Consider the following 57,671-nt stretch of genomic DNA (forward strand, 5'->3'; position numbering starts at 1 on the left):
TGTTAATACTACTGCTCCACTTGCTGATCCTACGAAGTCACCTTTTGTTACTTGTAATACTTGCTCTTTCATTTTTTCATTCTCCCTTCATTTGTTTTTTGTTACAAAACTTCTATTATACTAATACGCTTGATAGAAATACGATTAACGCTGTTAATACTACTGCTCCACTTGCTGATCCTACGAAGTCACCTTTTGTTACTTGTAATACTTGCTCTTTCATTTTTTTATTCTCCCTTCATTTGTTTTTTGTTACAAAACTTCTATTATACTAATACGCTTGATAGAAATACGATTAATGCTGTTAATACTACTGCTCCACTCGCTGATCCTACGAAGTCGCCTTTAGTTACTTGTAATACTTGCTCTTTCATTTTTCATTCTCCTCTCTTTTTCTTTCATTACAAAACTTCTATTATACTAATACGCTTGATAGAAATACGATTAATGCTGTTAATACTACTGCTCCACTTGCTGATCCTACGAAGTCACCTTTTGTTACTTGTAATACTTGCTCTTTCATATCTTTCGTCCTCCTTTTTAATAAGTTATCTATATGTAATTTCTAAGAAATGTTTATTTCATAGTTTTTATGTTAGCGTTACATTAAATTTAATAACGTAACGTTTGTAACATTAATGTAACATAACTATTATTACGTTGCAATATAATTACGTAAATTTTATTACACTTTTTTACGTTTTTTTATAAACATCCTCATAAACCTTGTTTTAATGCACTTTCTACTAAGTTTATGTTTGTAACATTCATGTAATATTACAGTCATATAACGAAACATACCCATACCTACCTCTACTTTTGTTACAAATCAAGATAAATCTTTCATTAAGAAGGTGGAATCTATTAAATTCTTACTGATAGTTCATACGAGATAAAATACAATCTTTCCAAGATAAGTTTATATGTTTCCTCTATATAACTATGTATAATAAAAACAAAGAGGTGGTCATTTTGAAATTAATCGCATTAGATATGGATGGTACGCTACTATCATCTAATCTTGAAATCTCCAAAGAGAACTTACAAGCTATCCAAACTGCAAAAGAGGCTGGTCATATTGTAATGATTTGTTCTGGCCGTGCGAAAGAGGATGCTTTAAAACTGTTGGAAGAATATAAACTATCTCTTCCAGTTGGAGCGAGCAATGGGGCAATTGTTTATGTGGATGGAAAAGTAATTAACTCGCGTTGTATACAAAACGACAAAGTGTACAAACTTGCAAAGTTACTAGAATCTGAAGATGTTCCGTATAAGCTATATACGAATAAAGGAGTTTATTCTCCATATACATGGCAAGATCAAGTCATGCAAGCATTCGAAGAAAACAAGCATGCACTAGATGTTACACTTGAGGAACTTGAAAGAATTACAGAAAAACAAAAGAAATCAAACTTAATTACTGATTTCCAAAGAATCGAAGATGTTGTAAATAATCCAGAGTTAGAAATATCTAAATTCTTCATTTTAACATTTAATGCAGAGCATCGCGCACAGCTATTAAGTATGTTACAAGAAGACACTGATATTATGGTTACAGCATCTGCCCCTACTAATTTAGAAATTATGGATAAGAACGGGCATAAAGGGAATGGACTGAAACAAATGGCAGCCCACTTTAATATACCAATTGAAGATACAGTTGCTATTGGTGACAATTTTAACGATGTACCCATGTTAGAAGTAGCTGGTTTATCAATTGCAATGGGAAATGCTGAAGAAGATGTAAAAAAACTATGTAATGTTGTAACATTAACAAACAATGAACATGGTGTTGCTCATGCAATCGAGCAATTTGTATTGAAACAAACTTCATCTAGTAAATGAAAAAAGGACTCTTTCAACCTCTGAAAGAGTCCTTCTCTTTTATACATGGTGACAAGCAACAAAGTGCTCTTCACCAACATTACGGAATTCCGGTACTGTTTGTTTACAAACATCTGTTGCAAACGGGCATCGCGTATGAAAGCGACAACCTGAAGGTGGATTCGCTGGGCTTGGAATATCCCCCTCTAGTATAATTCGCTCTCGCTTCACTGTTGGATCTGGTATTGGCACAGCGGATAACAATGCTTTTGTATACGGATGAAGCGGGTTTGTAAATAACTCATCACGTGGCGCTGTTTCCACAATCGTTCCTAAATACATAATTCCAATTTTCGTACATAAATGCTCTACTACGCTTAAATCATGTGAAATGAACAAATAAGATAGTCCCTTTTTCTCCTGTAGCTCACTAAATAAATTAATGATCTGTGCTTGAATAGATACATCTAGTGCTGCCACAGGTTCATCAGCTACAATAAATTCTGGGTTTAATACCATAGCTCTTGCAATAACGATACGCTGACGTTGTCCACCAGAAAATTCATGAGGGTACCGGTCAATATGATATGGGGCTAAGCCACATAACTCTAATACTTCTGTCACCTTTTCACGAACATTTTCTTTCGTCGCTAGTCCGTGAGCCAACATCGGCTCACCAAGTGCTTCTCCAATTCTCATTCTCGGATTTAATGAGCTAAATGGATCTTGAAACACAAGTTGCATATTAGGACGATGTTTTCTCAATTCTTCTTTCGATAAAGAGTGAACATCTTGCCCTTTAAACTTCACTTCCCCTTCCGTTTTTTGGACGAGACGTAAAATTGTTTTTCCTATCGTCGTTTTTCCGCTTCCTGATTCACCAACGAGGCCGAATACTTCGCCTTTATTAATAGTAAAACTTACTCCATCAACTGCTTTTACATGTCCAACCGTTCTACTAAATATGCCGCCTTTAATTGGAAAATATGTTTTTAAGTTTTTTACTTCTAATAATGGTTCACTCATTGTTCCGCACACTCCTCATATAACCAGCAAGCTACTTTATGATTCTCATCATGTACATTCAGATTTGGCGCTTCTTCTTTACATATTTCCATACAATGCTCACAACGACCGCTAAAGTAGCAAAACTCATCCAAACCAACTAAATTAGGAACTTGCCCTGGAATAGAATATAGTTTATCTATTCGTTTTCCCATCACTGGTTTTGATTTCAACAATCCTTTCGTATATGGGTGTTTCGGATTTTGGAATATCTCTAGTACCGGTGCTTCTTCAATAACTTTCCCGCCATACATAACGACAACGTAATCAGCCATTTCTGCTACAACGCCTAAATCATGTGTAATTAATAAAATGGATGTTTTAAATTCCTCTTTTATTTGCCTTAATAAGTCTAATATTTGGGCTTGAATCGTAACATCAAGAGCCGTTGTCGGCTCATCAGCAATTAATAACTTAGGATTACAACTAAGTGCAACAGCAATCATAATACGCTGTAACATGCCGCCGCTTAGTTCGTGCGGATAAGAATGGACGATTTCATCCGCACGGGCTATGCCGACTTTACGAATTAACTCAATTGCTTTCTTATACGCTTCATTTTTACTAAGTAATTCATGCTCTCTTAACGTTTCTACAATTTGTTCACCTACAGTAAAGACCGGATTTAGCGATGCCATCGGTTCTTGGAAAATCATCGCAATATCATTTCCTCGTAAACTACGAAGCTCTTTCTCTTTCATTTCTAAAAGACTTTTTCCTTCATATAAAATGTCTCCGCCTACTACACTGCCTGATTCAGCAATAAGTCCCATAATAGATAAGGCTGTTACACTTTTCCCGCAACCCGATTCACCTACAACACAAACAGTTTCACCTTCTCGAACTGCAAAGCTAACGTGATTCACAGCCTTTACTGTCCCTTCTTCTGTCTGAAAGTGTGTTTGCAAGTCTTTCAGCTCTACTACCGCTTTACTCATATTCTCTCACCTACCGTCTCATCTTTGGATCTAACGCATCACGAAGTGCATCACCAAGTAAGTTAATTGATACAACTGTTATAAAGATTGCAAAACCAGGCGGAATCCATAACCACGGACGCTTTTGGAAATCAAGCAATGAGTTCGCTGCACTAATCATGTTTCCCCATGATGGTGTAGGTGGGACGACGCCGAGACCTAAGTAGCTTAGTGCGGATTCACTTAAAATAGATCCAGCCACACCCAAAGTTGCTACAACAATAAGCAACGGTAAGACGTTAGGAACTAAATGATGAATGATTTTCCGAGAATCCTTTAATCCTAATACATCTGCTGCTTGCATAAAGGATTGCTCCCGCAACGTTAAAATTTGTCCTCTCACAAGACGGGCAAGTCCTGGCCATCCTACTAAACTTAAAATAATCATTACAACATATAAACGGTATTCCGATGGTAATTTCCATTCTGATAAGATTGCTCCCATTATAATAAGTAACGGTAATCCCGGAATGGACATTAAGACATCTGCAACACGCATAATTAAATGGTCTACAATACCTCGATAAAAACCAGCAATTGCTCCTAATAGAGCACCTAGTATAACAGATAGTAGCATCGACGCTAAACCAATTGTTAATGAAATACGTCCTGCTTGCATAAGTCTAGTTAAAATATCCCGTCCCAACTGATCTGTTCCAAGCCAATGTGATAGGTTGGGTGGTTTATTAATTTGTGTTACTTGTACTTTTCCATCAGCATATGGTGAAAAGATTGGACCGATAAAACTAAATAAAAACATAAATATTAAAATGTATAATCCATACAATGCCATCTTATTTTTCTTAATTTTTTTATACGCTTGGCGCCATGGTGATGATTCGTTTCCCTTTTTCCGTTCTTTCTTTTTCTCTATTATTGGTGTAATAGTCTCCATATCTTTCCCCCCTTACTTCAAGCGAATTCTTGGATCAACAAACGCATATACAATATCCGCTAAAAAATTTGCCATAATTGTTAAACATGAAAGAAACATCGTAAAGGCCATTAATACCGTATAATCACGGAAGTTTAATGCTTCTAATTGAATGCTACCGATTCCTGGCCAGTTAAAAATCTGTTCAATAATAATAGCTCCTGAAAATAAACCTGGTAATTCAAAAGCGAGTAATGTAATTGCTGGCAAAATTGCATTTTTCAATGCATGTTTATAAATAACAGTTCTTTCTTTTAAGCCTTTTGCACGAGCAGTACGAATATAATCTTGCCTAATAACATCCAACATGCCAGTTCTAAAATATCGTGTTAACGATCCTACACCAAGAAGCGTTAAAATAAACACCGGTAGAATCATATGACGTAATACTTCTAATATGTATGCTATCCCTGTTGAGTTACTCCCAATATCAATCATGCCACCAATAGGTAATAACTTTAAATCAACTGCTAATAATTTAATTAAAAATAACCCGATAAAGAATGATGGAAATGACATTGCTGCAAAGACACCGATCGTTACCAATCTATCAAACCAAGAATGCTGCTTTGTTGCAGAAATAACCCCAATAATAAGAGCAATAATCCAAGTGAAAAATAAAGCTGCAACAGCAACGATAAATGTATTCCAAATAAATTTATTAAGTAATGAAGTTACCGGTTCTTGATACTGTAAAGAAAATCCAAAATCACCATGCAAAGCATTCACTAACCAGTAAAAATACCTTTCAATAATTGGTTTGTTTAAGCCATATAATTCCCTTAACTCTTGAGCTCTCTCTGGTGTTAACTTTGGATTTGAATCAATGTAATCCCCCGGCAAAAGTGCAAATAAGAAAAAAATAATAATAGATGTACCAAACAATGTAGGGATCATTTGAAGGAACCTACGAATGATATATGTTTTCACCTTTTGTCTCCCCAATCCTATTTACTTAAAAATAGAAGAACATTTTTTCAAAACAGCTACTATTCCCTTGCTGTGTGAAAAAACGTCTTCTATTATTTAGGTCAACCCTTATTGTTCAATAGATAACACTGGTAAGTTGGAACTGATGCTATCGTACTTTTCTGGATCAATTCCTTTTATACGTGCATTATGAGCATAAAGTAGTTTACGATAGTTTAATAAAATAACTGGTGGATCATCACTTAACTCTTTATACAGTTCTTTATAAATTGCTTTACGTTTTTCAATATCTGTCGTCCCTATACCTTTTACAATCAAATCATCTACTTTCGGATTATTATAACCCGTATCACTTTTTGGATTAGTTGATAAGTACTCACTTACAACTTCACTTGGATCACTAATTCCTGGTGTTGAAACTGCCGCTAAATCGTAGTCGCCTTTTCCTACTTTTGAAAGCATCGTATTAAAATCCATCAACTCTGGATTTAATTCAACACCGATTTCTTTGTAACTTTCTTTTGCGATTGGAATAAAGATATCATTTGTTTTACCTGTATTTGATGCGTAGTATGTTAATTTTAACTTTTGACCATCTTTTTCACGAACCCCGTCAGAACCTACTTTCCAACCAGCCTCATCCAATAATTTTTTAGCCTTTTCTACGTCGTGTGGATATTTATTAATACCTTCTTCTGTATATGCCCATGAAACTGGAGCAATTGGTACGTTAGCAACAGAGCCATATCCTTGTAAAGCTGTATCCACATACTTCTTACGGTCTAATCCATAAGTAAGTGCTTGGCGTACCTTTTTATCTTTCAAATACGACTTCTTATTATTTACATAGATATAAGCAATATCACTTGATGATTCAAGATTAATATTTGCAAACTCTAATCCTTTTAATTGGTCTATATTCTCAGGATTCGCTCTAAATCCACTATAGTCCAGTTCACCTGTTTGGAATAATTGGAATCCAGTATCACCTGATGTGATTTTGTAAATAAAGTTTTTGATTTTTGGTTTACCTGCATAATAATTTTCGTTAGCAACAAAGCGTACTTCTTGACCTGGAACATATTTTTCAAATTTATATGGACCCGCTGCAATTGGTTGCCCATATAATGCTTTTAAATAGTCTAAACTTGTATTTTGTTTATAATCTTTTCCATAATAAGCTTTTGATAGTACTGGGCCACCTAAATTAGTTAGCGCCTGTGAATTAACCTTTTCAGTTGTAATTTTAATTGTCTGTGGATCAACAACTTGGATTCCTTCAATAGAAGTTGCTTTTCCTTCTTTATATTCTTTCCCGCCTTTAACAGCATACTGAGCAATATCCAATCCACCTTCATACGCTTTATCATGAAGTAGTGTTAGTGTAAATGCTACGTCATCCGCGGTTAAAGGCGACCCATCACTAAACTTTAAATTTTTACGTAAGTGGAATGTATATGTTAACTGGTCAGCAGAAATATCCCATTTTTCTGCAAGGTCCGGAACAGGTTTACTTTGTTTGTCTGTTGTTACTAGTGATGCAAAGATAACAGACGTTACATTCCCATCCCAACCATTATCTTGGAAATACGGAAGGAAAACTCCCCCTGGCTTAGAAATGGCTGTAATAAAAGTATCTTTTCGCTGATTTGCTTTCTCTGGACTTTTCTTTTTATCTGTAGCTGGAATTGATTCAATCTTAGCGTCTTTTAAATCCTGTTTTTTTACTGGTTCTGTAGAAGCCGTATCCTCCTGTCCCCCACAAGCAGATAACACAAGCGAACTACTCAGTAATACCGAAAATACACCAGCCCATTTTTTTGTCTTTTTCTTCATTGTCCCCACCCTAACTGTTTAATAGTTATACCCTTTGAACTTATAAGCTTATGTATGCCTCCCACAGCACATTTATAGCCAATCGGAAAAGTCGGTTTTAATCGTAAAAAAATAGATGTTTTTGAGGGATAACAATCCTATTCCGACCTTTCCGGTAGACTTTATGGTTATTAGCTTATATCTTCCGTTATATTTTGTCAATTCTTTCTAAATAAATATTTTTAGAATTTTTACAAAATTACTGTTCTATCTTTAATTTAGGTAAACTTAACAAAATACCGTTATAGTTATCTTCTTGCAATCCTTGAATGCGTGCATTATGTGCAGACACAACTTTACTATTATTTAGGAAAATAACAGGCGGATCTTCGCTTAACTCTTGATATAACTTTTTATAGATTTCTTTTCTCTTTTCAATATCCAACGTTTCTAATGCTTGCTTAGCCAATTCATCTACTTTCGGATTATGGTATCCATCATAGTTTCGTTTACTTGTTGAAACAAACTCCTCAATTGTTCCACTTGGATCATCAATCATTGGCGTAGATACCATCGCTAAATCATAATCACCTTTTATCACTTTTGAAATCATCGTATTAAAGTCCATATATTCTGGGTTAAACTCTACACCAAGCTTTTTATAATCCTCTTTCATCACAGGAATCATCACATCATTTATTTTACTTGCAGAAGAAGCAAAATAACTTACCCTCAATTTTTGGCCATCTTTTTCACGGATCCCATCCGGGCCTGCTTTCCATCCAGCCTCATCCAATAATTTCTTTGCTTTCTCCAAGTTATACTCATATTTATTAATACCTTCTTCTGTATATGCCCACGAAACTGGCGTAATCGGTATATTAACGAGTGAAGCATACCCTTGGAAATACGTATCAATAACCTTTTGACGCTCTAATCCGTAAATAAATGCTTGGCGGACACGTTTATCTTTAAAGTATGGTTTCTTATAGTTCATTTTAATGTATCCATAAGAACTTCCTGTATACACATTAATATTAGCAAAACCTAAATCTTTTAATTGTTCAACCGTCTCCACGTTTGTTGTAAAACCATCATAATCTACTTCTCCTGCTTGAAATTGTTGTAGCTTCGTATCACCTTTTGTAATTTTATAAATAAAGTGCTCAATCTTTGGTTTTCCTTCAAAATAATTTTCATTTGCTACAAATCGAACCTCTTGACCCGGAATATATTTATCCAATTTATAAGCTCCTGCCCCTACCGGATTTCCATACAGCTCTTTTAAATACTCCAAGTGTCCTTGTTTATACTCTTTCCCGTAATAAGCTTTAGATATAACTTCTCCGCCGATTAATGATAGTGTTTGAGCATTTACCTTTTCAGTCGTAATCGTAATTGTTTTCGAATCAATGACTTGAATTCCCTCAATAGAGGTTGCCTTTCCTTCTCTATAAGCTTGCCCACCTTTTATTGCTGTTTGGCTTATATCAGTCGCACCACTATAAGTTGGATCATGTAATAACGTTAATGTAAATGCTACATCATCTGCAGTTAACGGCGAACCATCACTAAACTTTAAATCATCTTTCAAATGAAATGTATATGTAAGCTGATCCTCCGAAATATCCCACTTCTTCGCTAATATCGGAATTGGCTTTCCTTCCTTATCCAGCCCAACAAGTGGAGCAAAGATAGCTTGCGTTATATTACCATCCCATCCATTCTCCATAAAATGCGGAAGAAATATTCCCCCAGGACTTGGCATGCCAACTACAAAAGTATCTTTTCTTTCTTTTTCTTTTATAGGACTTTTTGCTTTGTCGCTTGCCTTAATAAATTCATCTTTTACTTTCGGTACGTTCCCAACTTCATTTGTACTTGCTTCCTCTTGACCACATCCGGCTAGCAATACTGACACACTAAGACATGTAGACAGTACTCCTTTAAAAGTTTTTCGCATCATTTTCACCCTTACTTCCTTTCTAAGTATGTAACAACATAAACCCCTTACTGTAACTATCTTTATTTTTCCTACAAAAATAGTATGAATTAATTTCAAGATTATTCCTTTCCCTTAAACATGTCAATCGTTCTCTTTTATTTCGTATAAAAAAATTAAAAATTCACTTCTATTCATTCAGTATGAAACATAGAATACTAATAACCAATTACCAAAAAGGGGGCGAAAACATGGACAACCTATTCCAATACGTCCTGCACTACGTATTATTAACAATTATGATAGTCGGGGCGCTATTACTATTCCCATTCTTCCCAAAGTTCGTCCTCTTTTTAGCTTTTTTTATTATGCTCGGGATCGCTATAATCATTTCAACAAAGGAAGATGCCTCACAAAAAGAAAGCAGAGTTCAGCGTGTAAAGCTGTAACTCTGCTTTTTTTTGTTCTCAATCATGAATTGCTGTTACATATACTTATGTCTCGGGAAATAATTAACCGATCCCAAAAGTTCCTAATACTATTTATGTTTCACAGCCCATGTAAATTACGGAACAAAGATTTATCAAACTTACTGTTTCACGTGAAACACAACTTTTATTTATCTCTTAAAGTAAAGTATCAGTATAAAAAAGCGAATTCCCTTCAGTAAAACTGAAGGGAATTCGCTTTTTATTTTTCACTCCACAATATTCTCTAACTCATTATATAACTCCGCTCGTAACAACTCTTTCTTCGTTTTTTCTTCATACAATTGTTCAAGCATTTCAACATCAACTACATGTTCCATTTTACACTCAAGCGTATATATATCTTCTTCTACATGCATTAACTCTGTTTCAATCTCCTCAACATTCCTAGCTTCTTTCTTTTTTACAGGGGCTGTTTCAATACTTTTTCTTCCTTGGCGTTGCTGCTTTATTACTTGCGTCTCGAACTTTTCCTCCCACTTTTGACGCGCCCATGCATAGTTCCCTGCAAACTCAAATAATTTGTGCTCATCAATCCAATACGTCTTTTCAAATAACTTATTTAAAAAATAACGATCATGTGAAACAGCCAGAATCGTCCCATTATATTGCTCAAGAGCTTCCTCTAAAACTTCTCTTGATTCAATGTCGAGATGGTTTGTCGGCTCATCTAATATTAAAAAATTAATGTCTTGATACATAAGTTGCGCGAGTCTTAACCTCATTTTTTCTCCACCGCTCAGTTGTGTTACTTTCTTAAACACCGCTGGACCATAAAATAAAAACTTAGCTAATATATGTCTCGCTTCTCCCTCTGTTACAGCTACATATTCCCTGAAAGCCTCTAATACATTACTCTTCACATTTCCGTACGCATGCTGTGATAAATAACCGATTTTCACACTACTACCAATCCGAATTTCTCCAGCATCTGGTTCCATTTCTTCTAATAATAACTTCAGTAGCGTTGTCTTTCCTGTACCGTTACGACCAACGATAGCTGCACGCTCTTGAAAACGAACATGTAAATTTGCTTCGTTAAATAAAGGGTGATCAGCAAATCCTTTACTCACTTCTTTCATTACAACAACATCTTTTCCGCTTCTCTCTTGCCCTTCAAACTGAAGTCCCATTTGTTTTCGTTCTAAAATAGGTTTCTTTAGTTTTTCCATGCGTTCCAGTGCACGTTCCATACTTCTCGCTCTCTTATGCAATCCTTCATTCGGAGGATTCGCCTGATTTGCCCATTCACGTAGTCGCTTTATTGCTTCTTTCATTTTCTTTATTTTCTTTTGCTGTTCTTGATAAGCCTGAAACTCGTGGAGCAATCTTTCTTCCTTTTCTTCAACGAACCGAGAATAGTTTGTATGATACACGTGAATCTCTCCATCTTCTAAATCAAAAATCTTTGTTACAACTTCATCAAGGAAATAACGATCATGTGAAATGACCATAACCGTTCCATTGTATTCTTTTAAAAATTTCTCTAACCATTCGACTGCAAATAAATCCAAATGATTTGTCGGTTCATCTAATAAAAGTAAATCTGGTTTCTGCAATAGCATGTATGCAAGGCTTACTTTTGTTTGTTCTCCACCACTTAACTCCAGAAATGTTCGAGGGAATAGTTCTGTCACCTGTAGACCATTTGCTACCTTCATAATATTCGCTTCTATTTCATAACCACCAAGAAACGCAAACTTTTCTTGGATTACTCCGTACCTCTCCATCAACTTTTGTAAAGCAGATGGTTCCAGTTCTTCCTCCATATTTTTTTCTAATGCACGCATTTCTCTTTCTAATTCCTTTTCTGTTTTAAAAGCAGAATTTAATACATCATATACAGTCATACCCTCATCAAATTTCGGAATCTGTGCCACATGACCAATACGTGTACCTTTCTTCATATGAATGGCCCCTGTATCCAAACTTTCCATTCCAGTTAGCAGCTGAAAGATTGTTGTCTTACCACTACCGTTACGACCAACTAATCCAACACGTTCACCATTCTTTATTTCAAGCGATATATTTTCAAATATGATGTTTCCACCAAAAGATTTCGTTATATTATTTACACTACAAATTGTCATTTTCCGTACTCCTTTCAATATAAAAAACCGTGAGAAAGAAACATTCCCCATGGTTTTCGGCATAGAAAAAGGAAGCCAAATAGCTCCCTTTTCACACGTTTATTAAAAATGGGTGAAGAGATTTCTATTGTTCAATAGCTACTATGCAATTGTTAAAAAAGGACAGACGTATCCCGTTAACAACTACATCATGAAAAATTGCACGACAAAAATAGATAAAATCTAAAAATTTGGCACGCGCAGCTAAAGAACATTTCATCTCATTCACCTCTTTCGTACGGAATTTAATACTTACTTCTTTATTATACTTTCCCATTTCATGTTTGAATAGTCATTTTTCTGAAAATAATGAAGATAGACTAAACATTTCAATAAGTGACATCAAATCTTACAAAACTGTTATGTTCACGTAATGGAAAGCGATAGTACGAAAAGATGCCTCCCTATACAATAAAGGTGTAAACAAGAGAGAGAACAAAAGGAGGAAACAATCATGACAAAAGAAATCGTAAAAGCAATCTTTGAGGTATTAGTGAACGGACAAGCAGTTGTAAAAGAACTAAACAAACTATAAAAAGGAGTGAAGGAATATGATGAACATGGTAAAAATGATTTTACATGCTTTAGTTGATGCAAAAGCAGTTAGCCAAGAATTAAACCAACAATAAAAAGGGGTAAAGGAATATGAAGAAAGCCATTATTATAATTGCAAGTATAGCAATTGCCTTATACACAATAAAAAATAGAAAAAAGAAGCATAATAAAAATGATCTATATTATCCATACGCATTATTAAAGAAAGAATAAAAGACAAGGTACCCTGTTGTAACGAGGATATCTTGTCTTTTATTTTTCCTATTCCCTTTAAAGGATTTCCTTCTCCCTTTCCCGAATGTATTAAGCGGGATTTTTATACATATTTTAAAGGGGCATATATACAAATGGATACACAACAACTATACTTTTTAAACGATATTGGAAAACAAAAACCAGAAAGCATTCGGAATAGAAGCGCTACATGTCCTTTTTGTGACAGAGAAAATTTAACGGATATTTTAGCAACTGAGGGGTCAATTATTTGGCTAAAAAACAAATTCTCTACATTAAAAGATACATTTCAAACGGTGCTAATCGAAACAGATAATTGTGAAGACCATATTGCGACATATACAGAAGAACATATGAGATCGCTAATTCGTTTCTCCATTAAACATTGGTTAGACTTACAGAAGAATGAAGAATTCACATCTGTGATTTTATACAAAAATCATGGTCCATTCTCAGGCGGGAGTTTGCATCATGCACACATGCAGATTATCGGAATGAAATATGTAGACTATCTCGATAACGTAGCAACGGAAAACTTCCAAGGAGTCATTGTACAAAAAAATGACCACATTGAACTCAATATTTCAGATCGTCCTATTATCGGTTTTACTGAATTTAATATCATTATTGAAGATGTTAGATGCATAGATGAATTGGCAAATTATATTCAACAAACTGTACGTTACATACTGACAGATTTCCATAAAGGATGTAGTAGTTATAACTTATTTTTCTATCATTTAAACGGAAAAATCATTTGTAAAGTTGTTCCTAGGTTTGTCGTCTCACCCTTATATGTAGGATATAAAATACCACAAGTTTCTACAAAGCTAGAAGAGGTGAAAATACAACTCGCGCAGTACTTCACGAGAGAAGAAGATAAAATTATTCATAAAAAAACAGAGTAGGTATAGAAAACCTACTCTTTAATCACACCTTTATTTCGATAGTACACATTCTCTAATCCGACGTTGTACTTCATGTTATTATCCGTCCACTCTGGCCCTAAATTCCCTGGCCATCCAGATGTATTTGCTATATATTTTAGTAATGCAAAATCCGTCAAGCCTTTTTGCACCCCACGCTTATATCCTTTCATTAAATGCGGCATTGCAATTTGCGCATTTATACGTGGATCTTTCAGCTCATCATCAGTTAAATGATCCGGCGCAAGTCCACCACCACGATGCAATTGAAACAATCCGAATGAAGTTCCGTTATCTCCAACACTTCTTGGATTTAACCGACTTTCATGTTCGGCAATTGTAAGAGGTATCCATTCTGGAAGATTAACTTTCTTTGCTTCCTCTATAATAATTTGTTTCATCTGTTTTGCTTCTTCTGAGTCAACATAGCTTGTCTCATTTACTAACTTGCCCATTCCTTCAGACTTTCCTTGGAAATATAAGTACACCCCAAGAACAACTAAAAATCCTACAAAGAATTTCTTCACTACTTCTACCTCTTTCTCCGCTGAAATTTGTCCCCTTTCAGCCTTCTTCCCTTACAATTACCCACATTCTATCATTCTCTTACCCTTTTATCATAGCAAATAACTATACATATTATCATCATGCTTTAGACCGATTTTGTGAAAAAACAGCTGGTAAATACGTGCAAAAATGTAACTTTCATAGACTGAAACGCATTTTTTGTATATAATTGTAAACTGAATTCCAAATATAAACTAGGAGAATAATAATATGAAAAAATGGTTGCTACTCTTATTTAGTTTACTACTATTAATTCCTGTCCCTATTTCCGCACAAAAAAACGAAAATCCAAAAGTCCTTATTTTATACAGTTCGAGCGATGATCAAATTACAAATGATACCCAAATACTTAATACACAAGTAGGACATTTTACTAATAACATAACAATAAAAAACATAAAACAGTTAGCTGAAATAACTGATAAATCTTCATATACACATGTTATTTACATAGGTGAAAAACAAGAAGAACTCTCCACTGAAACAAAAGAATTTCTAGAAAATTTCTCAGGGCCACTACTAGTTTTAGGTCAAAATATAGAACAATTATCCAATCGTTTTTCATTTATCACACTTAAAAATGAAGATATAAACTCTGATACAATTGAATATCCAACACGTAAACTAAAGAATACATTAGAGGACGAACGATCCATTAAAAACCTTGATACAAATGGAACAATTCTTGCCAATGCTTTAAAAGGAAATACTACTTATCCATTAATTGTACAACAAAATAATTCTTATTATGTTGCAACTTCTAACCTCTTTGATTGGATATCTTATTATATTGGCGAAAGCCTATTTTCTTACTTTGAACAAAAGCCAACGACAAATAAAGTGGAAGCTTATTTACGTCTTGAGGACGTTCATCCAGCCGCAGATATAAATCAATTAAAAGAAATTGCTGAATTACTAAAAGAGAAAAAGATGCCATACATGATCACTGTTATTCCTGTATATACGGATCCAGAGACAGGTAAAACACTACATTTAAAAGATAAACCCGAACTAGTCGATCTTTTACGCTCTATGCAAGATGATGGTGCAGCAATTATTATGCATGGTTATACGCACCAATTTTATGATAGTGAAACTGGGGAAGGTTTTGAATTTTGGGACGTAAAAACAGATCAACCAATTCGTCAACCGAAGCATGAAAAACCAAAAACAAAAGATGATTTCCCTAATATAGAGGCATATAATGCATACGTAAAAAAAGGGGAAGAATTTGAAGAAAAATATACGGCTGATCATATTGAAAAAGGGATTCAAGAACTTGTAGATGCTAAACTATATCCTATCGCATTTGAAGCACCTCATTACACGATGTCTCAAAAAGGATATGAAATATTATCAAGGTATTTTTCAACTTATGTAGGACAACTACAGTTAAGTGATACAACTTGGAAGTCCATGCACTCTCCAGCATACAGAAGTACACCATCATTTTTACATGGCATGAAATTAGTGCCTGAAACAGTTGGATTTATCGAAGAAGATAAACCACACGCTATTGCAAAGATGAAAGCAAATGCAGTATCTGTTGCTAAATTATCTGACGGGGTTATTGGTGCATTCTATCATCCTTACTTAGGTGTGAAACCATTAAAAGAAGTGTTAAAGGACCTAGAAAGCATTCCAAACATAGAATGGATTGATTTACAAAAAGAAACAAATGAAGTGAAAATGAAAGATATTCATATCACTACTAATAAAGACGGGATTCACGTTGAAAAACCAACAAGCGCAAGTGACGTAATGGATTATATAAAACAATATGGATTCTTCCTTCTACTTGGTTTCTTCGTCATTGTCTTTCTTCTATTATTAAGACGTGCGAAAAAATTAGAATCCTAATACAAAACCACCAAGCAGAATGCTTGGTGGTTTTTTTAACTTAAACCAAAACGTGGCATATTATTAATAACCCATTGATTATTTTCATAAATAAATTCAACCTCTACTTTTTCCGTTACATTATCATAGTCATTATACGTTTCTACCTGTGCTTTTATTTTCTCATCCTTTAACTCGGCAGAAATAATTTTTGTAAATTTAGTTGCTGCTTTTGACCCTGGATCTCCAATAACATAGTGCATTTTTCCATTTAACTCTTTAATATACTTACTCTTCATATACTCTGCTATAAATGATTTTGAGAAGTACGTAGATAGCGTAGTCTCTAAATTATCTTTCTTATTATAAATAGGATTCACTAATTCCCCGTATGAAAAATCCCCTACTCGTTTTGGTTTTCCTGTTAGTGCAGCCATTTGAACATTAGTCAGTTCCTTCTGTGCATTCCATACTTTCTGTAACATAACGTTATCTGCTAGCTTCTTATCTTTTACTTCATTTGATTTCTTTGTATCCAGATTCATGATAGTTCCATTATCCGTATAGAGATACATATCTCCTGCTACAAAATATAAATAGGATTTAGTTGGTTCAACCGCTTTATTATAAATTACTTTTTCATTTCCACCATTCATTTTCTTCTTATATACTCCGTCCTTTTTTAAATAATAAAAAGTATCCCCTTTCACATTCATCTGCAAGGCATCCTTTACCAATAACTTTTCATTATTTTGTTGAAGGTCTATCTCATATATACCGTGCTCAGCTTTATTTGTTTCAAAAGGTAACGAAAAATCAACAACAGCATATAATTTTTCATTATTATACGTAGCACTAGATATTGTTGCATAATTTTCTTTTGACCAAGTTTTATTATCTTTTGTCACTTGTGTTCCACGATTTTTATTCCAATGTAGAATACTATCATCTATCGTTCGAGACCAACCGGAGTTTTGAAATGCAGCTTCTTCTTCCTGTCCCGTCTTCAAATCCATTTTTGCTATCCCTACAATGTCAAAACCACCATGCTCAGAATATTTTTTCGGATAAAATAAAGTTTGATCTTTAATATAAACATAATTTGTATCCTCTTTTAACGTGTCTAACTTTTTGCTAGATATATCATACTTCATTAAAGAAGATAATCCCGCATTCTTCTCTTCATCCGTATGAATAAAATATAAAGCTTTGTTTTTTATATTTATGTAAGAAGCATTTACACCTTCTACTACACATTCCGAAGTCTGAAATTGATCTTTCGTACGATAGATGCCTCCTGTATTTTTATCACCATTTACCGCATAGTAAACCCATCCCTTACTCTCTACCATCTTCCCTTTATTAGAACTGTTTCCAACCGAATTCCCGTTTTTCTCAGTCTCTTTCATCTGTTTTTCAACTACTGGATCAATTTGTTCTTCCAATTTTTCTTGTGCTACGTTTGTATTTGTCACCTTTTTTTCCGATTCACACCCAAACATTGCAAGTGAAAGCGTCCCAGTCATAATTGTAATAGCTATTTTTTTATATACTTTCCCCATTCTCCTACCCACTTCCTTCACAAAATTAAACACATCATGAATTATAGGGAAAAATAGAAAAAATATCCATAAAAAAAAGATAAGAGTAACACTCCTATCTTTTCAAATAAAACCGAATGGTATTTTCATATAATGTTTCTGTAACCTTATCAATAGATATGTTTTTTATGATACTAATTTCATTTAATACTTCTCTAATCATTCTTGGGTGCGTCATAACGTCCTTTTGAAATTCCCACGGCCCATCTGTTTCTACCATCATATATTCAAGCGGATAATATGAAACGATTTTTCTAATTTTCTCCTTATGTAAAACATCCGGTGTAATAGAAATATGATAACCATTCGTCATCATCCGTTTCATTGTCTCCTCACTTCCTTTAAACCAATGGAAGTGCGCACGTGAAACTTTATATTCTTCAAGTAAATCACATACAATGTCAGCATCTTCAGAAACTGCGTGCAATACAATTGGTAAATCATACTCACTAGCTAGCCCTATAAATCTTTTCAATACAGCTATGTATGGATCTAGAGTAATCCTTTCATCTTCTTTCCTTAAATAATACGGTAAGCCTACTTCACCAATCGCTACTATATCCTCTACATGATCTTCAATTAATTTATAGATTTACTTACATTCTTCTTTATGAATCGGTTGCTCTGGATGAAAACCTATTGCTGGATGTACAAAAGGATATCGCTTTGCTAAAGATAAAGTTTCTTTACATGATTGATAATTCATAGATACCGCAATAAGCCCCTGTATCTCTTTACTATTTTCCACATCTTTCAGTAATCTACTTCTCTCTTCATCCTTATATTGGTCAACATGTATATGACTATCCATCCATTTCATCTTTATTCCTCCATAAAAAAAACAAGAAAGGATCTCCCTTCTTGTTTTATCATCTATATTATTTAACAATTAAGTTTGTTATGATATCAAATAATCCAATACATACTACGGCAACAGTAAAGTAGCTACAGAAATCTTTAATTGGAAACTTCACTACTTCTTCTTTAAACATCCCATTCTTCTCCCTTCTTACTATATCCCTAATTATTTTTATCTATTTGTATCTATTATGCAAAAAATATGACAAATTTACTATCGAATTAACTTACGTAAACCTTACAATGTTGTAAGGTTTATAAAAAGGCCCCATCTACATACAGATGAGGGCTATTAAAAAGTAGTTGGTTTTTCATTCTTCATTACATTACAAACAGAAAGTAATACAGTGAGACTTTCTAATTACACTATATAAAATTCACTAGCTTTTAACCATCGAATTACATTACAGAAGACTTACATGTTTGTAAGCTACGTGTAATGTAATTCGATAGTTTCCCTTATCTATATTTCATACAATAAATTTAGAAAGTAAGCCAAATAAGAAGAACACTCGCATAACCAAATCACATTGCTAGTAGCTACTCTTCTTATACCTTTCACTCATGCTACTACAATGTACCCCCTTCCCCTTTATATAATAAAAAAAGCCTTAGCCCATATGGACTAAGGCTTTTTTACGCACCTAAAAATACCCCTACCTAGTATTTTCGTTTTCGACAAAAAATAGGTAGGGGTATATTTTGCTATCTCATCGCTAAAAGTTTACTCTTTGCATTAATAGGAATATTTACAGCTTCAATTTCTTCAATTGACTCGCCGTAGCGTCCTTTTGCGTACACCTTTAATGCTTCATCTCTCTTTAACATATGCTTAACAGTCTTCTTTATTTTTTGTTCTCTTCCACGTTCGTCAAATGCAATAAATTCATATTCATACCACTCATCACCAACATGCTGACCAATTGTATTCACAACCGTATAGTATTCTTTCGTCTTATAAAGCGGATTATATTTATCGATAACTGGTCCAAGTTTCGTAGGCAGTAACATTACTACTATCACTAGCATCGCTATTATAGTAGTGATCATTTTTTTCTTCATAATAAACATTCCTCCTCTGCAGGATATATATACATCCATTTTAAAAAGAAGGAATAAAATCTACTATTGAATCTCATTACATTACACTTACATTTTTGTAAGAATAAAAAAAGGTGAACGAATTTACTCGTTCACCTTTTAGCTCGCTTTAAAGCCACCACCAAGTACATCACGCACATCGTGAATAACAACGAAAGCATCTTCATCTACTCGACTAATAACTTGCTTTAACTTAACAAGCTCTTGTTTATTAATAACAACATATAAAACTTCTTTATTTTTACCAGTATATCCGCCGCGTCCTTCTAGTACAGTGACACCGCGTGTCATGTTTTTCGTAATAGCCTCACGTATTAGGTCTGGTTGATTCGAAATAATTGTAACAGCTGTTTTTGTATCCATTCCTTCTACAATAAAATCAATCACTTTCGCTCCGATGAATACTGCAACAAGTGTGTACATCGCTTTTTCTTGTCCTATTATAAATACAGAACCAGCAATTACAACGATATCAATAATAAGTACGCCTTTACCAACACTCCACCCTAAATATTGATTTGCTAACTGTGCTAAAATTGCCGATCCTCCTGATGTACCTCCAGCTTTGAACATACAGCCTAATCCGATACCTACAAACAAACCAGCAAATAAAGCTGCTAATAGTGTATCACTATTTACATGATACTCAATATGTTCTGTAACATATAAAAACAAGGATGTTTCTACAATCCCTAAAATTGTATAAACCATCGTTTTTTTATCAAAAAACTTATAACCAATAACTAGTAAAACTGCATTTATAGCAAAGTTCACAATCCCTGGTGACCAATCAAATAAGTAGTACGTAACAACCGTTAAACCAATAATTCCACCTTCCGATAAACGGTTTGGAATTGCAAAGTAATTAATACCAATTGCGAATAATAATGAACCAATTGTAATTAGTGTTATTTCCTTTATACGTTGATTAACCATAGTTCATCCCCTCCCCCCATTTGACATTGTATCACTATCTCCTAGAGGTTTAGAAGTGGTTTTTATTCCGCATTTTTCCTCTTAAAGATCGAGATATCATGTTTAAACAAAGGGGTGATTAATTATTCACATTTGCTCTAACTGTACGAACAAATCGCTCCACATTCCCTTTCTGAATATGCTTAGCTCTAACCGTTTCTTGATTACAAGTAAACTCAAAGTACGGATAAAAATCTATGCTATCTATATGCAAATATGAGTACTCTTTAAATGTTGAAGGATAGTACGGAAATTTCCCGTAAAACAGGAGACGTCTAGTAGTGGCAACAAAAATTCCATGTTGATAACATAACGTGAAATTATCCTTCTCAAAGATCCCTACCATAAAGGCTAAAATCTTTTCGTCATCTTCTATATACTTTTTCATACTTAATAAAAGTTCATTCATGCATATCCCTCCAAATACTATTCTTGAAAAGAATCCATGGATTGTTACAAACCGGCTTAACTCCTTTATAAAGTATGAAACGCGTTTCCTGTCAAAGATATTTCAAAAAAACAATCCGTTATGCACTTATGCACATAACGGATTAAAACTACACTGTAGATCGCTCCACAAGTTCATATGAAATTTCCACCTTTTCTTGTTTAGAGCTCTCATCACTTATTTTCCTGTAAAACATTTCAAAAGCCGTTTTCCCTATCTCCTTCAAATTTTGATCAATAGTTGTCAACTGCAACACTTGCGAAATAGGTTGGTTATCCAAACCAATAATCGCTAAATCCCCAGGAACTCGAATACCCAATTTCCCAACTTCCGTCATAACCCCAATTGCAACTTCATCTCCTGCTACTATTAACGCTTCAGGAAGATTCTGCATCCCTTTTAACTTATGAGCCACTCTCACACCATCTTCTAATGTAAAGCATTCTGTGAAAATCCATTCTTCATTAACTTCTTCATCTATAGATTGCAATTGCTGTTTATAAACATCAAAACGCTTTTGACTACTCGGTCCTAGCTTTCTTCCCGTACAATAACCAATTTTTTTATAACCTTTTTCAATAAGGTGATTCATTCCTAGTTGGAAAGCTGCCGAATGATTTGTATATACACTTGAGATGTTTGCAATATCATTATCTTCACAAGCAATGATTGTGCCGTAAGAAGCATACGGTTCTATCATTTCCCAATCATTTGCACGTGAACAAATAATAAGACCATCTAATTGTTTCGTTTTTAACATATGTAGACTTTTCATTTCTTCTTTTTTATTATAATTTGTTTGGCAAAGTAGCACCCTGTAATTATGAGTTAACGCTCCCTCCATCATTCCCCCTACCATTGCATCGAAGCTCGGATGATTAATATAAGGTAGAATTACACCAACAATATTCGTCTTTCCTTTTGATAAATGAACAGCATTTGCGTTTTGTGAGTAATTCAACTTCTCAACTATCTCTAAAACCACTTTCCTTTTTTCTTCACTTACGTACGGATGATCATTTAGCACCCTTGACACAGTCGTAACGGAAACTCCCGCCATCTTTGCAATATCTTTAATGTTAGCCATACACTCACCTCTACTTTTAACTTAATGAATCCCATGAACATATGTCAAATCTTCTTATCATTACAACTTCATTCGTTTCTCTTACAAAAGTGTAATTTTCCTGTAAGCTAATTCGATAGTGAATCTCCACAATATTTCATACCATTAAGTCAGAAACAGGGCAACAACTACTCGAAAAGGAGCGGATTCATATGATGAACAAAATGAAAATAAATAATTTCTTCAATACAATGGGCATGGTATTATCCGCTCTTTTCGATGCAAAAGCTGTTGCTTCTACATTAAACAAGTAAGGAGAATTCATTATGAATAACATCACTTTTAACAAATTAGATTTTTTAGGACTAGCTAGCGGATCAGTTCTTCTTACTACTTTGATTTACGCCGCTACGCTTGTATAAATTTCGTGTCCCCTTTCCCCTTTATATAGAAAAAGACGACCGTCTAGGTCGTCTTTTCTTATTTTTGATTTGATTCCAAAGCTTCCTTTAGCTTCTCAAACTTCTCATTTAATTGATCTGTCATCATTTTCATAGCTGTTTTTCGATCTATTTGTTCTTCCGCATCAATTTGAATCGGATCTCCAAAAATCAATTGTGCCCTTTTTCCTTTTATTAATTCTTTTATACTTGATGGACCAACATAAGCTGCCGGTACTAATGGAACGTTAGAACGCAGCGCAATCGTAACAGCTCCAGCTTTTAATGAAACGTCTTCTGTTGATCTCGTTCCACTTGGAAAAATCCCTACTACTTTCCCTTCTTTTAATAGGCGTGATGGAATTTTGAGTGTACTCGGTCCTGGATTCGCACGATCTACAGGGAATGCATTTACGTTTTTGAAGAACCAATTTTTGAATTTCCCTTCAAATAATTCTTTTTTGGCCATGTAATGAATTTGGGTCGGGTACATCCCTGTAGCTAACATTAATACATCCATAAAACTTGTATGTGTACACGCAACAACATACGGGCCACCTTCTGGTAACTTTTCTCTTCCTTGTACTTCTACTTTCCCAGCTGTTTTAAATATATATTTCAACAAAAATGTAATTGGTTTATACATTTGTTTCGTTCCTTTCTAAACATCCGAAGTATAATCATTTTCTTACAACAATTATAACACTAAGTTTTAGGAGTTGGTAATAAAAAATAAGTATTAATTGTTAAATTTCAATCCTTACAAAAGTGTAATTTTTTTGTAAGCTAATTCGATAGTTACTTCTTACAATATTTCATACAATTAAGTCAGAAAGAAACAAGTAAGGAGAATTCATTATGCAAAACATCACTTTTAACAAATTAGACCTTTTAGGATTAGCTAGCGGCTCCCTTCTTCTTACTGCTTTGATTTACGCTGCTACGCTTGTATAACTTTGTGTCCCCTTTCCCCTTTATATAGAAAAAGACGACCGTCTATGCCCGGTCGTCTTTTTAAATGTTTCTTTCTTTTAACTCTTTTAAAAGCTCTATCATTTCAGCTTGTTGTTTTATCTTCTTACGACCATTTCGATTAATTGCTGCAAGCTCACAAGCAACTCCTACAGCGAAGAAAAACAATAAACTTTCTAACATATGAAATCCTCCAATTGCCTATTAAACTGCTTGACGTAATTGCTCTTCTTGTAAAATTTGCTTGTTTATATTTTCTTCTTTTCTCTGACAAACGTTATTGCGAATAAGTGCTGCAATAACAAGTAAAGTCCCTATAATATCAAACATCGTTATTTGATATCCTTGCATCATCATAATAATTAAAGTCGTAATGGGTACAAAATTAATAAATAAAATACCATTAATAGATGATAGAATTTTCACACCGTAATTCCAAGAGAGTAATGCTACAATTCCCGGTAATGTCATCATAAATAACAAATCATATTTCACAATAGAAATCGTTCCCATATTCGGTACCGATACATATCCAAGTGCCGTTATAATTATTGTTATAATTCCTGTAACAGTCGTACCAAATACACACGTCAACGTAGAATAACGTAATGTTGACCAATCGCTACACGTTTGACCACCCATCGTATAAATAACCCAACCTACAACTCCAACAAATATACATGCTAGTGAAAACATGTTATCTTTCAATGTTAAAAAGAAACTCATGTCACCTTTCGTAATAACAAATACAGCTCCTACAAAAGCGATAACCATGCTCGTTATCATATATTTTTTCGGTTTCACATGCTTATATCCCCATAGAATACAAATAGAAATCATCGGCATAAGTGCTTCCATAATGGAGGCTACCATCACACCTGACTTTCCCATTAACATTTGCCCTAAAAATATAAGTACATTATATACAGTAAACGCCATCGTTCCGAAAAAGACGAGTAACTTTCCTCTTCCCTCTAAACGAAATGCCTGTTTTCCTTCTTTCATTAACAATAATACAATCAGCACTATTGCCACCGCTCCATAGCGAATAAGTGAAAAATAAAATGGATCTATGTATTCTAGTGCATGATCAGCAACTGGAAACATCGCTCCCCATGACATACTTGCAATTAAACATGCTAAAGCCCCTATTATCATTTGACCTCTTCTCACCACAATCCCCCGTTTCTTTCTATTTGCACAAAGAGAATTGTAAAAGAAAAAATATATCACGTAAAATGATTCAAAATGATGTTAACTATCACTTATAATGATAGTTAACATCAAGGAGGATCATATTATGGAATTAAGAGACTTACAAATCTTCCAGAGCGTTGCTGACCAAGGTAGTGTAAGTAGCGCAGCAAAGGAATTAAATTACGTACAATCAAATGTCACCGCACGTATTAAACAGTTAGAAAACGAGCTGAAAACACCGCTCTTTTATCGTCATAAACGAGGCATGACTTTAACAGCTGAAGGCAGAAAAATGCTCGTTTATGTTAATAAAATTTTGCAAGATGTCGATGAGCTAAAACAAGTATTTTTAGATAGTGAAACACCCTCTGGCATATTAAAAATCGGTACAGTCGAAACAGTAAGTACATTACCTACCATTTTATCTTCTTACTATAAAAGCTATCCAAATGTCGATTTGTCATTACAAGCAGGTCTAACAGAAGAACTAATTAGAGAAGTACTTAATCATCAATTAGATGGTGCCTTTATATCGGGTCCTATTAAACATCCACTAATCGAGCAATACGATGTTAGTACAGAAAAATTAATGCTTATAACACAAAATAAAGCTTTTCATATCGAAGAATTTACAACAACGCCTCTACTCGTTTTTAACCAAGGATGTGGATACCGTTCCAAACTAGAACGATGGCTGAAAGATGAAGGTTTGCTCCCAAAAAGAATTATGGAATTCAATATATTAGAAACGATATTAAACAGTGTTGCACTCGGCCTTGGAATTACACTCGTACCACAGTCTGCTGTCCATCATCTTTCTAAAGCAGGTAAAGTGCATTGCCATGCAATCCCTGAAAAATATGGTAGTATTTCAACGGTTTTCATACGCCGCAAAGATAGCTATATGACGAATTCAATGCGTAGCTTTTTAAAAACAATTGAAGAGCACCACCACATTAATATGCTTTAAAAGACATTCTTACACGAATGTCTTTTTTTCTTACAAAAGTGTAAGTCTTCCGTAAGCTAATTCGATAGTTGTAACGGATCATATTTCCTATAATTAAGATATAAAGCAGGGCAACAACAATTCGAAAAGGAGCGGATACGCATGATGAACAAAATGAAATCAAACAAATTTTTAAATACAATGGGCATGGTGCTATCCGCACTTGTCGATGCAAAAGCAGTTGCAACTACATTAAACAAATAAGGAGAGATTATAATGAACAACATTACTTTCAACAAATCAGACTTTTTAGGACTTGCAAGTGGAGCGGCTCTTCTTACAGCTTTCATTTACACACTTGCTCAAGGTCTTGTTTAACACTTTCACTTTGTTTCCCCAAACCCCTTTATATATAGAAAAAGCTGCTCGTCTTATAGACAAGCAGCTTTTTAGTTTGTTTCATATATAATCTGGCCTGTTTTCGTCATATCGTATCCGCCAATCGCTTTTAATTCATTATGAAATTCTTCCGATTGCAGAATGTCTTTCACAATTTCGATCAGCTCTTCATTTTCTTTATTCTTCAAAATCACTAAATCATACTGTTCTTTCATAATTGAAATAAAGTCTACATTTACAATTTGCGAAAACTTTTCTGAACCTACTCCCACATCAGCTTTTTCATTCGCGACTTGCGTGGCAACACCAAGATGATTTGATTCTTCCCATTCATATCCACTAATACGTTCTTTATTTAACTTTTGAATTCGCAATTGTTCATCCACTAACACTCTAATGCCAGAACCTTTTTCTCGATTTACAAATCGTATAGATGACTGAGATAAATCAGCCCATGTTTTTATATTTTTTGGATTCCCCTTTTGCACATAAAACCCAACGTTCCTTGCTAATAAATTAATCATAATACATGGTTGTCCAACTAAAATACGTTTTACATACGGAACATTATATGTATCCGTTTCTCCATCAAACAAATGCAAGCTAACGATACTTCCTTCTCCTTGATACATCTTTACTAAACTCGTTAAACTACCTTGATATGCCCGTAATATATTTGAACTTGGCAGGCGATTTTCTATACGCTTTGCCAGCATATCTAATGTTAGTTCTTGCCCGCTAATAATACATGTATTCGAGATACTATTACTGTCATTCTTTACAGGAATAGCTTGTACATTCCCTGTTTTCATTTGCTTAATATATTGTTCTAAATCTGCTGCATCAATGCGCATTTGTCTACCAACTCTATAAGAAGGAAGTTCTCCTTTTTTAATTAAGTCGTATACAGTTAATTTTGATACTTTTAATCGTTTTGCTACTTCTTCCGTTGTGTAGGAATGATGATCCATAGACGATTCCTCACTTTCTTCCTTCATTGTAACAAAGAACTATATATTTCTCCTATTTTTTAAAAATATCTACATGTTCAAATTATATTCAATTATAACTAGTTATAATTAATTATATTTAGTTATAATTAATTATATCAAAACGAAAGGGGATTTTTTTATGAATAAGTTTACATTACGATCCATCGGGGCACTTATCCTTTCTTTTCTTCTTATATTTAGCGTTGCATGTACAAGCGGAGATAAGAAAGAGAAATCAACTGCTAAAGAAGGAAAGGCAGTTGAACTTACTATATCAGCAGCTGCAAGCTTACAAGATGCGCTAAAAGAAATTGAAACAAAATATAAAGAAAAAGAACCTAATATTAAACTTTCTTTTAACTTTGGTGCTTCTGGTGCACTTCAACAACAAATTGAACAAGGTGCACCTGCTGATTTATTCTTCTCAGCAGCAGAAGATAAATTCCAAACTCTTGTTAAAAAAGGATTCATTAATGAAAAAGATGGGAAAAATCTTCTTGGAAATGAGCTCGTTCTAGTCGTCCCAAAAGATAGTTCTCTTACAAAAATTCAAGATTTAAAAGATAAAAAGATTAAGAAAATCGCACTTGGTACACCTGAATCTGTACCTGCGGGAAAATACGCAAAGGCTTCTCTCACACATGAAAATCTTTGGAATGACATTCAAAATAAAATCGTATTTACAAAAGATGTTCGCCAAGTGTTAACATATGTAGAAACAGGTAATGTTGATGCTGGTATTGTATACAAAACAGATGCTCTTATTTCAGACAAAGTAAAGATTGGCGAGACAGCAGTAGCTACTTCTCATGATCCAATTCACTATCCTTTAGGTGTTATAAAAGAATCTAAGCACAAGAAAGAGGCGACTTCATTTTATGAATATTTGCAGTCAAAAGATGCACAATCTATCTTTAAGAAATATGGATTTACAGTCCTATCATAATTGCCATGAGCTTTGATTTTGATGCTATTGTGTCACCGATTTTTCTATCTTTACGAGTAGCTGCATGTGCCACTATTCTCGTTACAATTTTAGGGACGATTATCGGACGGGCATTGGCACGCTCCTCATGGAGATACAAAGTAATATTAGAAACTATTTTCTTATTGCCAATGGTACTTCCACCAACTGTAATCGGTTTTTTTCTCATTATCATTTTTGGAAATAATAGTCCCATTGGTATGTGGGTAGAATCATTGTTTCAGCAGTCTATTATGTTCACATCTACTGCTGCGGTCATCGCTTCCACAGTTGTTGCATTTCCGCTTATGTACCAATCAGCAAAGACAGGATTTTCTATCGCAAATGTACAAATTGAAGAAAGTGCTCGTGACCTTGGTGCAAGTGAATCTCAAGTTTTTCTGCACGTTACACTTCCTCTTGCATTTCCCACCTTACTAAGCGGAATGATTTTGAGCTTTGTTCGTGCACTAGGAGAATTTGGTGCTACACTCATGTTTGCTGGGAACATCCCTGGAAAAACACAGACAATCCCAACTGCCATTTACATGGCCATTGATGCAAGTAATATGCAACTCGCCTGGACACTTGTAGTTATCACTATTAGTATGTCTCTCGTATTTCTGCTATGTATTCAACTTATTAATAAAAGAATTACTAAATCTTAAAGCAGCTTTTTTCGAAGCTGCTTCTTTATTTCTTAGGAAATAAAATATGTCATCGGGAAATAACTGAATTTTACCTTTTATTTAAATATACATTCTATTTGAATTTACTTTCTAAAATAGGCAATTTCCTGTTATTATATGGAGGTGTTTCAAAAATTGAAGAAATGAAAACGCATTTATATCGTGAATTCTTCATCCTGTTTTAGCGATCGGTAATCTTCTACTCTATTAGTGGGGCATTACCGATCGTTAGAACGATATGTAATTATATTGGTATAGCAAACTGAAGGGAGTCTTGTAATGGACATTTTATTAGCGCTTCTTCCTGCAATTGCATGGGGAAACATCTTATTAGTAAGCGTAAAAATGGGCGGTGGTGCATATAGCCAAACGGTAGGTATGACAATCGGTGCTCTATTCTTCGCAACAATTATGTATGTATTTACTCAACCGGCTTTAACAATGACAATCTTGATTGTTGGTTTTATTTCAGGTTTATTCTGGGCTTTAGGACAAGTAAACCAATTAAAAACAGTTGAAAAGTTAGGTGTTTCTACTACTGTAACGATTTCTACTGGTATGCAACTTGTTGCAACTTCTATCTTTGGGGTTATCGCTTTCCGTGAGTGGACTACTACTACAACAATCATTATGGGAACGATTGCAATCCTATTAATCGTAGTCGGTGTTGTATTCACATCACTAGATGACAAAGAAAATGCACAACCACCAGGACAATTGAAAAAAGGACTTCTTACTTTAATTGTTTCTACTTTCGGCTATCTTGTATATGTAATTATCATTCGTTGGTATAATATCGATGGTTGGTCTGCTATTTTACCACAAGCAGTTGGTATGTTTGTTGGTGCGGTTGTACTGACATCTAAACATAAGCCATTTAACAAATATGCAATCCGTAATGCTTTATCTGGTTTACTATGGGGAACAGGAAACTTATTCTTACTTCTTTCATTACCACGTGTTGGAGTAGCAACAAGCTTCCCATTATCTCAAACTGGAATCGTTATCTCAACATTCGGTGCGATTGTCTTCTTAGGTGAAAAGAAAACAAAACGTCAATTGATCTTTATTGCACTAGGTAGTGTTTTAATTATCGGCGGCGCTGTATTACTTGGTCTAACAAAAGCATAAACTTATAATCTATTAACCCCTGAAGCATAACTGCTTCAGGGGTTTTTTATTACAACTATTTTTTAAATATAATAATCTTTACAACCTTATTTGCATCCCCCCTCCTCCCTCCAATTTCTTTCTTTTCACAATAAGTCTTTTCTTTTTACAAAATTCTCTTAAAGATGGTATCGTTTTTTATAACATATCTCTACTGGAAAGGAATAAAGGATATGCTTAACAAACATCGAATTCTATTTATTGGTGCTGGTCGTATGGCAGAAGCTATATTTTCCGGATTACTTAAAACAAGCAAAGAATATATCGAAGAAATTATCGTTTCTAACCGAAGCAATGTAGAAAAGCTAGAACAATTACAAGGGCGATATAATGTGTCTATTACAACAGATTGGAAGCAACATGTTACATCTGTTGATACGATTGTTTTAGCAATGCCGCCTGCTGCACATGAAGAATTATTAGCAGAGTTATCTCCGTTACTATCGAACCAACTTGTCGTAACGGTAGCTGCTGGCATTGGACCATCTTATTTAGAAGAAAGACTTCCCCAAGGAACGCCTGTTGCTTGGATTATGCCAAATACAGCTGCTGAAATTGGAAAGTCTATCTCCTTATATACAATGGGACAATCAGTAAATGAGATGCATCAAGAAACCCTGCAACTACTTTTAAAAGGCATTGGTACTTCGCAACTCTGCACTGAGGAAGAAATTCATCAGCTTACTGCAGTTACTGGAAGTGCACCAGCCTTCCTTTATTACTTTGCTGAAAGCTTAATTGAAGCAACAAAAAGTTATGGAGTCGATGAAGCAACCGCAAAACACCTTGTTATTCAAATGATTTCTGGCTCCGCTTCTATGCTTGAACAAACGCAAGATCCGGCTAACCTCCGCGAACAAGTAACAACGCCAGGTGGTTCCACAGCTGAAGGTCTCAAAACTTTATATGAGTATAATTTTTCAGAGGCAATTCAAAAAGCAGTAGAAGCAACAAACAAAAAAGCTAGGGGGAAATAATATGAGTTTAACAAGTTTAAAAGACTATACAACATTACATAACGGAGTAAAAATGCCTTGGTTCGGTTTAGGTGTTTTTAAAGTAGAAGATGGTTCAGAGGTAATTGATTCTGTAAAAGTAGCAATTAAAAATGGCTACCGCAGCATCGATACTGCAGCAATCTATCAAAATGAAGAAGGCGTTGGACAAGCGATTCGTGAATCAGGTGTTTCACGTGAAGAATTATTTATTACATCAAAAGTATGGAATAGCGATCAAGGATATGAAACAACACTTCAAGCATTTGAAACTACATTAGAAAAATTAGGTCTAGAATATTTAGATTTATATTTAGTACATTGGCCTGTAAAAGGGAAATATACTGAATCATGGAAAGCATTAGAAAAGCTTTATAAAGATGGTCTTGTTCGTGCTATCGGTGTGAGTAATTTCCACATTCACCACTTACAAGACGTATTTGAAATTGCTGAAATTAAGCCAATGGTCAACCAAGTGGAATACCACCCACGTTTAGCACAAGAAGAGTTACACGCTTTCTGTAAAGAACATAATATCCAGCTTGAAGCTTGGTCACCATTAATGCAAGGCCAACTACTAGATAACCCAGTGTTACAAGAAATTGCGACAAAATATAATAAATCAACTGCGCAAATTATTTTACGCTGGGATTTACAAAACGAAGTTGTAACAATCCCTAAATCTATTAAAGAACATCGCATTATTGAAAATGCAAACATCTTCGACTTTGAATTAAGTGCTGATGATATGAAAGCAATTCAAGCTTTAAATGAAGATCTTCGCGTTGGTCCAGATCCAGATAACTTTAACTTCTAGTAGAAAAACCACTGCCATATGCAGTGGTTTTTCCGTTAAAGAAAACTGAAAATTTAAACTATATTTCATTCGGTTGACACTTCATCATCCAAGGTGTAAGATTTTGAATTATCAAAGAAACACAAAATTTAATAAAATTTATTTGTTTACTCATTGTATCAAGAGAGGTGGAGGGACTGGCCCTTTGAAACCTCGGCAACAGGTTCATTTTGAATACTGTGCCACTTCCTGCAAGCTTTATGGCTTGAAAGATAGAATGAGGGACTTCGTTTATATACGGGTGCATAACTTGTACGTAAAAATCCCTCTTTCTCAATACGAAAAGAGGGATTTTTTATTTTTCATTTCCCTCATCATCATCCAAACTTAATTATTTAGGAGGAAAATCAAATGAAAAAGAAGTTTGTACCCGGTATTGCATCAGTTGTAGGAGTAAGTATTTTATTAACTGGTTGCGGTAGTTATAAAAACGAAGCAAGTGGAGCAAATGCAAAAGACGAGGCACCTAGTAAGCAGGTTTTAAACTTATCTTCACCTACTGAAATACGAACAATGGATACAGCTCGTGCTACAGATACTGATTCTGGTCAAGTAATGAGAAACGTATTTGAAGGTTTGTATAATCTTGGTGAAGGTAACAAACCTGTCCCTGGTGTTGCAAAATCTCATGAAGTAAGTGGCGATAAAACGAAATACACATTCCATTTACGAGATTCAAAATGGTCAAACAGCACTCCTGTTACAGCGAAAGATTTTGTCTTCGCTTGGCAAAGAGCTGTCGATCCAGCAACAGCCTCTGAATATGCATTTTTATTCTTTGATATTAAAAACGCAACAAAAATTAACAACAAAGAACTTCCAGCCGACCAACTTGGTGTAAAAGCAGTTGATGACCATACGTTTGAGGTAGAATTAGAGCGTCCTGTTCCATATTTTATTAGTTTAACAGCGTTCCCAACATTTCTACCAATTAACGAGGAATTCTTTAAAGCACAAGGTGATAAGTACGCTTTAGAAGATAATACAATCTTGTACAATGGAGCTTTTACACTAAGCGATTGGAAGCACGAACAAAGCTTTAAATTCAAGAAAAACCCTACCTATTGGGATAAAGATACTGTCAAACTAGAAGAAATCAATTTTAACGTAGTAAAAGAAAAATCAACAGAAGTAAATTTATTCGAATCAAAACAATTAGACCGTATAAAATTAACATCTGACTTCGTTGATAAATATAAAAAGGATGCGAACTTTAAAGAACGCCCGAACGTAGGCGTACAATTTTTACGTATGAATCAACAAAACAAAGTACTTCAAAACGTTTCTGCACGCCAAGCAATTGACCAAACAATTGATCGAAAATCCTTTGTAAATACGTTATTAAATGATGGCTCTACACCAACCTTTGGCCTCGTTCCAAAAAACTTTGCAAAAGGGACTGATGGAAAGGACTTCCGTACTATAAACGGAGATTTAACCAAAGTTGATACAAAATCTGCACAAGAGTTATGGAAGAAAGCTAAACAAGAGCTTGGTTCTGAAAAAATCACATTAGAATTATTAACAAGTGATGCTGACCTTGATAAGAAAACTGGTGAGTTCTTAAAAGGACAACTAGAAAAGAACTTAGACGGATTAACAGTAAATGTAAAACCACAACCACGTAAACAACAAGTTTCACTTTTATTAAAAGGTGACTATGAAATCGGCATTGACGGCTGGAGTCCTGACTTTGCTGATCCAATTACATTCCTTGAACTATTTACAACGAATAACCCTTACAACTTAGATCATTACTCTAATAAGGAGTTCGATGAAACAATTGAGAAAGTTAAAACGACTTTAGCTGGTGATGAAAAAGCTCGTTGGAAAGCATTACTAGCATCCGAGAAAATATTATTTAAAGACTCTGTTATCGCTCCTCTTTACCAAAAAGGTGAATCTTATTTAGAACGTTCTTATGTGAAAGGAATTGTACAAGTAGACTTTGCAGGTCAATTAAACTTCAAATGGGCACAAATTGAAAAATAAAAGGCAACCTGAATTGAAGTTTTTCTCCCCATACCAATTGTTTTATTGGAAAAATGTATTAAAAGCGGATTTCTCAATGAGAGAAAATCCGCTTTTTCAATATAGTATTTTTAAAAAATAATACTCCAACTTTTATTATTGACATATAGTTCTTTCCAGTGTTAATATTCTAAATAATCAAATAAACTAAATATTTAACCATCAAAATATAATGTCTACTACGTTGAAACATATAACGACAGATTATAGCTCAACATGTATATACATATAGAACACCTGATTACCTACATGCACATATTTATAATAGGTTTTTTCTTCTTCTATAGATATACTTCAAAACATGGACATTAAGACGTTACGAACAACACATTTAGGGAGGAACGAACAATAAAGAAAAAAGTTGTACCTGTTGTTGCATCTGTTTTAGGGGCAAGTCTATTACTAACTGCTTGCGGGGGAAATAAAGATAACGCAAGCGGAGCGAAAGCAAATGATAAAGCACCTGATAAACAGGCAATTAACTTATCATTTGCTTCAGAAATTCCAACAATGGATGTTGCAAAAGCAACGGATGGGGAATCCATGAACGTAATGCGCAATGTTTTTGAAGGTTTATATGCAATGAGAGAAGATAATAAACCGATTCCTGGTGTTGCTGAGTCGGTTGACGTTAGTTCCGATAAAACAAAATATACATTCCACCTGCGTGATTCAAAATGGTCAAACGGTACTCCTGTTACAGCAAAGGATTTCGTCTTCGCTTGGCAACGTGCCGTAAATCCTGATACAGCAGCTGAATATGCATTCTTATTCTTCGATATAAAGAATGCGAAACAAATAAACCAAAAACAATTACCGGTTGATCAATTAGGTATTAAAGCTCTTGATGATAAAACTTTAGAAGTACAACTTGATCGTCCTGTTCCCTACTTCTTAAGCTTAACGACATTCTCAACATTCTTACCAATTAATGAAGAGTACTTAAAATCTCAAGGTAATAAATACGGTTTAGAAACAAATCATTTAATTTACAACGGTGCTTTCACATTAGATAACTGGAAGCATGAGCAAAGCTTCCAATTAAAGAAAAACCCTAACTATTGGGATGCTAAAACAGTAAAATTAGAAGAAATTAACTTCAATGTCGTTAAGGATAAATCTACAGAAGTTAACTTATATGATTCTGGACAAATTGATCGTGTTGCTTTGACTGCGGAGTTTGTTGATAAATATAAGAGCGATCCAAACTTCAAAGAACGCGCTGAAGTTGGCATTCAATTTTTACGACTCAATCAAAAAAATGAAACATTAAAAAATCAACATGCACGCCTTGCTATTAACGGCGCAATGAATAAAAAGGCATACGTAGAAACAATTTTAAATAACGGCGCTGTTCCAGCTGAAGGAATGGTTCCTGCGAAATTTGCAAAGAGTCCAGAAGGGAATGACTTCCGTAAAGAAAATGGAAATCTAATCAAAGATGATGTGAAAACAGCGAAAGAAAACTGGAAAAAAGCGAAGCAAGAACTTAGTACTGACAAAGTAACAATTGAACTATTAACTAGTGATAATGCTTTAGCTAAAAAGACTGGTGAATATTTAAAAGGTGAACTAGAAAAGAACCTAGATGGATTAACAGTGAATTTAAAACCACAACCACGTAAACAACAGTTAAAACTACTATTAAGTGGTGACTATGAAATCGGTATTGATGGCCGGGGCCCTGACTTCGCTGATCCAATTACATTCTTAGATTTATTTACAACAGATAATGCTTATAACTTCGATAAATACTCTAATAAAGAGTATGATGAGCTAATTCATAAAGTAAAAACAGATTTAGCTGGTGATGAAAAAGCTCGCTTTGAAGCAATGAAGCAAGCTGAAAAAATCTTATTGCAAGACGGTGCTGTCGCTCCTTTATACCAACAAGGTCGCTCTTACTTACAACGCGGATTTATTAAAGGACTTGTAACAACTGACTTCGGCGGTGAGTTTAACTACAAGTGGACAGAAGTTGCAAAATAATAAAGTAATCACTGCTATTGATTGTGTAACTAATATAATAACTAATAATGCAATAATATTTTTCTCTAAACTAACTCCTCCAAATATTATTGTATAATAGCCATTCGCTGCATATGTTGCGGGAAATAATTCACCAATTGTTTGATATGTTTTAGAAAGCATTTCATGTGGTACGATTACCCCTGAACTTACAAGTTGTAACGATAGCGAGATAATATTAAAAATCATACCTGCGTTTCCAAACACAGTTAGAACCATTTGTGTTAATGAAAGAAAGGCAAAGAAAACTATTGTCAATAATCCTCTTTCCCTTCTTTTTGCATTGAACCAAAACTCATCATAAATATAAACAAAAACATCAAATATGTCCTCCACGTCAAAGAAGGTATATGCCCTGACCAAAGATAGCTAATCAAATAGTTAATCCCTATAATACAAGACGACACTACTAAACTAATGCTTATTAGTTTTACATATTTGAACATATCTTTTCTCCTTACTTTTCTATCTCTTCAAATTGCAGATTTACCGGCTCTTCTAAAATTGTTTCATAAAAGTTTTCAGCCAAATCTGTTGAAGGAATTTTTTTATCCACTTCAGCAAACCGTATACTATCTAGCCACACACAACCTTCTCCTGATAATAAAACACCAAATGCGATACCAAGCGCTTCTTCTTTTATATCTAATACAACCGAGTATGATTGCCAGTTATTCGTATTTTTAATGGGGCGATTTTGCATGTTATCCATAGCAAGCGGTTCTGTATCTTTTCCGTCTACTCGCATCCACAATCCTGCCCAATCTTTTACATTCTCACTCTTAACAAATGCTGTAAAACGTAACCTCTTTCCTACATACTTATCCGCTCGGAACATTTGCATTAATGTTGAAAATCCTCCGTGCGTAACATTCTCTTTTGCTTTTATGTATGCAGATACTTTTCCTTGATGGACAACTTCATAATCTAAACCCATCTCATATTCGGCAGGATGACTCCCACTTAAGATCCATCCTTTCGGTATACCTTTTTGCATTGAAACACCCTCTCTTTCTATATAAAATGACTGAAAGTACTTTCGATATTTCTTTGGCGGCAATTGAAACATTCTTTTAAAAGCTCTCGTAAATGCCTCTTGTGAGGAAAAACCATATTGCATTGCAATATCAATAACAGCTCTCTCAGTTGACACTAAAACCTGTGCAGCATGAGTTAATCTTCTCTTTCTAATATAATCCGTTACACTCATCCCGATATATCTTTGAAAAATACGATGGAAATGATACATCGATACTGCACTGTGAGACACTACTCTTTCTGTTGTAAGCTCCTCCTGTAAATAATCCTCTATATATTCAATTGCTTCTTTTATCATCTCTTTATATTCTTCATGCATTTTAGTACTCCCTCACAACTTCAATTTACCATATACATACAAATTATTTTTGATTTAAATTGCGGATTAAACCTTGTGGCTATAGGATAATAATTTATTTTCAACACATACATAATTACATGATTTTGGGAAAAACTTGTATAGAATGAATTTACATAAGGAGGAATTTATAATGAGAATTTTACTATCAGTTTTATTAGCTCTTATGCTAGTACCTGCATTAACAGGATGTAAGGCTCCTGCAAAAGAAGATACAACTTCGAATAAGAAAACGACTGAAGAAGCAAAAAATGAGACTTCTGCAGACTTAAAACTTAACTTTAATGAATTTAGTTTAGATGCAGACTATCAAGATACGAAGAAAGACTACGAAGCTGATTATAAAAATGTAGCAGCTGATAAGAAAATGGAAGCAAAAATTGAAGATCATAAAGCAAATGTAAATTTAACAGGAGACGAAGCTATCACAAAACTAAGCCCACTTCTACAAGAATTAAAATTTGATAAAGATACTCCTGACCAAGAAGTAATCGATCAAGTCTTAAACGTGTTCAAACTTGATAAAGACTATCAAAAATTTGAGTTAGAAGTTGTCTTCTCTGACGGAACGAAAAAAGAATATAAAAGAGAAATAAAATAAAGAAGTAGGCGGTTGCCTACTTCTTTATTTTATTTTTTAGCATATCGTAAGCTTGGTTGAGATCCTACATAGTATTCTAATCCAGATACAGATGATTTTTGTAAATACGCATCTGTTGGGAATACAAGTGGGATTAAAGGATATTCTGTAAACATAATATCTTCCGCTTGATGCAATAAGTCAAAACGTTTATTTTCATCTTGTTCTAATTTCGCTTGATTGATTAAATTATCGAAGTCTTTATTAAACCATTTCGCATAGTTATTTGGTCCATCACCTGCATAAATTTCTAATTGAGCTGCTGGATCTAATGTAGATCCTCCCCATCCCATATATGCAATTTGGAAGTCACTTTGTTTGTACATATCGATATAACTTTTCCACTCTTTACCTTCTATTTTTACATCTACCCCAAGATTCTTCTTAAACATTTCTTGAAGTGTTTCAGCTATTTTCTTTTTATCTGAATATTTCACTGTTACTTCTGGAAGTGTAGTCCATCCTTCTTCCTTCATTCCTTCTTCTAATAGATTCTTAGCTACCGCAGGATCATATTGAAAATAATCGCCTTTCTCTTTACGGAAATCGCGGCCACCTTCTGTTTTTGCTCCTTCTGGAACAAAGCCATATGCTTCTTTTGCATTATTCTTTAATATTTTCTCTACGATAAACTTACGATCTACAGCTAATGCAAAAGCTTTACGAATTTTAGCATTTGTAAATGGTGGCTTCTCTGAGTTAAATGAGTAAATATGAGTTGAGTAGTCTTGCATTTTTTTAAACTCTTTATTATTTTGTTCCTTCTCAACTAAATCTGTTGGTATGTGAGATAATAAATCTAGTTCTCCAGATTTGTATAATTGATACGCTGTTTTACCTTCAGGAATAATACGGAATTCAATTTCTTTTGATGCTACTTTTTTATCATGAAACTCTTTATTTTTTTCTAAAATAATCGCTTGGTTATGCTTCCATTCTTTCAATGTGAAAGGACCATTTGTAATTAATTCTTTTGGATCTACTTTTAGTTTACCTTTTTCATCAATAGATTTTTTATTAAGTGGAATATATAACGACTGAGATAATGTACGTTTAATAGATGTCACTGGGTGTTCAAATTGTAGCTTTAGAGTTACGTCATCTACTGCTTGAATTCCTACTGCATCTTCTGCACCTTTCCCTGTATTAAATGCTTCTCCACCTTTAATGAAATATAGTTCTGTTGCATTCATAGAGCCCGTTTTTGGATTTAATATTCTCTTCCAAGCAAATTCAAAATCTTTTGCTGTTAACGGGGAACCATCAGACCATTTTAGTCCTTTCTTCAAATAGAACGTATACTCTTTTCCATCCGCTCCAGCTTCCTCTTTATCTACTAAATCCTTTTCAAACTTCCCATCACTTGTCTGTCTATACAAAGTTGCAAATAAGTGCTCAATTACATAATTAGAGTTATTATCTGTTGAAATTGCTGAGTCTAACGTATAAGGATCACTGCCAAGATTCGTTACAAAACGATCTCCTTTACTAGCACTTGCTTTTGAAGTGTCTTTCTTACCACAAGCAACAGAAGTAATTGCTAATACGGTCATAATGACAAATAATAAAAACTTCTTCATCTTACCTTCCCCTTTAACCTGAAATTTTTGGTGTTGATGCTAATAATGTTTTTGTATAAGAATGTTGTGGATTACGGAATACTTCATCCGTATTTCCAAATTCAACAAGTTCTCCTTTATATAAGACAGCCACTTTTTCACATAAATAGTGAACCATCGGCAAATCATGCGCGATAAATAAATATGTATAGCCTTGTTCCTTTTGAATTTTTTGCAACAGATGTACAATTTGAATTTGGAGTGAAACATCTAACGCTGAAATTGGTTCATCAAGGATTAATACTTCTGGCTCACATAATAACGCTCTTGCAATAGCGATCCGTTGACGTTGTCCTCCGCTAAATTCGTGTGGATAGCGATCAATATATCGTCTATCTAATCCAACACGCTCTAGCGCATCACCTGCGACTTTATCTTTCAATCCTTTATCACCGAGTCCGAATGAAATATATCCTTCCGTTACGCTATCGCGTACTTTCCAGCGCGGATTTAATGCAGCTGTGGAATCTTGAAAAATGAACTGTACTTTCTGTAAGAAATCACGCTTATGAGCCGCCTTTAACTTGTGAACAACTTGATCGTTATATTCAATTTCACCAGACGTTGGTCTCTCAATCCCAGCTATGAGCTTACCGAATGTTGTTTTTCCAGAACCACTTTCTCCAATAATGCCAAGTGTTGTTCCTTTCGGGATAGAAAGTGATATATCTTTTAACGCTGCCAATTCTTTATTTTTACTTCCATACGTTTTCGTTACTTGCTTTACCGTAATTAAATCTGTCGTCATGAAGCATTCACCTTCTCTTTTGATTTCGCTTCGTTATGCTCTAGAACATGTTGCCAACAATGAGAACTATGCTCCCCAGAATATGTTGTTCTTTCTGGGAAACGATGAATGCATTCTTTTATTGCTACTGGGCAACGATTTACAAAAGGACAACCAAAGCTATTTAGTGTTTCAATAGAAGGTGTCGTTCCTTCTATTGCACGTAATACCTTTTCGGAATCATCCATATTCGGAATTGCTTGTAATAAATTTTTCGTATACGGATGTTTAGGAGAACCTATTACTTCCTCTATCGTTCCTTTTTCAACAACACGTCCTCCGTACATGACAACTACTCGGTCAGCTACTTCACGTACAAGTGCCAAATCATGTGTAATCAACAAAATACTCGTATTTTGTTTTTCTTTCCGCTCTTTTAATAACCCCATAATTTGTTTCTGAATCGTTACATCTAATGCCGTTGTAGGTTCATCTGCAATAACAAGTTTTGGATGACACGCAAACGCAATTGCTAAACAAATACGCTGCCTCATACCTCCGCTTAATTGATGTGGGTACTGTTCAAAGCGTTTCTCTGCTTCATGTATCCCTAAATCATTTAACAAATTAATCGCAATTTCTTTTGCTTCTCTTTTCGACTTTTTCTCATGCTGCAAAATTACTTCTGTAATTTGTTTTCCAACTTTCATCGTCGGGTTTAAAGAGGACAACGGGTCTTGAAAGATAAACGAAATATCTTTCCCTCGAATTTGATTCCATTCTGATTCTTGTAAATTCGTTAATCCTTGAGACTGGAAAGAGATGCTTCCATCATCAATGTGAATAGACTCTTGATTTAGTCCGATAATGGATTGTGCTGTAACACTTTTTCCTGAACCACTTTCTCCTACAAGTGCAACGATTTCGCCTTCGTTAATAGAAAAGGAAACATGCTTCACAATTGCTTGCTTACTATTCTCTTTTTCAACGGCTAACGTTACGTTTTCTAAAGATAAGAGCTGTCCCATGTTTTTTCTCCTTTCGATTCCTTTTTACGATTTTTGGATCAATTGCATCTTGCAAACCATCACCAATTGCATTAAATGCAAACATAATGAGCGCAATCATCAGCGATGGGAAGAAGAGTTGCCACCATTCCCCGCTCAATAATGTCCCGAGCGCATCATTCGTCATCGTCCCCCAGCTTGCTGCCGGTGATTGTACCCCGAGTCCGATGAAGCTTAAAAATGATTCTGAGAAAATAGCTGCTGGAATTGTAAATGATAAATTTACGATAATAATGCCTGTTAAATTCGGAATGATATGTCCATATATAATCTTCATATGCGATGTACCTAATCGCTCTGCTGCAATAACAAATTCCCTTTGCTTTAAAGATAAGACTTGCGCTCTAACGAGACGTGCCATACCAATCCATCCTGTTAATGCAAGAGCAATAATAATTGTAAAAAGTCCTGGTTTCATAATAATTAGTAATAAAATAACAATTAATAAATATGGGATACCGTATAATATTTCAATCCCCCGCACAATCCACTCATCAATTAACGTTCCAAGGCGATTACGCCCTCTCACATATCCACTAAATCCCCCAATCAGTACACCAAGTCCTATATCAAGAACAGCTGCTACTAATCCAACTACTAATGAAATCTTCCCACCAGCCCAAGTACGCGCCCATATATCTCTACCTAAATCATCTGTTCCAAACCAATGCTCACTACTAGGAGGTAAATTTGTCGCCTCTTTTACTTGTTCACTCGCAGTGAAAGTGGTTAAACTTTCACCGATAAGAGAGAAAATAATAATGAGTAACAATGTCACCGTTCCTAGAACTGCGATTGGGTTTGATACAAACTTACGAAACACTTCTTTTTTTCTGCTAATCGTTTGCTGATCTTTATTTATTGTTAATTCTTTTTTCTCTTCATTCGTTAATAATTGTTTATTGATTTCATAACCACCCATTTAAATATCCTCCCTCCTTACGTAATAGAACGAATACGCGGATCAACAATACGATGAATAATATCTGTAATGAAAATACAAGAAATTAATAATGCACTATAGAAAATTGTTGTCCCCATAATTACTGGATAATCCCGGTTAAAAATACTATCTACAAAATATTTTCCGAGACCGGGAATTGCAAAGATTTTTTCAATAATGAAAGTTCCTGTTAAAAGCCCAGCCATTAACGGTCCAACAAACGTTAGTACTGGAACAATTGCATTTCGAAGGGCATGCCTTATAATAATCTTCTTAATTGGTATACCTTTCGCTCTTGCTAATTTAATATAATCACTCTGCAAAACTTCAATCATATTAGAACGAACAAATCTTGTAATCACTGCGATTGGACCTAGCGCCAATGCGAAAGATGGTAATACCGTATGTTCAAATGTTCCCCAAGAGGCTACTGGTAAGAGCTCAAATTGAATAGCGAATACTTGTATGAATAGCGGTGCTAAAATAAAACTTGGAATAGAAATACCGAGAATCGCAAGTAAACTCACACTATAATCAATTACTCTCCCGTGATAGAGAGCAGCAAATGTACCTGCAGCAATTCCGACTAATAGTGAAATAATAAGTGCTTGTAAACCGATAATTGCTGATGGACCAAATCCTGTCGTTATAATTTCTGATACACCTTGCCCCGTCGATTGAACGGATTCACCAAAATCAAAATGAACTACACCTTCTAGATACGCAACATATTGATTCCATAACGGTTCATCAAGGTGGTACTTCGCTCTCATATTCTGCACAACTTCCGCTGGAAAGATCTTTGCATCTGATGAAAATGGATCGCCTGGAATAATGTGCATAATCAAAAATGTTACTGTTGTAATGATCCATAGTGTAAACACCATAACTGATAGTTTTTTAACAAAATACACTCCAATAACCTCCTAAACACATGAATTTACTTTGTTTTATTAACGTATTTTTCCCATTACTCCCTTTTTCCTTTTTAGAATACAAAAAGCCTTGATCTTAAAAAAAATAAGATCAAGGCTTAATAAACAAAGGCCCATCACTTATCTTTCAAGACTTGCTTGCTGGAATTAGCACGGTGTTCATCTTACAGAACCCGCTGCTGAGGTGTCATAGGGCCAGTCCCTCTACCTCTCTGGATAAGTAAATTGCTATATTATTATTTGGTTCAAATTGTATATTTTGAATTATAATTCTGAAAAAATGAAAAGTCAATTAGATTGGATATATTTAGAAAAATCAGTTTTCGATAGCGTCATTTATCTAAATTACAATTTTTCGCTTATACTAAAAAGAAATCATATGAAAGGAGTTATATGATGGATCCCTTACTGCTTGCTACTATAGGATTACCATTAACAATCGTTATACTTGTCATCATCGGCTTCTATAAACTCTTTATTAAAAAGAAACATATCACTTCTTTTTATACCCCCTTCGATAATATTACCGGACAAACAATTTCCGAATTTCACGAAGAGCAGAAGGTATTAGTATCTGAAGATGAAGACGGCGATGGTAAGAAGAAAAAATAACCTTGCACAGGCAAGGTTATTTTTTCGTTTCTGCTTGGAAACGTTTATAGTATGTCGATGCTGTTGCAAAGTTAATTTCTATATCACGAATCAACGATGAATCTTCTTCTTTAGCCAGCTTCTGTAATTTTTTCATCGCTTGTTCCGATTCATTCAAGAAACCAATATATACCTCATGTTCTTGCTCTTTCGACTTCGGAACACGAATTTCTTTACGTATATGATCAATACCTTCTAACATGTTCGTTGTTACCTTCTGCACATCTTCTTTATATGCAGCATTTGTTATTTCCTTACCGCCCTTTTCTTTTGCAACTTCAAATAACTGCAGTGCTTTATTAATTTCTTTATTCATTTTCAAATCATATTTTTCATGTACTGCACGGTATTCTTTCATCTCTTCCGTTTGCTCAGTAGACTGCTCTACCTTTTCTTTCGGTTCTTTCGTATCTTTACTTCCATTACATCCTGCTAGAAGGATCATACTTCCCATTACAGCAATACCCAAAACCTTCTTCATCTCGAATTCTCCTTTTATCTACAGCTACTACTCATTATAGTTTCTTTTATCTCCACTTGTTATTATACCGAGAACACCCTACTTTTTACACTTAAGACGACATCGTAATATATATACCAACATGTTTGTCACAGTATCGTCACTTTATACAAATAACTTTTGCACTGCTTTACTACCTCACCTTACAAAACTGTAAGCACACATAAAGAACAAACCATGCTAGACTTACATATGCATAAAGCAAGCATATGTAAATTTTTAAGGAGAATCATCTATGTACAAAACAATGTCTTTTATGGGAGAAGATATTCGTGTCCTCATTCGCGAAAAGTCGCTTCATATTGAAAATACAGAGAGCCTTCGCCGGGTATTAAAAAAGAAGCATGCTCCATTTAAGTTAGCCCAATATTTAAAACAACAACATACAAATCAATTTTATACTGTGCTAAATATATCGGATAAATCATTAACAATCGAAATCATTGGTCACGTCTACATTGGAAACTTTGCAGATATCTTAAAAGAAATCCCACGCATACCGAAGATTGCTCCTATTATCGTTAAAAAAGCGTATAAAATTACCGATCACACCGATATTATCGACTGTGGTGAAAAAGAAGTCGATAGTAATCGGTGGGTGTGGGATAAACTTGCTGTTTTATATGATACGATCATGAATAATATGTATGAGGTATTTCAAAGAAATGAAAAAAAGAACTGATTCAAATATTCCCTTTGAATCAGTTCTTTTTTGTTAAGCCTCTAAATTTTGTCTTTGTTGCAGTTCAAACTGCTTCTCACTTCTTCTGGCCATAAAGAGATAACATAACACAGCACCAATTTCACAAAGAGCTATCACAATCCCCATCGGTAATGCAGTATTGCTTCCACCAATACCTACTAACGGCGCAACAAGTGCTCCTGAAATGAACTGTAATAAACCTAATAAAGCTGATGCTGTTCCTGCAGCTTGTTTCTGATTTCTCATCGCTAACGAGAACCCCGTTGTTGATACAACCCCGACACTTGATACAACAAGGAATAATGAACATAAAACACCAATTAAACCTATTCCCAGTACGATTGTCAGTAGTAAAGATAAGCCACCAACAGCTGCAATAATAATACCAGCAACAAATAATGTCTTCTCATTCACTTTCCCCGCTAAACGACCCGTTACCTGACTAGCAATAATAATACCGATACCGTTAATCGCAAAGAATAAACTAAATTGCTGTGGTGATGCTCCGTATATATTTTGCAATACAAATGGTGATCCCGAAATGTAAGCAAACATTGCCGCTGTTACTAATCCTTGTGACAATGCATATCCCATAAACAAACGATCTTTTAGGAGTTTCCCATATGTCGCCAATGTCCCTGACAAACCGCCTGTTTCTCTTTCTTCAGGAGGTAATGTTTCACGTAATACGAAAGTAGCGGATATTAACATAAATACACTAATTGCTCCAAGAACGATGAATACACCGCGCCATGTTGTGAACTGCAATAATTGCCCCCCAATAATCGGCGCCAAAATAGGTGCTGCTCCATTTACTAACATGAGCAGTGAGAAGAACTTCGTCATTTCAGAACCTGAGTACATATCACGTACCATTGCACGTGATATAACAATCCCGGCTGATCCTGAAGCTCCTTGTAGGAAGCGCAATAACACTAAAGTCCAAATAGATGGCGCAACAGCACAAAGTAATGAAGATGCAACATAAACAATAAGAGCAATAATAAGAGGTTTGCGCCTTCCGTAAATATCACTAATTGAACCAATAAATAATTGTCCTACTGAAAGCCCCAGCAAACAAGCTGTCAATGTAAGCTGTGCAAGGGATGCACCTGTTTGTAAATCATCCGTTAATTTCGGTAACGAAGGCAAATACATATCAATAGATAACGGCCCAATTGCCGTAAGTGTCCCTAGTACAAGAATCATCCATAACCTGTTTGTCTTTACAGGCTTATATATTTCCTGATTAACCTCATTCACTTTTTCCATTCACCCTTTCCTACACATACTAAATCGTAACAATTATAGTTACAACATAAACATACGTCAAGTATAGTGCATTTTCCTGTTTAATTCTGTAAAAAAAAGCGATAGAATCTCTATCGCTTTACTTGTTCAAATTACTATTTGTAAATTTAGATACTGAAGACATCGCCTCTCCTGTATCTAAATATGTGATTTGAATTGGATCTCCCACTTCTGTAAACATAGCATATGGGAACTTTTTCGCAGGTATCATAAATACTTTTTGTTCGTTCTCTAACAGTACATAAACAATTGTATTTTCACCTGATTTTTCTTTATATACACGTTGTACAACGCCTTCTTTTTGTGCCTCTTTACCACTTGAAGTCGGTCTAAATGAATCTCCACTTCCGCTCAGCGCATTTTTATAATTCTCAAGCGCTTCTTTTTGCGTCGAACCTGTTGCAAATATTTTCGCATTAGAAGCATAGATAACCGTATGAGCACGTACTAATCCTCCGTCATCAATAACTGGTACAATCCAAGAAGGTTTGCCATACACGTTATAAATAACCGGCATTGTCCCATGCCACTTTTCTCTCTTAAAGGAGTTATCCACTACTTCCGAAGCAGCTGAACCATCCATAATTCCCTTTACTTCTTTTCCGTTATAGTAATACAACTTACCTGTACGCGCATCAATAAGCGAGTAACCTAACGCAGAATCTACTCCTTCTTTCGGAGAGGTGAAATCAGTAAAGTAATATAGAGTTCCATCCTTACCGAAGATTGGTGTAACTCCTTCTTTCGTTCCCCACTCAGTCGGGATCTTCATATCAGTTTGCGAGAATTTTGTATTCCAAAATCCGTGAATATATTTACCGAAATACGTATTTAATGTAGATGCGGTCTCGTGATTTAATACGCCATCAACAAATTTAGGCGCCTTTCCTTTATCGTATCTTTTCACTTCACCTGTTTGTGCATCTACTACTACAACGCCCTCTACCTCAAATCCAGATCTCCCTGAAATAAATTCACCATACGTCATTGTATAATACGGTTTCCCTTTATCATCAACTTCGAATTTCGGTTTCCCTTTAAAGATTAAATTTGGTTCTGCTTTTCGTACAACACGTTCTAAATTATTTCCGAAAAACATGCTTGGCACGTATTTCATTTTATAACCGAGGTGCAGTTTCGCTTCCGCATCAGGGTTTGTACCTGACATCGTTACGTAGCCTGGAATTGTCTCAGCTTTACGTGCTTTAAAAAATCCTGAAACTTCAATCGGTGCTACATATAAAGCTTCGCCATTTACCATTTGCGGAGTTAATTCCCCTAGTTCAAAATAAGCTACTTTCGGAATATCTCCAAATACTTTTTTCATCTTATTCTCCGCTGTCTTTGGCGGCACTGTAAACGGCTGGTCATTTTCAGTAAATGGTTCTGAAATATCTTTCTCTATCTTCACAACAGAATCATATTTCTTTTGCGTGATTACTATATCATGCACATAACCAAAATAGCCGTAACTTGCGAGTAAAATAAACATTAGAAGTCCCTTTAACGTACCTTCCAATTTCCCTACCTTATCTTGTGAAAATAAAACAAGCCCAATTAATATCGCTACTGCAACAGCATAATGAGTAAGAATCGAATCTACTCTATCATCAATTAGCCAAAGATATTCATAGATTGCAATCCCTATCCAAAATAAAACAGGAATAACTAAAATGGATGATTTCTTACCCTTTACAACCTTCTCATCCCCTTTCTTATCCACTGCTCGAATTCTACTACCGCTTCTTGTCCATGGAATCAAAAACAAAGTGAGAATAGCTAAAACTAAAAATTTTATCAAAGGCAATGTCCCCTTTTCTTTTGTCTTCCCCTTTAGTATAACAAATAAAGGTTATTCAGGTAAAAATGGGAATGGTCATATTTTTTTACTGCTTAATACAATTCCGCTCGCTACATATAAGATTGATGCAATGTAAAAAATCGTACCAATCGTAAAGAAATCTACTAAATATCCTGTTGCGATAATCGCTACTGCTCCACCAATCGATGTCCATACATGGTATTTCCCAATCTCATAACCGGCATTTTCCTGCACAACCTTTCGTGCTAACGACGTCTTCTCTGTATTACGTTGCACAGCCCCTAAAACTCCCATTACAATTTGAAGAATATACACATGCCAGACTTCCGTGGCAATAGGAAAACAAAGCATTAATATTGCCATGGACCAGGCATATATAATTAATAATTTTTGATCGCCTACTCTATCAGACAGCTTTCCTACTAACGGGTATACAAGTGCTGAAGTTAAAGCGAACAAACCATATGCCCAGCCAAATTGTGAGAAGCTATTCCCAACGTTTCGAAGCAATAGTATATAAAAGGGAAACACCATACTTCCCGCCATCATAATAATGCTTTGTGATGCTACAAATCTTCTATATGTCATTTCGTATACTCCCTATAAAATAAATTCACAAATCTCTCTTTAGGATCCGTTTCTTTTTTCTTTCCAAGAAATTCTTCTATACGAGGATATGCTTTCTTTAACTGCTCTTTCGTTGGATAAGAATAATACGGTAAATAATAACTACCGTTATGATTTAACGTAACATCAATCATCTTTTGAATAACACCCTCTGTTTTCTTTATCTCATTTTCAGAACGGCCCTGGTTAACTAAAAGGACCAGTGCAAACATATCATCTTTCGCATAAGATAAAACTGCATTTTCGTTCTTTTCCACATAACGAATCGTAATATTGAGCAAATTAAACTCTTCCTCATTTAATACGTTACGTAAATCATCTATGTATTCCGTGAAAGAATCTATAGGCACAAAGTATTCTTGTAACACCTCTGTCCTATTCGGATTTTCATATTCCATAAAGGCACTATCGGATCTCATAACATTATTTCGCGTCTCATACTTTCCATCTGTACGCTCAAAATACCTTCTTTGTATATCCCAAAATGTATTCTTTCCCCAATCACTATAGCGTGATAATCCAAGTAAAAATTTCGGCACAGCTATAATAGTTTCTTCTTTTAACTCACTATACTCTTCCCTCATATTTTGATTTTGCGCCAATGTATAATCTGTTACATACATCTCTTTTAAAAATGAGTTTGGAGCAACAGAAATACGAGCTAAGTGCATACGAACATTTTCATCTTTTTTCACTTTCTCTTTGAAATAAGACGTGTATTCTTTATAATCTAGCATTTTCGTATGCATTTCATATAATTCATCTTCTGTTAACTTTAAAGTCACATCTAAAATAACACCAAATAACCCATAACCACCAATGACATAAGGAAATAAATCCGCATTCTCTTCTCTACTTACATTACGTACGGTGCCATCTGCCATTAATAATCGAAATGATTCGACTGTATCAATCAATGCTTCATGACGAATATCACGACCATGTACATTCACACTTAATGAACCGCCAACTGTAAAAATATTTTGAGACTGCATTACTTGAACGGCCAGGCCATATGGATTTACTTTCTTCTGAATATCATTCCACGTGACACCGCTTTGAACTGTAATTTCCTTCTTCTCTGGGTTAAATTCTAATATTTTATTATACCCTTTCATATCAAGCATCGTACCATGTGCATAATATGTCTGACCGCCTTGACTATGTTGCATACCAGCAATAGAAATCTTCTCTCCTGAAACATTTGCATCTCGCAATAATTGTATTAACGAGTGCTCATCTGTAGCACTTTCAACACGTTTTATTTTTGTCGGAAGCAATTTGCCTACATCACTCATAATAGGATGATCAAGTTGTTTTTTATATGTATGTACAGACGTTGCAAGCAAAACGGTATACGCTACAATGACAAATGCTATCTTTCTTTTTTTCAAATGACACTCTCCTTATTAGCAACAAAAAGAGATACCCATTCTTTCAGGTACCTCCCTTAACATTCATTACTTGGCTGCTGGTATCTGTATTGGCTCAAACTTTTCGTACGATGTATATTTTGCATTCGTAATAATGTGCGCCTTATCCCCACCATTACTACTCATAATCATATCAATCTTCGCTGATTCATATTTAAAATCTTTTGTAATTATATATTCTGCATCCACTTCTTCTATCTTTGCGTTTTGCGCTTGTAGCATTTTCTTCTGCGTTTCATCCATGCTAGTTAACATACTTTCTGTTTCTTTCCCTTTTAATGTGAACTTCAGTTTGTATTTATCTCCGCTTTTCTCCATCTTCATTTTATCTAACACTACTGCTGGCACCTCTAAATTATCTATAATATCTTGAGTTGCTTTCATCCCACCAGCATTTAATTGCTCCTCTGGTACAGATATAACTTCTCCTGTAGCAGGATTTTTCACCTGACCTGCAACTTTACCATCCACAGTATATACTACAATATCCGTACCAGAAACATTCATTTCAGAACGAGAATTCTTTGTCTTTGGCTCTAATTGCATCTTAGCCTTTAATATATCCATCTCTGTTCCCTCAGCTTTTATCCCTACATCATATGTCATCGTTACATGTTCTTCATTTTTAAAAGCTTCGTTCGTTTTCGTGAAAACATCCTTCGCCGTTAATTCCTTTTCTTTTTGAACTGATTCTTTTTTCGGTTCATCTGTCTTTGCTGTTTTCTCATTACTACATCCTGCACCTAACATAACTGCAAGGACTAAACTAGAAGTTAAAATAAGTTTTTTCATAATTACCCCTCCTTTCCAAAAGGATATCATCTGTTTCCCTCTGAAATCTATATAATTTTTAATCTCCCTATTTAACTTTATTACTCTCATAGCAACATTTTTAAAGAATTAGTTAAATATGATGTAAATAACAACAACTCATTTCAGGAGGTCATTATGAAAGCAATAATTTGCACAAAGTATGGACCGCCCAATGTTCTCAAACTTCAAGATGCAGAGAAACCTATCCCTAAAAAGAATGAGGTATTAGTCAAGATTCACGCAACAAGTGTAACGACTGGAGATTGTAGAATACGCGGCTTTAATAGCCCTCTCTTATTTTGGATTCCTATGCGGATCATATTAGGTTTTAGAAAACCGAGAAAGCCTATACTCGGTGTAGAGTTATCCGGTGAAATCGAAGAAATAGGAACAGATGTAACTCAATTTAAAAAAGGAGATCAAATTTTTGCATTAACAGAGCTTAATGTCGGTGGTTATGCAGAATATACATGTGTACATGAAAGTGGATTAATAACATTAAAGCCTACCAATGTGACGTATGAGGAAGCAGCAGTTATTCCCTTTGGCGGAACTTCGGCACTACACTTCCTAAGAAAGGCCCGTATAAAAAGGGGGCAACAAGTGCTAATATATGGTGCATCTGGATCAGTAGGAACAGCTGCCGTACAACTTGCTAAATATTTCGGCGCAATCGTTACAGCTGTTTGTAGTCATTCAAATTTTGAACTAGTGCAATCTTTAGGAGCTGATAAAGTAATCGATTATACAAAAGAAGATTTTACTAAGCAAGGGGAATACTATGATATTATATTTGATGCTGTTGGAAAACATAATAGATCCCTTGGAAAAAAAGCATTAACGCCTACTGGTGTATATGTCTCTGTTAATGGCATGATGGCAAAGGTCAGTAAAGAAGATATGTTTCTACTAAAAAAACTAACTGAAACAGAAAATTTAAAACCCGTTATTGATAGAACTTACCGATTAGAAGAAATTGCTGAAGCTCATATATATGTAGAAAAAGGGCATAAAAAAGGGAATGTCTCGATTACCTTAAAATAAAATATATTCAGAAAATAACGTTGACAATTCTTTTTGTAAGATTTACTATTAGTACCATATTAAAAAACTACATACACATACTCTTATCAAGAGTGGCGGAGGGACTGGCCCGATGATGCCCGGCAACCGAGCTTATGACGTATAAGCTAAGGTGCTAATTCCTGCAAAACGAGTTTTCGTTTTGGAAGATAAGAGAGGAACCTATTTTGTCTATTCGGCACCTCTCTTATTTTGAGAGGTGCTTTTTATTTTGAAACGTATATTAAGGGGGAATTATAGATGAAAAAGGTATTATTGAGCATTGTAAGTGGAGCGGTACTATTATTAGGCGCATGTAGCGGGGGTTCAGATAAAGAGGTAAAAGCGTTAGATGAGAAAAAGATTACTGTCGGCGTAACAGGTGGACCGCATGAACAAATTTTTGAAAAGGTAAAAGAAGTGGCAGCGAAAGACGGACTCGAAATCGATATAAAAGTATTTAATGATTATGTAGCACCAAACGTATCTTTAGATGAAAAAAGTCTCGATGTAAATAGCTATCAAACGAAATCATATTTAGACGTATTTAAATCTGAACGCAATATGAAATTAACTGAAGTATTTTCAACTGTAACATTCCCTATGGGCGTATATTCTAAAGATATAAAAGATGTAAAAGACTTAAAAGAGGGCGATGCAATTGCTGTACCAAATGACCCAACGAATGAACTTCGCGCTTTAAAGCTATTTGAAAAAGCAGGGGTTTTAAAAGTGGATCCAAAAGCTACAGAAAAAGCGACTGCAAAAGATGTAATTGAAAATCCAAAAAAATTAAAAATCGTTGAATTAGAGGCATCTCAATTGCCAACACAACTAAGTGAAGTGAAAGCAGCTGCAATTAATACAAACTTTGCATTAGGTGCAAAATTAAGCCCTGCGAAAGATTCTATTTTCCGTGAAGGAAAAGATTCACCATATGTGAACTGGGTCGTTGTTCGTACTGAAAATAAAGATGATGCTGTTGTAAATAAATTAAAGAAGGCTTATCAATCTAAAGAAGTAAAAGAATTTATCGAGAAAAAATTTGATGGTTCTGTTTTACCGTCTTGGTAGGAGCTGAGGATAATGATTGAATTGAAAAATGTATCCAAAGTATTTACAACAAAAAAAGGGAATGTGGAAGCTCTTAAACCTACTTCCCTTCAAGTAAAAAAAGGTGAGGTATTTGGAATCATTGGATATAGCGGCGCTGGTAAAAGCACATTAATTCGCTGTGTAAATTTATTAGAAAAACCAACGACAGGAAACATCATTGTAAACGAGCAAGATTTAACAACACTGTCGACAAAAAAACTAGCAAAAGCGCGACAAAAAATCGGAATGATTTTTCAAGGGTTCAATTTACTTAAAACCGTTACCGTCTATGAAAATATCGCACTACCTTTACGCCTTGCTGGCATTCCAAAAGTAGAAATTGAAAAAAGGGTGGAAAAGTATTTACGTATTGTCGATCTTTTTAATCGAAAAGACGCCTATCCAAGTGAGCTTTCTGGTGGTCAGAAACAACGTGTGGCCATCGCTCGTGCACTATCACATGAACCGGAAGTGTTATTAAGTGATGAAGCGACAAGTGCTTTAGATCCAGAAACAACTGATTCTATTCTTGATTTGTTATTAAAAATCAACGAAGAAATTGGAATTACGATTTTACTCATTACACATGAAATGAACGTTATCCAGCGTATATGCGACCAGGTTGCTGTTATGGAACAAGGGGCTGTAGTCGAAAGCGGGACTGTGAAGGATATTTTCACAAACCCACAACATGTAACAACAAAGAAATTTGTAAATAGTGCCTTTGCAGCGAAAATTCCAGAAGAGGTACAAAAAGAGCTACAAAGTACCGGGGAAATCGTAAGCCTTTCATTTATTGGCACTACTTCAGGGGAACCTGCTTTAGCTGTTGCCACAAAACGTTTCCAAGTATATCCGAATATTTTATCCGGTAATATTACGCAATTAAAAAACGAGGCATACGGGAAACTTGTCGTTCATATGCAAGGTGAACAAAATGAAATTCACCGTGCTTTATCGTTTTTACAAGAGCAAGGAATCATCGTAGAAGGAGGTAGAACAGACTATGGGAAACAAGTCCTTTTTGGATGAATGGGGTAAAGTCATATGGGAATCAACCATTCAAACATTTCAAATGACATCTATTTCGCTGTTAATTTCTATCCTTATTGCGTTACCACTTGGCGTCACACTTGTTTTAACAAGACCTGGTGGACAGCGCGAAAATAAAATCATCTATCCTATTCTAAATACAATTATTAATATCATTCGTTCTCTTCCATTTATCATTCTATTATTCTTTATTTTACCTTTTACAAAGTTTCTAATGGGGACCTCTATTGGTGTGCAAGGTGTGATTGTACCACTTGTCGTATTTACAGCTCCTTATATTGCACGTTTAATGGAAACGGCTTTATTAGAAGTAGACCGTGGTGTGATTGAAGCATATCAAGCAATGGGAGTCTCTACTATAAAAATCATTTGGCACGTCATGGTGAAAGAAGCGCGTCCCTCCCTTGTACTTGGATTAACAATTGCAACGATCGGCTTAATTGGCGCAACAGCAATGGCTGGTCTTGTAGGTGCTGGCGGGCTAGGGGACTTAGCATATCGCTTCGGACATTTACGCTATGAACCTGAAGTAATGTATGCAACCGTGTTTATTTTAATTATCCTCGTTCAAGGATTACAGTCTTTAGGAAATGGTGTCGCACGAAGATTGAAGAAAGATTAAAAAAGAAGGTATCTCACCAAAATGAGATACCTTCTTTTTATCTTTTGAATCCACCTTCTGAATGAATAACTTGCCCCGTAATCCATTCTGCTTCTTCACTTACTAAAAACTTAATGAGCCTTGCTGCATCCTTTGGCTCACCAATTCTGCCAAAAGGAAACATTGGTTTTAATCCTTGCTTTATCTCTTCATTCATCCATCCTGTGTTAGTTGGCCCTGGATTAATTGCATTCACTGTTATTCCTAAATGAGCCACTTCCGCCGATAACGTACTAGTAAGAGCATCAATAGCTCCCTTCGTTGTTGCATACGCCAGTTCTCCTGCCATAGGCCCTTGAAATTGCCCCGAAGTCATATTCACAATTCTACCACCAGATTTCTTATCAAATCCTCGGGCAAATTGACTACTTAACAATGTTGTAGCACGAACATTTACCATGTAATGCTTATCCAAATCTTCAGCAGTCAAATTAGAGAAATCATTATTCGTAGAATACGCTGCATTATTAATTAATATATGAGGGTACCCTAGTTGTTCAGTAACTTTATTTATAAGCTCTTTCGGTGCATCATTCTGAGTTAAATCTAACTCCATACTCGATACTTTCACACCGTTTTTTAGCAACTCTTCTTTTAATTGTATTTGTTCACTTTGATCAACGCCCCAAGGCATCTCTTTATCGTAAGCTGTCCAATATGTAAAAAATATATCGTATCCCGCTTCAGCTAATTCTTTACAAATCGCTGCGCCTATACCATCTAAACGACTTACACCTGTAACAACCACTACTTTATTTTTTAATTGATTCATCATATACTCCTCCAATTTTAAAGGATGCATATTTTATATAAGAGATATAAATTTCCCCACATACGTATCTATCCTTACAAAAGGGATGTACAAGCCAAATATGCAGTCCTTGCATGATTTATAGATAGCTAAATAAACCCTCACTTATGAGAGAAAAATTTATCTATCTAATTTCTAATCATTACAAATTCATCCACATATTGAGTCCTTGTCTCCTTTCCATATATCTCTATTTCTATCATACCAATATGATGTAATACTTCAAATGATAAAAAAATAAAAGTCACTATTTCATGCCAAATTCCTATCAATTTTACTATATTATAATATTTAAATAATGGAAATAATTAGAAAAAAATGCTGGTAAATATTGACTAGCCTTCTTATAATAAAACGTGGGGCTAATGTGAGAATTTAGTTTTAAACAAATAGGGGGAAGAAACATGTCAAAAAAATTACTTTCTTTATTTTCTGTAGTAATCGTAGCAGCTTTTGTAATAACTGGCTGTGGTCAAAGCGATACGACAAATAAAGAACAAAAAGAAAACAAAACAGAAAAAACGGATACAACGAAAGAAAATAAACCTGAAGAAAAAAAATCCGAAGACAAGAAAACTGAAGATAAAAAGACGGAAAATATCGCTACTAGCTCCAGCGATTATTCTAAACTGATTTCCTACATGGAAAAAGAAACAGGCGGGGAAACAAAAGTTCTTTTTGAAAATAAGGAACCACAAGTCTATAAAGCTGAAGATGTTTCAGTATCAATGAATAGTTATACATTAGTTGAATTAAATGGATTACATACGGACTTTAACATTCCATTTAACCGTCAAACAGAGGGCGGAGTTATTCTTGTGAACTATAGCGTAAAAAATAGTTCAGCTAAAGATATCTATTATATGCCAGCATTGGACATATCGTTTACTGGTGCACAGAAAGTATATAGTAACTATAGAGATTTAATTCCAAAAGAAGATCAACTGCCAACTAAGCTTGCTCCAACGAATGATTACTTAGTAAAAGCAGGAGAAACTATTTCTGGTTATATCGCTTATCCATTCGGAAAAGATGATTTAGAAAAAATTTCTAGTCTCTCAACAGTCTCAGTCAATGTCCCGACCGCACAAGCTAATAAAGGGAAATTTGATGCCCCAATCGGAAGCCCTGGAAACTTTTCATTAAGTTTAAACAAACAAGGCTCTGAAAAAGTTGCAGCAGATAAAACTTTCTACCAAGATAAAGCTACAGCTAATAACATGGGCGATAAAAAAATGTTAAAAGAGAAATCAAGTATTAATAACAGCCAAGAATTAGGCGCTGTTAATGTTACATTAGATGGATACCAATTTACTCAATTCACACCAAATTCAGTTGAAGCTCCGCGCTTTGCAAATTTCAAAAATGGTATTGTTCTATTAACAGTACAATTCAAACTTGATAACAAAGATACACAAGACGTTTCACTATCTCCTATAAGCTCTACATTAAGAGTGAATGATGGTACACAATATACAATTAACGAAGGTATGCTACTAAATTACGACTATAACGCTTCAGTCAAAACGGGAACATCTGGAGAGTTACTGCAAGTATTTATTTTAGATCAAGAGCAGTATGAAAAGATTTGGAAAGACAAAAGCTTTGAGATTGAGTTAGGACCTATGAGAAATAAAGAAGCTAAAGATATTTCACAAGGTAAAAAAGCGAAATTTACATTACCTAAATAAATTACTAAATATATAATAGAAAAGGCATATAACATATGATTGTTATATGCCTTCTTTATTTTTATAAAAACACTATTTTTGTTCACATTATATCCATTGTGAATCTTCTCACAATGGATATATAATAAACTTGTA

61 protein-coding genes, 1 pseudogene and 3 riboswitches are annotated in these 57,671 nt (G+C 34.8%); of the genes and pseudogenes, 24 read left to right on the forward strand and 38 right to left on the reverse strand.

Going from position 1 to position 57,671, the window contains the following annotated elements:
- From V7S50_RS30120 to V7S50_RS30135, 4 genes are all read right to left on the reverse strand, one after another.
- Positions 1-72: DUF3948 family protein (locus tag V7S50_RS30120; RefSeq protein ID WP_061661667.1), on the reverse strand; the 72-nt coding region annotated here is incomplete at its 3' end.
- 43 nt (positions 73-115) lie between these two features.
- A complete protein-coding gene (locus tag V7S50_RS30125) occupies positions 116-223 on the reverse strand; it encodes a DUF3948 family protein (RefSeq protein ID WP_000664237.1) in 108 nt (35 codons plus the stop codon).
- 43 nt (positions 224-266) lie between these two features.
- A complete protein-coding gene (locus tag V7S50_RS30130) occupies positions 267-374 on the reverse strand; it encodes a DUF3948 family protein (RefSeq protein ID WP_000664237.1) in 108 nt (35 codons plus the stop codon).
- A 41-nt stretch (positions 375-415) separates the two neighbouring features.
- Positions 416-523 carry a DUF3948 family protein gene (locus V7S50_RS30135; RefSeq protein ID WP_000664237.1) on the reverse strand — a complete coding sequence of 36 codons (108 nt, stop codon included), beginning with the start codon at positions 521-523 and terminating at the stop codon, positions 416-418.
- 449 nt (positions 524-972) lie between these two features.
- Here V7S50_RS30135 and V7S50_RS30140 point away from each other — a divergent pair, with 449 nt between their 5' ends.
- On the forward strand, positions 973-1,845 hold the full coding sequence (locus tag V7S50_RS30140; RefSeq protein WP_242256321.1) for a Cof-type HAD-IIB family hydrolase: 873 nt from the start codon (positions 973-975) through the stop codon (positions 1,843-1,845).
- A 39-nt stretch (positions 1,846-1,884) separates the two neighbouring features.
- Here the strand turns inward: V7S50_RS30140 and V7S50_RS30145 are convergent, their stop codons facing one another.
- The 6 genes from V7S50_RS30145 to V7S50_RS30170 all read right to left on the reverse strand — a co-directional run bounded on the left by V7S50_RS30145 (position 1,885) and on the right by V7S50_RS30170 (position 9,508).
- Positions 1,885-2,850 (reverse strand): ABC transporter ATP-binding protein, encoded by a 966-nt coding sequence (locus tag V7S50_RS30145; RefSeq protein ID WP_242256322.1) that lies wholly within the window; start codon positions 2,848-2,850, stop codon positions 1,885-1,887.
- A complete protein-coding gene (locus tag V7S50_RS30150) occupies positions 2,847-3,827 on the reverse strand; it encodes an ABC transporter ATP-binding protein (protein WP_242256324.1) in 981 nt (326 codons plus the stop codon). Before V7S50_RS30150 ends, V7S50_RS30145 begins: the two co-directional genes overlap by 4 nt.
- Positions 3,828-3,837: 10 nt before the next feature.
- Positions 3,838-4,761, reverse strand: coding sequence for an oligopeptide ABC transporter permease (opp4C, locus tag V7S50_RS30155; protein ID WP_098555344.1), 924 nt, complete (start codon positions 4,759-4,761; stop codon positions 3,838-3,840).
- A 12-nt stretch (positions 4,762-4,773) separates the two neighbouring features.
- Positions 4,774-5,730, reverse strand: coding sequence for an ABC transporter permease (locus V7S50_RS30160; RefSeq protein WP_242256326.1), 957 nt, complete (start codon positions 5,728-5,730; stop codon positions 4,774-4,776).
- Between the two features lie 108 nt (positions 5,731-5,838).
- On the reverse strand, positions 5,839-7,566 hold the full coding sequence (locus V7S50_RS30165; protein ID WP_242256328.1) for an ABC transporter substrate-binding protein: 1,728 nt from the start codon (positions 7,564-7,566) through the stop codon (positions 5,839-5,841).
- A 238-nt stretch (positions 7,567-7,804) separates the two neighbouring features.
- A complete protein-coding gene (locus V7S50_RS30170; protein ID WP_242256330.1) occupies positions 7,805-9,508 on the reverse strand; it encodes an ABC transporter substrate-binding protein in 1,704 nt (567 codons plus the stop codon).
- A 230-nt stretch (positions 9,509-9,738) separates the two neighbouring features.
- Here V7S50_RS30170 and V7S50_RS30175 point away from each other — a divergent pair, with 230 nt between their 5' ends.
- Positions 9,739-9,936, forward strand: coding sequence for a hypothetical protein (locus V7S50_RS30175; RefSeq protein ID WP_242256332.1), 198 nt, complete (start codon positions 9,739-9,741; stop codon positions 9,934-9,936).
- Positions 9,937-10,184: 248 nt separating this feature from the next.
- On the opposite strand, the gene abc-f is transcribed toward V7S50_RS30175, so the two are convergent.
- Both abc-f and V7S50_RS30185 read right to left on the reverse strand, forming a co-directional pair.
- Positions 10,185-12,065: a ribosomal protection-like ABC-F family protein gene (gene abc-f, locus V7S50_RS30180; RefSeq protein WP_242256334.1), complete on the reverse strand. Its 1,881-nt coding sequence runs from the start codon at positions 12,063-12,065 to the stop codon at positions 10,185-10,187.
- 124 nt (positions 12,066-12,189) lie between these two features.
- Entirely contained in the window at positions 12,190-12,324 is a 135-nt protein-coding gene (locus V7S50_RS30185) for an RAxF-45 family protein (RefSeq protein WP_286676867.1), read from the reverse strand.
- 425 nt (positions 12,325-12,749) lie between these two features.
- Between V7S50_RS30185 and V7S50_RS30190 the strand changes: the two genes are divergently transcribed.
- Entirely contained in the window at positions 12,750-12,872 is a 123-nt protein-coding gene (locus tag V7S50_RS30190; RefSeq protein WP_242256336.1) for a spore coat protein B, read from the forward strand.
- A 134-nt stretch (positions 12,873-13,006) separates the two neighbouring features.
- Complete coding sequence (locus V7S50_RS30195; RefSeq protein WP_242256338.1) at positions 13,007-13,801, forward strand: DUF4931 domain-containing protein; 795 nt, start codon at positions 13,007-13,009, stop codon at positions 13,799-13,801.
- An 11-nt stretch (positions 13,802-13,812) separates the two neighbouring features.
- Here the strand turns inward: V7S50_RS30195 and V7S50_RS30200 are convergent, their stop codons facing one another.
- Positions 13,813-14,346, reverse strand: coding sequence for a transglycosylase SLT domain-containing protein (locus V7S50_RS30200; protein WP_060633079.1), 534 nt, complete (start codon positions 14,344-14,346; stop codon positions 13,813-13,815).
- A gap of 250 nt (positions 14,347-14,596) precedes the next feature.
- Between V7S50_RS30200 and V7S50_RS30205 the strand changes: the two genes are divergently transcribed.
- Entirely contained in the window at positions 14,597-16,246 is a 1,650-nt protein-coding gene (locus V7S50_RS30205) for a DUF2334 domain-containing protein (RefSeq protein ID WP_242256340.1), read from the forward strand.
- 35 nt (positions 16,247-16,281) lie between these two features.
- Here the strand turns inward: V7S50_RS30205 and V7S50_RS30210 are convergent, their stop codons facing one another.
- The 6 genes and pseudogenes from V7S50_RS30210 to V7S50_RS30235 form a co-directional block, all read right to left on the reverse strand.
- A complete protein-coding gene (locus V7S50_RS30210; protein WP_242256342.1) occupies positions 16,282-17,787 on the reverse strand; it encodes a DL-endopeptidase inhibitor IseA family protein in 1,506 nt (501 codons plus the stop codon).
- A 94-nt stretch (positions 17,788-17,881) separates the two neighbouring features.
- A pseudogene (locus V7S50_RS30215) lies at positions 17,882-18,646 on the reverse strand (TatD family hydrolase).
- A 743-nt stretch (positions 18,647-19,389) separates the two neighbouring features.
- On the reverse strand, positions 19,390-19,746 hold the full coding sequence (locus V7S50_RS30220) for a YxeA family protein (RefSeq protein WP_000728436.1): 357 nt from the start codon (positions 19,744-19,746) through the stop codon (positions 19,390-19,392).
- A gap of 138 nt (positions 19,747-19,884) precedes the next feature.
- Positions 19,885-20,721 (reverse strand): YitT family protein, encoded by an 837-nt coding sequence (locus V7S50_RS30225; RefSeq protein ID WP_242256344.1) that lies wholly within the window; start codon positions 20,719-20,721, stop codon positions 19,885-19,887.
- Between the two features lie 118 nt (positions 20,722-20,839).
- A complete protein-coding gene (locus V7S50_RS30230; protein WP_242256346.1) occupies positions 20,840-21,169 on the reverse strand; it encodes a PH domain-containing protein in 330 nt (109 codons plus the stop codon).
- A gap of 148 nt (positions 21,170-21,317) precedes the next feature.
- Complete coding sequence (locus V7S50_RS30235) at positions 21,318-22,295, reverse strand: LacI family DNA-binding transcriptional regulator (RefSeq protein WP_242256348.1); 978 nt, start codon at positions 22,293-22,295, stop codon at positions 21,318-21,320.
- Positions 22,296-22,600: 305 nt separating this feature from the next.
- On the opposite strand from V7S50_RS30235, the gene V7S50_RS30240 reads away from it, so the two are divergent.
- Entirely contained in the window at positions 22,601-22,696 is a 96-nt protein-coding gene (locus V7S50_RS30240; protein WP_064774810.1) for a DUF3948 family protein, read from the forward strand.
- Positions 22,697-22,754: 58 nt separating this feature from the next.
- On the opposite strand, the gene V7S50_RS30245 is transcribed toward V7S50_RS30240, so the two are convergent.
- Positions 22,755-23,360 carry a lysophospholipid acyltransferase family protein gene (locus tag V7S50_RS30245; RefSeq protein ID WP_242256350.1) on the reverse strand — a complete coding sequence of 202 codons (606 nt, stop codon included), beginning with the start codon at positions 23,358-23,360 and terminating at the stop codon, positions 22,755-22,757.
- 212 nt (positions 23,361-23,572) lie between these two features.
- On the opposite strand from V7S50_RS30245, the gene V7S50_RS30250 reads away from it, so the two are divergent.
- Positions 23,573-23,668, forward strand: coding sequence for a DUF3948 family protein (locus tag V7S50_RS30250; RefSeq protein WP_001179705.1), 96 nt, complete (start codon positions 23,573-23,575; stop codon positions 23,666-23,668).
- Positions 23,669-23,728: 60 nt separating this feature from the next.
- Here V7S50_RS30250 and V7S50_RS30255 read toward each other — a convergent pair whose 3' ends face one another.
- Positions 23,729-23,869 (reverse strand): YrzO family protein, encoded by a 141-nt coding sequence (locus V7S50_RS30255; protein ID WP_000894066.1) that lies wholly within the window; start codon positions 23,867-23,869, stop codon positions 23,729-23,731.
- A 21-nt stretch (positions 23,870-23,890) separates the two neighbouring features.
- The gene (locus tag V7S50_RS30260) at positions 23,891-24,859 is read right to left on the reverse strand and encodes a DMT family transporter (protein ID WP_242256352.1); all 969 of its coding nucleotides are present in this window, start codon (positions 24,857-24,859) and stop codon (positions 23,891-23,893) included.
- 127 nt (positions 24,860-24,986) lie between these two features.
- Between V7S50_RS30260 and V7S50_RS30265 the strand changes: the two genes are divergently transcribed.
- Both V7S50_RS30265 and V7S50_RS30270 read left to right on the forward strand, forming a co-directional pair.
- Positions 24,987-25,853 (forward strand): LysR family transcriptional regulator, encoded by an 867-nt coding sequence (locus V7S50_RS30265; RefSeq protein ID WP_063223568.1) that lies wholly within the window; start codon positions 24,987-24,989, stop codon positions 25,851-25,853.
- 255 nt (positions 25,854-26,108) lie between these two features.
- The gene (locus V7S50_RS30270) at positions 26,109-26,210 is read left to right on the forward strand and encodes a DUF3948 family protein (RefSeq protein ID WP_064774809.1); all 102 of its coding nucleotides are present in this window, start codon (positions 26,109-26,111) and stop codon (positions 26,208-26,210) included.
- A 71-nt stretch (positions 26,211-26,281) separates the two neighbouring features.
- On the opposite strand, the gene V7S50_RS30275 is transcribed toward V7S50_RS30270, so the two are convergent.
- Complete coding sequence (locus tag V7S50_RS30275; RefSeq protein ID WP_242256354.1) at positions 26,282-27,229, reverse strand: substrate-binding domain-containing protein; 948 nt, start codon at positions 27,227-27,229, stop codon at positions 26,282-26,284.
- Positions 27,230-27,362: 133 nt separating this feature from the next.
- Between V7S50_RS30275 and modA the strand changes: the two genes are divergently transcribed.
- The 7 genes from modA (at position 27,363) to V7S50_RS30310 (ending at position 35,917) form a co-directional block, all read left to right on the forward strand.
- A complete protein-coding gene (gene modA / locus V7S50_RS30280) occupies positions 27,363-28,169 on the forward strand; it encodes a molybdate ABC transporter substrate-binding protein (protein WP_242256356.1) in 807 nt (268 codons plus the stop codon).
- A gap of 5 nt (positions 28,170-28,174) precedes the next feature.
- Entirely contained in the window at positions 28,175-28,855 is a 681-nt protein-coding gene (gene modB, locus V7S50_RS30285; RefSeq protein WP_242256358.1) for a molybdate ABC transporter permease subunit, read from the forward strand.
- 300 nt (positions 28,856-29,155) lie between these two features.
- Positions 29,156-30,007: a GRP family sugar transporter gene (locus tag V7S50_RS30290; RefSeq protein WP_063223565.1), complete on the forward strand. Its 852-nt coding sequence runs from the start codon at positions 29,156-29,158 to the stop codon at positions 30,005-30,007.
- Positions 30,008-30,219: 212 nt separating this feature from the next.
- A complete protein-coding gene (proC, locus tag V7S50_RS30295) occupies positions 30,220-31,023 on the forward strand; it encodes a pyrroline-5-carboxylate reductase (protein ID WP_063223564.1) in 804 nt (267 codons plus the stop codon).
- 1 nt (position 31,024) lies between these two features.
- Entirely contained in the window at positions 31,025-31,858 is an 834-nt protein-coding gene (locus V7S50_RS30300; protein ID WP_242256360.1) for an aldo/keto reductase, read from the forward strand.
- Between the two features lie 152 nt (positions 31,859-32,010).
- Positions 32,011-32,116: riboswitch (SAM riboswitch) on the forward strand.
- Between the two features lie 132 nt (positions 32,117-32,248).
- Positions 32,249-33,889, forward strand: coding sequence for a peptide ABC transporter substrate-binding protein (locus tag V7S50_RS30305; RefSeq protein WP_242256362.1), 1,641 nt, complete (start codon positions 32,249-32,251; stop codon positions 33,887-33,889).
- A 387-nt stretch (positions 33,890-34,276) separates the two neighbouring features.
- Positions 34,277-35,917 carry a peptide ABC transporter substrate-binding protein gene (locus tag V7S50_RS30310; protein ID WP_242256408.1) on the forward strand — a complete coding sequence of 547 codons (1,641 nt, stop codon included), beginning with the start codon at positions 34,277-34,279 and terminating at the stop codon, positions 35,915-35,917.
- On the opposite strand, the gene V7S50_RS30315 is transcribed toward V7S50_RS30310, so the two are convergent.
- From V7S50_RS30315 to V7S50_RS30325, 3 genes are read right to left on the reverse strand one after another with little or no spacing between them, the layout of a single operon-like run.
- Positions 35,834-36,214, reverse strand: coding sequence for a hypothetical protein (locus V7S50_RS30315; protein WP_242256364.1), 381 nt, complete (start codon positions 36,212-36,214; stop codon positions 35,834-35,836). The genes V7S50_RS30310 and V7S50_RS30315 overlap by 84 nt on opposite strands.
- Positions 36,211-36,402, reverse strand: coding sequence for a hypothetical protein (locus tag V7S50_RS30320; RefSeq protein ID WP_242256366.1), 192 nt, complete (start codon positions 36,400-36,402; stop codon positions 36,211-36,213). The genes V7S50_RS30315 and V7S50_RS30320 overlap by 4 nt, the downstream gene beginning before the upstream one ends.
- Positions 36,403-36,413: 11 nt before the next feature.
- On the reverse strand, positions 36,414-37,313 hold the full coding sequence (locus tag V7S50_RS30325; RefSeq protein ID WP_242256369.1) for a helix-turn-helix transcriptional regulator: 900 nt from the start codon (positions 37,311-37,313) through the stop codon (positions 36,414-36,416).
- Between the two features lie 172 nt (positions 37,314-37,485).
- Here V7S50_RS30325 and V7S50_RS30330 point away from each other — a divergent pair, with 172 nt between their 5' ends.
- The gene (locus V7S50_RS30330) at positions 37,486-37,953 is read left to right on the forward strand and encodes a YusW family protein (protein ID WP_242256371.1); all 468 of its coding nucleotides are present in this window, start codon (positions 37,486-37,488) and stop codon (positions 37,951-37,953) included.
- A gap of 29 nt (positions 37,954-37,982) precedes the next feature.
- Here V7S50_RS30330 and V7S50_RS30335 read toward each other — a convergent pair whose 3' ends face one another.
- Genes V7S50_RS30335 through V7S50_RS30355 form a run of 5 tightly spaced genes read right to left on the reverse strand, consistent with a single transcriptional unit; the run spans position 37,983 to position 43,262 of the window.
- Positions 37,983-39,572: a peptide ABC transporter substrate-binding protein gene (locus V7S50_RS30335; RefSeq protein WP_242256373.1), complete on the reverse strand. Its 1,590-nt coding sequence runs from the start codon at positions 39,570-39,572 to the stop codon at positions 37,983-37,985.
- Positions 39,573-39,585: 13 nt separating this feature from the next.
- Entirely contained in the window at positions 39,586-40,359 is a 774-nt protein-coding gene (locus V7S50_RS30340; RefSeq protein ID WP_242256375.1) for an ABC transporter ATP-binding protein, read from the reverse strand.
- Entirely contained in the window at positions 40,356-41,366 is a 1,011-nt protein-coding gene (locus V7S50_RS30345; RefSeq protein WP_242256376.1) for an ABC transporter ATP-binding protein, read from the reverse strand. The genes V7S50_RS30340 and V7S50_RS30345 overlap by 4 nt, the downstream gene beginning before the upstream one ends.
- Positions 41,323-42,327, reverse strand: a complete 1,005-nt coding sequence (locus V7S50_RS30350; RefSeq protein WP_242256377.1) for an ABC transporter permease — start codon at positions 42,325-42,327, stop codon at positions 41,323-41,325. Before V7S50_RS30350 ends, V7S50_RS30345 begins: the two co-directional genes overlap by 44 nt.
- 17 nt (positions 42,328-42,344) lie before the next feature.
- Entirely contained in the window at positions 42,345-43,262 is a 918-nt protein-coding gene (locus V7S50_RS30355; RefSeq protein WP_242256378.1) for an ABC transporter permease, read from the reverse strand.
- 138 nt (positions 43,263-43,400) lie between these two features.
- Positions 43,401-43,506, reverse strand: a riboswitch (SAM riboswitch).
- A 173-nt stretch (positions 43,507-43,679) separates the two neighbouring features.
- On the opposite strand from V7S50_RS30355, the gene V7S50_RS30360 reads away from it, so the two are divergent.
- Entirely contained in the window at positions 43,680-43,895 is a 216-nt protein-coding gene (locus V7S50_RS30360; protein WP_242256379.1) for a DUF3951 domain-containing protein, read from the forward strand.
- Between the two features lie 16 nt (positions 43,896-43,911).
- Here V7S50_RS30360 and V7S50_RS30365 read toward each other — a convergent pair whose 3' ends face one another.
- Complete coding sequence (locus V7S50_RS30365) at positions 43,912-44,415, reverse strand: hypothetical protein (protein ID WP_242256381.1); 504 nt, start codon at positions 44,413-44,415, stop codon at positions 43,912-43,914.
- Between the two features lie 274 nt (positions 44,416-44,689).
- On the opposite strand from V7S50_RS30365, the gene V7S50_RS30370 reads away from it, so the two are divergent.
- A complete protein-coding gene (locus V7S50_RS30370) occupies positions 44,690-45,136 on the forward strand; it encodes a hypothetical protein (RefSeq protein WP_242256383.1) in 447 nt (148 codons plus the stop codon).
- A 33-nt stretch (positions 45,137-45,169) separates the two neighbouring features.
- Here the strand turns inward: V7S50_RS30370 and V7S50_RS30375 are convergent, their stop codons facing one another.
- The 5 genes from V7S50_RS30375 to V7S50_RS30395 form a co-directional block, all read right to left on the reverse strand.
- A complete protein-coding gene (locus V7S50_RS30375; RefSeq protein WP_142332696.1) occupies positions 45,170-46,429 on the reverse strand; it encodes a multidrug effflux MFS transporter in 1,260 nt (419 codons plus the stop codon).
- Between the two features lie 118 nt (positions 46,430-46,547).
- Complete coding sequence (locus V7S50_RS30380) at positions 46,548-48,266, reverse strand: DUF3981 domain-containing protein (RefSeq protein WP_242256410.1); 1,719 nt, start codon at positions 48,264-48,266, stop codon at positions 46,548-46,550.
- Between the two features lie 78 nt (positions 48,267-48,344).
- Entirely contained in the window at positions 48,345-48,878 is a 534-nt protein-coding gene (locus tag V7S50_RS30385; protein WP_063223548.1) for an MFS transporter, read from the reverse strand.
- Positions 48,875-50,311 (reverse strand): FAD-binding oxidoreductase, encoded by a 1,437-nt coding sequence (locus V7S50_RS30390; protein ID WP_242256384.1) that lies wholly within the window; start codon positions 50,309-50,311, stop codon positions 48,875-48,877. The genes V7S50_RS30385 and V7S50_RS30390 overlap by 4 nt, the downstream gene beginning before the upstream one ends.
- 66 nt (positions 50,312-50,377) lie before the next feature.
- The gene (locus V7S50_RS30395; RefSeq protein WP_242256386.1) at positions 50,378-51,142 is read right to left on the reverse strand and encodes a hypothetical protein; all 765 of its coding nucleotides are present in this window, start codon (positions 51,140-51,142) and stop codon (positions 50,378-50,380) included.
- A 156-nt stretch (positions 51,143-51,298) separates the two neighbouring features.
- Here V7S50_RS30395 and V7S50_RS30400 point away from each other — a divergent pair, with 156 nt between their 5' ends.
- The 4 genes from V7S50_RS30400 (at position 51,299) to V7S50_RS30415 (ending at position 54,995) form a co-directional block, all read left to right on the forward strand.
- Positions 51,299-52,207, forward strand: a complete 909-nt coding sequence (locus V7S50_RS30400) for an NAD(P)-dependent alcohol dehydrogenase (RefSeq protein WP_309259610.1) — start codon at positions 51,299-51,301, stop codon at positions 52,205-52,207.
- 80 nt (positions 52,208-52,287) lie between these two features.
- Positions 52,288-52,402: riboswitch (SAM riboswitch) on the forward strand.
- 84 nt (positions 52,403-52,486) lie between these two features.
- Positions 52,487-53,299, forward strand: a complete 813-nt coding sequence (locus V7S50_RS30405) for a MetQ/NlpA family ABC transporter substrate-binding protein (RefSeq protein WP_242256389.1) — start codon at positions 52,487-52,489, stop codon at positions 53,297-53,299.
- Between the two features lie 12 nt (positions 53,300-53,311).
- Positions 53,312-54,352, forward strand: coding sequence for a methionine ABC transporter ATP-binding protein (locus tag V7S50_RS30410; RefSeq protein ID WP_242256391.1), 1,041 nt, complete (start codon positions 53,312-53,314; stop codon positions 54,350-54,352).
- Entirely contained in the window at positions 54,327-54,995 is a 669-nt protein-coding gene (locus tag V7S50_RS30415; protein WP_242256393.1) for a methionine ABC transporter permease, read from the forward strand. The genes V7S50_RS30410 and V7S50_RS30415 overlap by 26 nt, the downstream gene beginning before the upstream one ends.
- A 37-nt stretch (positions 54,996-55,032) precedes the next feature.
- Here the strand turns inward: V7S50_RS30415 and V7S50_RS30420 are convergent, their stop codons facing one another.
- Complete coding sequence (locus V7S50_RS30420; protein ID WP_063223542.1) at positions 55,033-55,809, reverse strand: SDR family oxidoreductase; 777 nt, start codon at positions 55,807-55,809, stop codon at positions 55,033-55,035.
- A gap of 440 nt (positions 55,810-56,249) precedes the next feature.
- Here V7S50_RS30420 and V7S50_RS30425 point away from each other — a divergent pair, with 440 nt between their 5' ends.
- Positions 56,250-57,536: a DUF5068 domain-containing protein gene (locus V7S50_RS30425; protein WP_242256395.1), complete on the forward strand. Its 1,287-nt coding sequence runs from the start codon at positions 56,250-56,252 to the stop codon at positions 57,534-57,536.
- Positions 57,537-57,671: the final 135 nt, after the last annotated feature.

It is taken from the genome of Bacillus sp. CCNWLW194 (assembly GCF_037120585.1).
GTDB lineage: Bacteria > Bacillota > Bacilli > Bacillales > Bacillaceae_G > Bacillus_A > Bacillus_A basilensis.

Excerpts from the sequence above, each read along its gene's own strand:
- V7S50_RS30125 (WP_000664237.1), bottom strand. The coding sequence starts at position 223 with ATGAAAGAGCAAGTATTACAAGTAACAAAAGGTGACTTCGTAGGATCA.
- V7S50_RS30130 (WP_000664237.1), bottom strand. The coding sequence starts at position 374 with ATGAAAGAGCAAGTATTACAAGTAACTAAAGGCGACTTCGTAGGATCA.
- V7S50_RS30135 (WP_000664237.1), bottom strand. The coding sequence starts at position 523 with ATGAAAGAGCAAGTATTACAAGTAACAAAAGGTGACTTCGTAGGATCA.
- V7S50_RS30145 (WP_242256322.1), bottom strand. The coding sequence starts at position 2,850 with ATGAGTGAACCATTATTAGAAGTAAAAAACTTAAAAACATATTTTCCA.
- V7S50_RS30150 (WP_242256324.1), bottom strand. The coding sequence starts at position 3,827 with ATGAGTAAAGCGGTAGTAGAGCTGAAAGACTTGCAAACACACTTTCAG.
- opp4C (WP_098555344.1), bottom strand. The coding sequence starts at position 4,761 with ATGGAGACTATTACACCAATAATAGAGAAAAAGAAAGAACGGAAAAAG.
- V7S50_RS30165 (WP_242256328.1), bottom strand. The coding sequence starts at position 7,566 with ATGAAGAAAAAGACAAAAAAATGGGCTGGTGTATTTTCGGTATTACTG.
- V7S50_RS30170 (WP_242256330.1), bottom strand. The coding sequence starts at position 9,508 with ATGCGAAAAACTTTTAAAGGAGTACTGTCTACATGTCTTAGTGTGTCA.
- V7S50_RS30175 (WP_242256332.1), top strand. The coding sequence starts at position 9,739 with ATGGACAACCTATTCCAATACGTCCTGCACTACGTATTATTAACAATT.
- abc-f (WP_242256334.1), bottom strand. The coding sequence starts at position 12,065 with ATGACAATTTGTAGTGTAAATAATATAACGAAATCTTTTGGTGGAAAC.
- V7S50_RS30185 (WP_286676867.1), bottom strand. The coding sequence starts at position 12,324 with ATGAAATGTTCTTTAGCTGCGCGTGCCAAATTTTTAGATTTTATCTAT.
- V7S50_RS30190 (WP_242256336.1), top strand. The coding sequence starts at position 12,750 with ATGAAGAAAGCCATTATTATAATTGCAAGTATAGCAATTGCCTTATAC.
- V7S50_RS30195 (WP_242256338.1), top strand. The coding sequence starts at position 13,007 with ATGGATACACAACAACTATACTTTTTAAACGATATTGGAAAACAAAAA.
- V7S50_RS30205 (WP_242256340.1), top strand. The coding sequence starts at position 14,597 with ATGAAAAAATGGTTGCTACTCTTATTTAGTTTACTACTATTAATTCCT.
- V7S50_RS30210 (WP_242256342.1), bottom strand. The coding sequence starts at position 17,787 with ATGGGGAAAGTATATAAAAAAATAGCTATTACAATTATGACTGGGACG.
- V7S50_RS30220 (WP_000728436.1), bottom strand. The coding sequence starts at position 19,746 with ATGAAGAAAAAAATGATCACTACTATAATAGCGATGCTAGTGATAGTA.
- V7S50_RS30225 (WP_242256344.1), bottom strand. The coding sequence starts at position 20,721 with ATGGTTAATCAACGTATAAAGGAAATAACACTAATTACAATTGGTTCA.
- V7S50_RS30230 (WP_242256346.1), bottom strand. The coding sequence starts at position 21,169 with ATGAATGAACTTTTATTAAGTATGAAAAAGTATATAGAAGATGACGAA.
- V7S50_RS30235 (WP_242256348.1), bottom strand. The coding sequence starts at position 22,295 with ATGGCTAACATTAAAGATATTGCAAAGATGGCGGGAGTTTCCGTTACG.
- V7S50_RS30240 (WP_064774810.1), top strand. The coding sequence starts at position 22,601 with ATGAATAACATCACTTTTAACAAATTAGATTTTTTAGGACTAGCTAGC.
- V7S50_RS30245 (WP_242256350.1), bottom strand. The coding sequence starts at position 23,360 with ATGTATAAACCAATTACATTTTTGTTGAAATATATATTTAAAACAGCT.
- V7S50_RS30250 (WP_001179705.1), top strand. The coding sequence starts at position 23,573 with ATGCAAAACATCACTTTTAACAAATTAGACCTTTTAGGATTAGCTAGC.
- V7S50_RS30255 (WP_000894066.1), bottom strand. The coding sequence starts at position 23,869 with ATGTTAGAAAGTTTATTGTTTTTCTTCGCTGTAGGAGTTGCTTGTGAG.
- V7S50_RS30265 (WP_063223568.1), top strand. The coding sequence starts at position 24,987 with ATGGAATTAAGAGACTTACAAATCTTCCAGAGCGTTGCTGACCAAGGT.
- V7S50_RS30270 (WP_064774809.1), top strand. The coding sequence starts at position 26,109 with ATGAACAACATTACTTTCAACAAATCAGACTTTTTAGGACTTGCAAGT.
- V7S50_RS30275 (WP_242256354.1), bottom strand. The coding sequence starts at position 27,229 with ATGAAGGAAGAAAGTGAGGAATCGTCTATGGATCATCATTCCTACACA.
- modA (WP_242256356.1), top strand. The coding sequence starts at position 27,363 with ATGAATAAGTTTACATTACGATCCATCGGGGCACTTATCCTTTCTTTT.
- modB (WP_242256358.1), top strand. The coding sequence starts at position 28,175 with ATGAGCTTTGATTTTGATGCTATTGTGTCACCGATTTTTCTATCTTTA.
- V7S50_RS30290 (WP_063223565.1), top strand. The coding sequence starts at position 29,156 with ATGGACATTTTATTAGCGCTTCTTCCTGCAATTGCATGGGGAAACATC.
- proC (WP_063223564.1), top strand. The coding sequence starts at position 30,220 with ATGCTTAACAAACATCGAATTCTATTTATTGGTGCTGGTCGTATGGCA.
- V7S50_RS30300 (WP_242256360.1), top strand. The coding sequence starts at position 31,025 with ATGAGTTTAACAAGTTTAAAAGACTATACAACATTACATAACGGAGTA.
- V7S50_RS30305 (WP_242256362.1), top strand. The coding sequence starts at position 32,249 with ATGAAAAAGAAGTTTGTACCCGGTATTGCATCAGTTGTAGGAGTAAGT.
- V7S50_RS30320 (WP_242256366.1), bottom strand. The coding sequence starts at position 36,402 with ATGTTCAAATATGTAAAACTAATAAGCATTAGTTTAGTAGTGTCGTCT.
- V7S50_RS30325 (WP_242256369.1), bottom strand. The coding sequence starts at position 37,313 with ATGCATGAAGAATATAAAGAGATGATAAAAGAAGCAATTGAATATATA.
- V7S50_RS30330 (WP_242256371.1), top strand. The coding sequence starts at position 37,486 with ATGAGAATTTTACTATCAGTTTTATTAGCTCTTATGCTAGTACCTGCA.
- V7S50_RS30335 (WP_242256373.1), bottom strand. The coding sequence starts at position 39,572 with ATGAAGAAGTTTTTATTATTTGTCATTATGACCGTATTAGCAATTACT.
- V7S50_RS30340 (WP_242256375.1), bottom strand. The coding sequence starts at position 40,359 with ATGACGACAGATTTAATTACGGTAAAGCAAGTAACGAAAACGTATGGA.
- V7S50_RS30345 (WP_242256376.1), bottom strand. The coding sequence starts at position 41,366 with ATGGGACAGCTCTTATCTTTAGAAAACGTAACGTTAGCCGTTGAAAAA.
- V7S50_RS30350 (WP_242256377.1), bottom strand. The coding sequence starts at position 42,327 with ATGGGTGGTTATGAAATCAATAAACAATTATTAACGAATGAAGAGAAA.
- V7S50_RS30360 (WP_242256379.1), top strand. The coding sequence starts at position 43,680 with ATGGATCCCTTACTGCTTGCTACTATAGGATTACCATTAACAATCGTT.
- V7S50_RS30365 (WP_242256381.1), bottom strand. The coding sequence starts at position 44,415 with ATGAAGAAGGTTTTGGGTATTGCTGTAATGGGAAGTATGATCCTTCTA.
- V7S50_RS30370 (WP_242256383.1), top strand. The coding sequence starts at position 44,690 with ATGTACAAAACAATGTCTTTTATGGGAGAAGATATTCGTGTCCTCATT.
- V7S50_RS30375 (WP_142332696.1), bottom strand. The coding sequence starts at position 46,429 with ATGGAAAAAGTGAATGAGGTTAATCAGGAAATATATAAGCCTGTAAAG.
- V7S50_RS30385 (WP_063223548.1), bottom strand. The coding sequence starts at position 48,878 with ATGACATATAGAAGATTTGTAGCATCACAAAGCATTATTATGATGGCG.
- V7S50_RS30395 (WP_242256386.1), bottom strand. The coding sequence starts at position 51,142 with ATGAAAAAACTTATTTTAACTTCTAGTTTAGTCCTTGCAGTTATGTTA.
- V7S50_RS30400 (WP_309259610.1), top strand. The coding sequence starts at position 51,299 with ATGAAAGCAATAATTTGCACAAAGTATGGACCGCCCAATGTTCTCAAA.
- V7S50_RS30405 (WP_242256389.1), top strand. The coding sequence starts at position 52,487 with ATGAAAAAGGTATTATTGAGCATTGTAAGTGGAGCGGTACTATTATTA.
- V7S50_RS30410 (WP_242256391.1), top strand. The coding sequence starts at position 53,312 with ATGATTGAATTGAAAAATGTATCCAAAGTATTTACAACAAAAAAAGGG.
- V7S50_RS30415 (WP_242256393.1), top strand. The coding sequence starts at position 54,327 with ATGGGAAACAAGTCCTTTTTGGATGAATGGGGTAAAGTCATATGGGAA.
- V7S50_RS30420 (WP_063223542.1), bottom strand. The coding sequence starts at position 55,809 with ATGATGAATCAATTAAAAAATAAAGTAGTGGTTGTTACAGGTGTAAGT.
- V7S50_RS30425 (WP_242256395.1), top strand. The coding sequence starts at position 56,250 with ATGTCAAAAAAATTACTTTCTTTATTTTCTGTAGTAATCGTAGCAGCT.